This is a genomic window from Pseudotenacibaculum haliotis (genome assembly GCF_042684245.1).
GTDB lineage: Bacteria > Bacteroidota > Bacteroidia > Flavobacteriales > Flavobacteriaceae > Polaribacter > Polaribacter haliotis_A.
Genome location: NZ_JBHULH010000001.1, coordinates 807400 through 865070 on the forward strand (window position 1 = coordinate 807400; position 57671 = coordinate 865070).

Below are 57671 nucleotides of genomic sequence, written 5' to 3' on the forward strand. Positions count from 1 at the left end.
AAAATATCCGATCTCTACATTATGTCCTAATTTGAGCATTCCTTCAAAAGGAATTTCTCCAACCATCATCTTTGCCAAAGTAGATTTTCCTTGACCGTTTTGCCCTACAAAAGCGATTCTGCTGTTTCTTTCAATCAACAGGTCAACATTTTGTAAAACTTGTTTGTCTCCGTAGCTCTTTTGCAGATTTTCTGCTTCGAAAATAATCTTTCCCGGATCTCTTGAAATAGAGAAACGTATATTCATCGTAGCATTTTCATCTTCGTCTACTTCAATTCGCTCAACTTTCTCTAATTTTTTGATCAAAGATTGAGCAAAAGCAGCTTTGCTTGCTTTGTATCTAAATTTCTCTATTAGTTGCTCAGTTTGTTTGATCTCTTTTTCCTGATTCTTCTGAGATTGTAGTTGCTTCTCTTTAATGTCTTTACGCAGCTCTAAAAATTGCGTATAAGGTTTCTTATAATCGTAGATCTTTCCTAGAGAGATTTCAATAGTACGATTGGTTACATTGTCTAAGAACATCTTGTCGTGAGAAACCAATACAATAGCTCCTGTATAAGACTTTAAGAAATTCTCAAGCCAGATAATCGATTCTATATCTAAGTGGTTGGTTGGCTCATCCAATAAGAGAATATCGTTGTTCTGTAATAAGAGTTTTGCCAACTCAATTCGCATTCGCCATCCTCCCGAGAACGTATCTGTTAGTTTATCAAAGTCTTCTCTTTGAAACCCTAACCCTTGTAATATCTTCTCTGTATCTCCCTGGTAATTATACCCACCTAGTAACTCATATCGTTCGGTATCCTCATTTAGATCGATGATCAATTGATTATACCCTTCGCTTTCGTAATCTGTTCGGGTAGCCAACTGTTCATTGATGTATTCGAGATTTTTTTCTATTTGAATGATTTCTTCAAAAGCCTGATAGGCTTCTTCTAAAATGGTTCTACCGTGAACAAAATCGATATCCTGACGCAAAAAACCTATTTTGATCTCTTTATCAAAAGCAATTGTTCCTCCACTACTATCTATGTCCTTTGACAGAACTTTAAGTAAGGTAGATTTTCCTGCACCATTTTTTCCTATCAAACCCACGCGATCTCCTCTGTTGAGTTTGAAGGTAATTCCTGAAAATAAATCTGTTCCCGAAAAAGTTACGGTAAGATCATGAACATTAACCATGAGAAGTTGAAGTTTTAGTCACACAAAACTAGGTAAAAATAGTGTTTCGATAGTGATTTTCTAAGAAAATAAAGGGTGTAATTCCTCTGCTTTGAACAGACTAAAAAAAATACATTTACCTGTACTCATTACATGTAGTCATTTTACCTAACTCGTTCCAAATTTTCAAGATATGACACATCAAGATTTTAATCATCTATACTATAAGTTTACAGGCAATAAAAAAGGTGTTAAGCCCACAGATCGTCTCAAAACTACAGGAGAAGAACTGAAAGATTTTGTAGAATTTGTGCTCCAATCTAGAGAGTTACATGAAAAGGAAATTGTTCGGTGGTGAGTAATCACATTTCTCATCCCTTTGTTTGGTAATCCCGAAAGTTATCTACTTTCGGGTTACTTTTTTATAAATTTCATTGACTGCCTTCCTGTATTATTATGAAAGTTAAGAATATATAATCCGCTGGAAAGATCGCTTACTGGAAACTCATAGTTTTTGGTCTCTCCTGAAACATTAGCAGTTCGATCTTTTGCAAGTTGCCTGATCAACTTTCCTTGAATGTCATATAATTCAATTACCATGTTATCATTGAATCGATAAGTGATTGAAAACTTCAACAGATCTTCAACCGGATTTTCTGAAAGTTCAATTTTTAAAGGAAGTCTCTCTCCCAAAATGTCTTCTGTAGACAATGTTGCATCAGAGTACCTGTAGATGGTTGTTCCTGCCGCAAAAGCATATGTATTATTAATGACAAAAATTCTATTGAGGTTTCCTCCAACACCAATATTTGTCCAGGTATCTCCGCCATCGGTGGTTTCCATAATTCCGGCTTCTGAACCACCCATCCATCCGTGAGTTTCAGAGATAAAGCCTACTGCTTGAATATCTGCTCCCGGAACATTTTTCTCTGTCCAGTTAGCCCCTGCATCTGTTGTTTTGATCAATCTTCCTGAAGTTGTTGCTGCTTGTTGCACAGCACCAAAAATAGTGTTCCCACTTGAGCCTTCTAATATTTGTAATTTCCAAACAAACTCTCCTGCATTTCCAGAATTGTATACTTCAGTCCAGTTAGCTCCTCCATCTGTTGTTTTGATAATAATACCTCCGGTAGCACTTTTTCCTGCTGCATACCCTATCATCTCATTAAAAAATTTCACTTCTACCAAAGCCGTTGCATGTGCAGACATGTCTGTTGAAGTCCAAGTATCTCCACTATCAACTGATTTAATTAACGTAGCAGGCTCTGTAAAGAGTCCAACTCCATATACAGTAGAGCTTCCCACAGTATTGATCCCGCAAATCCCTGCCGGATTAGGACTAATATTGGTTACTTCAGACCAATTTGAACCTCCATCAGAGGTTTTATAGAATTTTCCTTGGAAGGTTCCAATAAACCCAACATTCGCATTTAAAAATTCTACATTTCTAAAATACAATCCTTGTCCTGGAGCTAAAGTATTCCCATCTGTTTGTAATGTCCAGTTTACTCCTCCATCTGTGGTTTTATAAATCGCAGCAAAAAAACCATTGGCTGCCCAACCTGTATTTTGGTCTAAAAAGAAGACGTCATCATAACGCTGTCCGTTAGCCGGATCGTTAGTTATTGCTGTTATTGCTTCCCATGAAAATTGAGCGTTTATTGACAAAAAAGCCAATAAAAACAAGCTGGTTAAATAAGTTTTTCTTTTCATTTTTCGTTATTTTTGTGGTGCCTTATGGGGCTTACCATAAAAATATAATAAATTATAACAATCACACTTATCATGTTCAAAAAAGGGCAAAAAACTTATAGCATCTTCAAAGGAAAATGCCCACAATGTCATGAAGGTGACTTCTTCGAATTTCCTTTCACTTTCAATCCAAGAAAGATTACCAAGCTTCATAAAAACTGTTCTGTTTGTGGGTTAAAATACATGATTGAGCCTTCATTTTTCTATGGAGCCATGTATGTAAATTATGCGCTTACTGTTGCTGTTTCCGTTGCTGTATTTATTATAACAAAGCTCTTTATTGGGCTTACATTGCTTCAATCCTTTATTTCAATTTTTGTTGTTCTTGGTTTGATTGCGCCTGTTAATCTTCGCCTATCAAGAATTCTATGGATCAACATGTTTGTGAAGTACAAAAAGAATAAGAATTAAGAGTAGCGTCTTTTTTCAGGTATAATCACTCGTTTTTTTTTCTATTTTTTTTCGTCTATTTGTTAAACAACAATTGGTTTACTAACTAGTAGGTTTCCCCCTATTCGCTAACCATAGACTTATATGTTTGAGTTTATCAAAAGAATTAGAGCAAAAATTCAAAAAAAAAGGGAGATGAAACATGCAAATAGTGATAATAGAATGCAATATTACTTGCATAAAACCAGATCTCAAAAGGAAAAGAAAAAAGAGAAGTGATCTATTCTAAAAAAAGAATTTTTATTTACTGTAAACTTTTCTAAATCTCTCAACATCTATCTCGGGATCTAGAACTCTGTTTTTCTCTATGTGTAAAAACAACTCTTTAGCTACCGTTGGAGCAATCATTACTCCTCTTGTGCCTAACCCGTTTAGGATAAACATTTGAGTGTGTTTTGGATGCCTTCCAACAAGGGGTCTTCTATCTTTTACTGTAGGTCTCACTCCTGCTGTTTGATCGATAATTTCATAGGGAACGTCAATTACTTTATCAAGTTTTTCTACAAGCTCCTTTTTTCCATCTTCTGTTGGTAAAGATGTTTTATCTACCCAATTGAAAGTAGCTCCTATTTTGTATCGATGATTTCCTAGTGGAAGTACAAAAAGTGTCGATTTTACTAAAAATTCTATATTTAAGTCTGGAGCGTGAATTGTAATTAATTCACCTTTTGTTCCATTTAAAGGCAAATAATCAAAGAATGTATTTTGTTTAAGTCCGTAGCCCTCACAGAACACAATACGCTCTGAAATGACATCTTTATACGCTATTTCATGATCTGAGAAGCTAATTTCAGAATGGTCAAACTTCTCGAAACGAATGCTTTCTTTTTGAATTAAGAAGTTTCGGTAGTTTTCAATTAGCTTATGAGTATTTATTCTCCCAGTTTTATATACCTCTCCAAAACCATGTTCTCCAATAATTCCAGGAATGTTTTCTGAAAAGATAGAAGGGTTCATAAATTCAGATAATTGTGGTTTGTCTGAAGCAATAAACCAATTATTCTGATCTTCTATACTTTTAAAGACTTTTCTTGTAGAAAATTTATCATTTATATTTATACCTAGTTTTTCTTCTAAGTTCTTGTAGAAAGGCATGGCTATTTCCAGTTGTTCCTTAGCATTCCATACCGGGGTAAATCTTTTTAAGATTACCGGGTTGTATACTCCTCCGGCTACGAGTGAAGATGTTTGTGAGTGATCTTCAAAAACTATAAATGTCTTACCTGATTCAATCAGCTCTTCTGCAAAGGCTAATCCTGCCAATCCTAAACCTACAATGATATAATCTACTTTCACTCTCCAAAAATACTGTTTTAACAAAAAAGCGTCTCGAATTTCGAGACGCTTTTTTTTATATTATGTATGTAGAATTAGTAATTCCACATATCAATTTCTCTATCTCTGATATTTTCTTTAATTCTATCAGCTTCCAATAACTGGAACAATGCATTTCCACGAATGTAATCTGCAATCTTTCTGTTACCATAGATATTCTCTTCTCTGATGATCACAGAACTAAATCTTCTCGCATTTAATAAATGGTCAAATGAGATAGGCTGAGATGCATTTTTAGGGTTGAATACCTTTGCATCGTGTAATACTTCTCTAGCTTCAGGATAGAAGATCCAGAATAATTCATACAATTCATCGTCTTCAATATCAGGTAATCCTAAAGTTAAAACGTCTTTCCCCATTGGGGCAATTGCTAAAAGTCTGTATTTTAACTCTCCTTGACGCTTGTCGAAATACCACATTCCTTTGATCATGTATCCTTCGATATCTTGAGTTTGAATTCTGAAAGTATCTGCAAAATTTCCACTCGTACGAACATTGATCAACTTCTCATCGATCTCAGCTTTGGTTACTTTAGAAGTAAAGAATGAATCTGAATATACATTTTCGATATCTCCTTTTCTAACGGCTTTTAAAAGCGTGTCAAAAAGTGAACGTCTATCGTTAGAGATATTCGTAGTATCGATTGGGAAATAATACGGAAGATTGATTTTCTGATTTAAATCTACAAATTCCCATACTACTTTAGACCATAAGATATCACGATCATCTATAAAACCATATGCCAAAGGCGCATCGTTATCTGCCGCGATCTTCTCAGCTGTTTTTTTTCCAATTTGATCTACTTGAGTCGCATTTAACAAATTGGCCTGCGCACCCATGTAACCTGATGCTAAAAGGGCAATAACAACTGTATAAAAATGCTTCCTAATCATACTACACTAATTTTATCTTCTAATTTGTAATCTGTATACTTACAGGTAATACTTTTTTGATTGGTGTTCTCTTTTTACTTTCAACAGCCTTGATATCAAAAATAGTAATTACGTCTCCTCTTCTTGCTTTTGCTAATGCTTTTTTAGCTCTAGCATCAAACTTACTTCCGTTTACTTTTACTGCTAACTGTCCAGGAACTTTTACTGTAAATCCTTGAACTTCTAACTTTAAGTCAAATACGAAATCAGGTAAGTCTGCCGCAATTGGAGTATTGTTTAAACTTGACTTAGGCATTGGAACTACACCAAAATCTCCACGAACTGTTCCTGCTGCTGCCGGAATATCTTTAATTCTGAAAACCTTTGGAGTATTGATCGTTTTACCACTACTTAATTTAGCAGACACATTGATCTTTACTTCGTTTCCTGAACCTGGATTTAAAACATATTTTCCTAAACCTGTTCTTGTTAATTTATTATTTCCTGGAACACTTGGAGAAATATCTTTGTCTCCTACTCCTGGAACAGATATCGAAATTGGGTTATCCAATCCACGATATACTACATTCATTTTATCAGCAGAGATTACTGCTTCGCTTGGCTCAGCAATTACAGAGTAAGAACTCTCAAATGGTACGTCGATTGGTTTACCATCTTGCGTAAAAGTGATCTTTCCTTTAATATCGTGACTTCCTACACTTCCTGCAGGGATGTCTACCAATACTTGACCAGCATCGATCTTTTTATAATCTCTTCCGTTTAAAACTACTTTTTCTGGTTTTAATGTTGCATCGTAACGACCTAATACAATTTTACCGGTTACTTTCTCTCCAGCAAAGTATGCATTCTTGTCTAAGGCAACAATTCCTTTATAGTTTGTTAAAGATACTTCGCTTTCTAACTGACCTCCTAAAAGGTTTGTATAGATTTCAGCTTCTGTATTCTTAACATCTCCTTGAATTTGGGTTAAGTTAGCCAAGGTAGTAATCATTGGCATTCCTTCGTAACGGCTACGAATCCATGGAATATCTGGTGAACCTTCTTCTTTTGCTTTTTGAGGACTTGTGTCAAATCTTTTGTTGATGTTTGTTATCAAATCAGGATTTGCTCCATTTCCTAAAATTCCTAAAACCTTAGTTCTATAGTCATTGATTTTTCCTAAAAATTCGTCTCCTAAAGGAGTATTTCCTTCTCCTGCAAATAACATTGCATCTACTCTATCTGCACTACTCATAGACTCATACTGATCATAGTCCTCTGGGTCTGTATCAGCCAAGATTGAATCTTTAAAAGTTCCTATAAAGTTATACAGATCTACAGATAAACCATTAATCTGCTTTGCTTTGTTATTCAAGGTTCCGAATTTATCCGGCTGATCTGTAGCCTTTGTGCTTAAATTCGCTAAGATATTTTGAATATTTGTTGTCGCAGCGTTGTTAGTATCTTCGATCTTTTCTTTCATAAAACCAAAAGATGATAATACCTTCTTATCCATTTGCATTGCTAACATTGCAATGAAAACTAGGTACATTAAGTTAATCATCTTTTGCCTTGGGGATAATTTTCCTCCTGCCATGTGAATTAGTTTTTTGAGTTAAACAATAAATGAACTAATTACTTGCTAGACATTGCAGATAGCATTCCACCATACACTCCGTTCAAAGAAGAAAGGTTACTCGCTAACGATTCCATTTGCTCTTGTAATCTCTCAGAGTTTTGGATCATTGCATTATTGATCTCTGATTGTTTATTTGCATTTTCCATTTGTACTTGGTACAAACCGTTTAATGATTCCATTTGAGATGCAGCTCTTTCTACTTGCTCGTTATACTTTGAAGTTGTAGAAATTGATTCTGAAGCAACACTTAATCCTTCTGCTGCATTGTGGAAATTCTTAATACTTTGTCCTAGGCTATTCATCAAGTCAGTATCAACTTGAGCTTCTTTTAATAAATTATCTAACTTTTGGGATAACATTCCTTGTGCACCTGAAGCTTCTCCATCTTCATCTCCTAATTCTGGATAAACTTTTGTCCAGTCTAAATCGTCTTCAACAGGTTCGAATGCAGAAATAGCAAATACTAAAGCTTCTACAGCCATACCAATTGTAAGCATCATACCTCCGGTGATAGGTCCAATGCTAAAGTGCATAATCTTAAATAGTGCTCCTAAAATTACAATTGCAGCTCCGATACCGTAAGCCATGTTAAATAATTTCTTTGTAGATTTTGATTGTGCCATAATTAAATTGTTTTGGGGGTTAGTGTTAATTATTTGTTTGTGATCTTAATTTCCCTAGGGAGTTTTGGACAGTTCTAAATCCGATGTAACTTCTTGCAGTATCTGCATACTCATAGTCTCTTGTACTTACTTCCAAGAAATATGCTACATCTTTCCAAGAACCACCTCTAATGATTTTTCTTTTGTTGTTTCGGTCTTCAACATTTGGGTTCATTGTTGATCCCATGTAGTAAGATGACGGATTGTATGAAGTGTTTGTCCATTCGGCAACATTTCCTGCCATGTTGTATAGACCATAGTCATTTGGATTGTATGATTTCGCTTCTACTGTATACAGAGCTCCATCTACTGCATAGTTTCCTCTTACAGGTTTAAAGTTTGCCAAGAAACATCCTCTGTCACTTGTAGTACTGTGTAGACCCCAAGGGTATTTTGCATATTCTAGACCTCCTCTGGCAGCATATTCCCATTCTGCTTCTGTTGGCAATCTAAAACTTGGTACAGGGATAGATCCTTTCTTACCTCTTACCTTGTCATTTTTATACTTGGTTCTCCAATTACAGAAAGCTTCTGCTTGGTACCAATTTACTCCAACAACCGGATAGTCTTCGTAGGCCGGATGGAAGAAGTAATCTTGGTGCATTGGATCGTTATAAGAATAGTTGAAATCTTTTACCCAAACAGTTGTATCTGGATAAACGTTTACAGTTTCGTTCTTTAAAAATTCTTTTCTATCTCCTACTCCTCTGATAGCTGATTTACCATCAAACCAAGAATAGGTATAGTTTAAAAACTTAGGATTGAATGTTCTAATACCATTCGTAGCTTCATCCTTTTTGATATAAAGAGAATCCATTACTTCTGTATAGTACTCATCTGGATACTCACTTGTATCCCAAATTAATTCTCTTTCCCAATTTAATGGTTTTAGAGAATCTAGACCTGTACCTATGTCATAATAGTTCTCGAACATATATTTCTCGTATGCCGTAGCATTGGTTGTATCTATTACTGCAAAGGCAAAATCATAAATTCCACCTCCTTTAGACGTTCCTGTACTATCTATTAAATTTCCTCCTCCTGCAAAGTCTGCCATGTAAGCTAACTTAGTTCTTGTAATAGAGTCTCTTACCCAATGAACGAATTGCTTGTATTCTGAGTTTGTAATCTCAGTCTCGTCCATATAAAAAGGTCTTACCGTAACGGTTCTGGCTGGAGCACTCATGGTACCAACAACATCTTCATCTTGCTTACCCATAGTAAACGACCCTCCCGGAATTGAAACCATACCAAAAGGCCTTTCAGCAAACCATTTCTTCTGGCTTCTTACACCAAGAAGCTCTCCTCTGTCATTAGAACCACATCCATACAAGATGGCTATTACAAATGCATATAATGCTACTTTCTTCATATTTTATAGTCTTTCCTAAAAAAAGTTCGTAAACCTAGAGTTTTTTTTGTAAAAATACAATCTAATACTAGCTTTTTAACGTAATCTTTTCTCTGTCTTGTATTTAAACCATTTTTCTTTGTGCCTTAAACCACCTTTCTGGAATAATCTGTTCGGTTGTTTCCAAATAATCCTGATAGGTACAAGGTATTAACGCGTGTCTTTTGTATTTATTATCCTTTATTAAATTTATCTCCATCCACCATCTTCCTGTCTTATCACTTTTATAAAAATTGATAGGATCATCATTCTCTAACAAGACAGTAAACTTTTGATAATCTTCTTTTGTACTAAACGGGTAATCCTTTGCTCTAAAATTTACTCCTTCAATAAAGTACCATATCATTTGAGCAATCAAATGTGCTGTTTGATAATTGGAATCATATTTAGAGTTGTACTCGTAAATTCCGAATGAAGTTACTTTATCGCTAATCCCTGCATATCGAGCAATTGCGCATATCTCTTCACCATAGAAACCGTTGGGAGATACATTATTATTTGCAGGAGCATCACTTTGTCTTACAACACCTATATCTATACTCACAATATCAGCATCTCTAAACACAGGCTCTACAATTTCTAAATTCTTTGCTTCTCCTAACCTGTATGCGTCAAAATTCAGGCTATGAATCAAATTGATCTCTTCCTGAGAATTAAAATAGGTTTGATACCCAATATTACTATAATTGAACAGGTTGTTTGGCTGTTGCATTATAATCTTACTCAAATAAGACTTTGAAGACAACTCGTCATCTAAAGTCCCTAGATCAAACATACTATCAACAGCAACTAAATTTACCGTTTGCTCTAATGCATCATAAGCGCGATAATTAGAAAAAGTTGTATCCTGCCCACCTCCAATGATAATTGGAATAATATCTTTTTTTAACAAAGTAGCTACGACTTCAGTTACTGCAAAAAGAGTATCGGAGGTTTTGTTTCCTTTTTTAATATTTCCGAGATCAGCAATTTTGGTATGCCAATTACCCGGGAATAATTGATATAAATGCCTTCTGATGTGATGTAAATCTTTACCACTACCAAAGTTATCTTCGGTATTTCTATCTTCCTCTACACCTACAATAGCCATCTTAACACCCTCCAAATCAGGAAACCCATCGGTTTGTGAGTGTATGAGAAAAGTTCTACCAAAACTATTGGGAGGTAGCAACACTGAATGTGCAACTACAGAATCTTTTATAGGGGATAAAAAGTCAGAGTTCATTTAAAAAAGTTCGTAAACTGCTTGCAATATAAGGATTTCTTATTTCTTTTTTGCAGTTTTCTTTTTAGGTGTCTTTGATTCAATTAATTTCACCGCTTCTTCTTTTGTCATCTCTTGAATTTGAGTTGTTTTTGGAAGCTCTACTTTTATTTTTCCTTTGATCACATTAAATCTTCCCCATCTGGCTTTCTCTACTCGAATACCAACATCTTCCCAATTATGAATCAATTTTTCTCGCTCTTTCTTTAATTTATCTTCTATCAACTCTTCCATGTCTGACTGAGATAGGTTGTCAAAGTCATACTTCTTATTAACGTTGATGAACATAGAGTTCCATTTGATAAATGGCCCAAATCTTCCAACTCCTTTTTGAATAGGTAGGTCTTGGTAAGACCCGATAGGCGCATCTGCTTTTCTCTTTGCTTCTATTAGCTCAACAGCTCTATCCAAATCAACAGTCATTGGGTTTTCTCCTTTATCTAAGGAAACAAACATTTTTCCAAACCTAACATAAGGACCAAAACGACCATTAGCCACTACAACTTCATCTCCTTCGTAATCACCTACTTTTTTAGGTAATTTAAACAGGTCTAAAGCTTCCTCATAGGTAATATTGTTCATTGTCTGTTCTCCTTGTAAACTCGCAAACCTTGGCTTCTCCTCATCAGTTGCCTCTCCTATCTGAACCATTGCTCCGTATCGCCCTAAACGAACATATACATTCTTTCCTGTTTCAGGATCAATCCCTAACAATCTTTCTCCTTTTGCTCTCTCAGCATTCTCAGCAACATCTTCTACAGTAACATGGAAATCTTGATAAAACTCCTTAATCATAGAAGTCCAATCTTCCTTTCCGTCTGCGATATCATCAAATTCGGTTTCTACTTTGGCAGTAAATCCAAAGTCTAAAATATTCGAGAAGTTTTTCACTAAGAAATCATTCACAATATTCCCTATATCTGTAGGAACAAGTTTTCCCTTGTCTGACCCTACTTTTTCTGAAAGTGTTTTTGAGGTTACACTATCATTCTTAAGCGTGAATTGAAGATATTTTCTTTCCGATCCCTCAACAGTTCCTTTGGCGATATATTCTCTTCTTTGAATGGTAGAAATTGTTGGCGCATAGGTAGAAGGTCTTCCTATACCCAATTCTTCTAACCTTTTTACCAAAGAAGCTTCAGTAAATCTATAAGGTGCTTTTGAATAACGTTCTGTAGCTGTAATAGAATCATTCTTTAAATCTTCTCCTACTTCCAACTTTGGCAACATTCCAGCCTGCTCATCATCATCATGATCAGTTCCTTCCAAATACACTTTTAAAAACCCTTCAAAAGTGATTACCTCTCCATTTGCTACAAACTGCTTGTTGTTCTTATCATTATTAATCTTCACTACCGTTCTCTCTAATTGTGCTTCTGCCATTTGAGATGCAATGGTTCTTCTCCAGATCAATGCATATAAACGATCCTGATCATAATCTACAGATACATTATGCTTATTCATATTAGTAGGACGAATAGCCTCGTGAGCTTCTTGTGCTCCTTTTGATTTTGTAGAGAAGTTTCTTGGCTTACTATAAGATTCGCCATAAGAAGATACGATCTCTGCTTGAGCAGCATTCTTTGCATCGTCAGATAAGTTTACACTATCTGTTCTCATATATGTAATAAGCCCGGCTTCATATAGTCTTTGAGCCATCAACATGGTTTTGGCTACCGGAAAACCTAGCTTACGAGATGCTTCTTGTTGTAAGGTAGATGTTGTAAATGGTGGAGCTGGAGATTTTTTTGCCGGCTTCTTTTGAAGATCCGCTACTGCGTGAGTTGCTCCAATACAATCATTCAAAAATGATTCTGCTTCTTCTTTATTTGTAAAGTTCTTAGCCAACTTAGCTTTGAACTTTTTACCATTTTCATTTACAAACTCTGCATCCACACGGTAAGAAACCACAGGAACAAAGTTTTCTATTTCTCTTTCTCTTTCTACAATTAAGCGCACGGCAACAGATTGAACTCTTCCTGCAGATAATCCTCCTTTTACTTTTCTCCAAAGTACCGGAGATAATTCGTATCCTACCAATCTATCCAATACTCTACGCGCTTGTTGAGCATTTACTAAATTGTAATTGATGTTTCTTGGGTTTTCAACTGCACGAAGTATTGCCTTTTTTGTAATCTCGTGAAAAACAATTCTTTTGGTATTTTCTTCATTCAATTTCAATTGCTCCGACAGGTGCCATGCAATGGCTTCTCCTTCTCGATCCTCATCACTTGCCAACCAAACTGTTTCTGCTTTCTTTGCTAGATCCTTTAACTTCTTTACAACAGCTTTTTTATCTGAAGAGACTATATATTTTGGTTTAAAATCTCCATCTACATTAACACCCAACTCCTTTGAAGGGAGATCTGCAATATGCCCAAAACTAGACTCTACTTGAAAATCTTTTCCTAAAAATTTTTCTATGGTTTTTGCCTTTGCAGGCGACTCAACTATCACTAAATTCTTTGCCATGTATCTTTAAAATTACCTTCAAAACCAACTATTTTTGAAGATGATTTTGGAATGCAAAAGTATAGAGTTTTTTTTTATTGCTCATTTTTAGATTACCAAATGAGTATTATTTTTACATTCGTTGTTCAAGATTTGTTATGTTAAAAATTCATTCACACGCGTGCTTACAAGTAAAAACCAAGAAGAGTAATTTACTAGTAGATCCATGGTTAACAGGCTCTTGTTACTGGAGATCTTGGTGGAATTATCCTCCTGTGAAGGATTTAGATCATGACACTCTTAATCCTGACATTATATATATAACTCACGTACATTGGGATCATTGGCATGGTTTAACCTTAAAAAAATTTCTAAATAAGGATATTTTGATCGTTACACATCAAGAACCTAACAAAAGAAGTTATCAGGATTTATTGGATTTTGGTTTTAAAAACATCAAGGTCTTAAAACACGGACAATCTTTTCAACATAACGACCTAAAAATCACACCGTACCAGTTTGGGCTATTTTTAAATGACTCTGCTTTAGTTATTGAAACACCAGATTGTAAGATCTTAAATGCCAACGATTGTAAAATAGCCGGGGCAAGTTTAGAGCAGATTAAAAAGAAACACGGGAAATTTGATTTTGCTTTACGATCTCATAGCACAGCTAATGACAGAGTGTGTTATCAGATCAAAGGTTCAGAAAAAGTTTTTGATGATGTAATGCATTATTCGAGGTCTTTTAAATTGTTCATGGATAATGTAAAACCAACCTACGCCATCCCATTTGCGTCAAACCATTGTCACTTACACAAGGATGTAATCGAATTCAATAAATACATTAATGATCCCTATACATTAAAGGAGAATATCCAAACCATGGGTGATTTGAAAGGTTCTGAGTTAAAAATTCTATTGTCCGGTGATTCTTGGTCAAAATCAGATGGTTTTCAAATTCAAGAAAGTAACAAAGAGTTTTTCGACAAGAAGGAAGAGTTTATCTCTCAATATGCGAAAGAGAATGAAGAAAAGCTTCAGCAGTACTATGAACTTGAAAACAAACAGCGATTGAATAACAGAACCGTTACTGTATTTGAAAAACAGCTGAAATCTATACCAAAATTCTTTAAGCGAAAATTAAAAGAATGGACTTTTGTTATTCATCTAACCAATAGTAAGAAAGATCAGTTCTTGCTTGTTAATCCTTTTCTAGGTAAAGTTTCTCGATCTGATGCAGCAACAGCAGAATCACACAAAGCAAAAATCATTATGCCTCTGATAGTTTTTAATGATGCTGTAAACAAAAACATGTTTCACCATTCTGGTATTTCCAAGAGAAACAGATATGTTTTTGAAAACCATGAAGAGTTTTCAAAATGGGAAACACTTAATGGAATGTTAGATAGAGTTGAATTACAAGTTTTCCCATTGCGTTTTTCTTATGTGGTAAGTTTTATATCTTCTTACTTCAGAAGATGGAGAGAAATTTTAGTCTACATGAAAGCTCTTTTCTACTTGAGAAAAGGCTTAAAAATGTATGATGTAGAAGAAAAAATACTTTCTGAACATTAAAAGTCCAATCAATCACTTTTAAAAAACATCTGACAATTTGTCACATTTTTTCTATTTTGGTTGTATCTTTGTAGCCAATTTGAGAACATGGAACAGATAGAGAAAGTTATTGACGAAAAAATACAAGGGAAAGCCCTTGTTACTGAACATAGAGACGGAAATACCAAAAAGCTTTTTATTGAAAGTTATGGCTGTCAGATGAATATGAATGATAGTGAGATTGTTGCAGCCATCCTCTCAGAGCAAGGTTTTAATACTACACAAAGCTTAGACGATGCCGATCTTGTATTGGTAAACACCTGCTCTATACGTGAAAAAGCAGAACAAACAGTACGCAACAGACTTCAAAAATACAATCACGCTAAGAAACGAAACCCTAAAATGAAAGTTGGGGTTTTAGGTTGTATGGCAGAGCGATTGAAAGAGAAATTCTTGGAAGAAGAGAAGATTGTAGATTTAGTTGTTGGACCAGATGCCTACAGAGATCTTCCTAATTTAATTGAAGAAGTTGATGCCGGAAGAGATGCTGTAAACGTGATCTTATCCAAAGATGAAACTTATGGAGATGTTTCTCCGGTTCGTTTGAATTCTAATGGAGTTTCTGCTTTTGTTTCTATTACTCGCGGCTGTGACAACATGTGCACTTTTTGTGTAGTTCCTTTTACCAGAGGTAGAGAAAGAAGTCGTGACCCTAAGAGTATCATAGAAGAAGTTCGTTCTATGAAAGAAAAGAACTTTAAAGAAATTACTTTATTAGGTCAAAATGTAGATAGTTATTTATGGTACGGAGGAGGACTTAAAAAAGACTTTAAAAAAGCATCTGAACTCGCTCAAGCTTCTGCTGTAGATTTTGCTCAATTATTAGACATGTGTGCAACGGAGTTTCCAAAAATGCGTTTTCGCTTTTCTACTTCCAATCCACAAGACATGACTCTAGATGTGATCCATGTAATGGCAAAGCATCAAAACATTTGTAAATACATTCACTTACCTGTTCAAAGTGGAAGCAATGCCATGCTTAAAGCCATGAACCGTCAGCATACACGTGAAGAGTATATGGAATTGGTAGATAACATCTATAAGATCATTCCTGAAATGGCCCTAAGCCAAGACATGATTACAGGATTCTGTGGAGAGACAGAACAAGATCATCAAGATACTCTAGAACTAATGGAGCATGTAAAATATAGTTTTGGATTCATGTTTGCGTATTCTGAGAGACCCGGAACCTTGGCAGCCAAAAAAATGGAAGATGATGTTCCATTAGAAATTAAAAAGCGTCGTTTACAAGAAGTCATCAACCTACAACAAAAGCACAGTTTATATAGAGCTCAAGAACATGTTGGACAAGTTCAAGAGGTATTAATTGAAGGAACTTCAAAAAAATCTGATGCACATTGGAAAGGACGTAATACACAAAATACAGTAGTTGTATTTCCAAAGGAACACTACAAAATGGGTGATTTTGTGAATGTAAAGATTGAAGATTGTACTTCAACTACCTTATTAGGTACCGCTGTTGATTACTCAGACAACAACTAAGCTATGGAAAACTTACAAGCTATAAAACAACGTTTTGGTATCATTGGAAATGATATCCAGCTCAATCGTGCTTTGGAAAAGGCAGTTCGAGTTGCTCCTACCGACATTTCTGTATTGGTAACCGGAGAAAGCGGTGTTGGAAAAGAAAACATCCCAAAAATCATTCATCAACTTTCTCACAGAAAGCATGCAAAATACATTGCGGTAAACTGTGGTGCTATTCCGGAAGGAACAATAGACAGCGAATTATTTGGCCACGAAAAAGGAGCCTTTACGGGAGCTACATCTACAAGAAAAGGATATTTTGAAGTTGCTGATGGAGGAACCATCTTCTTGGATGAAGTTGGAGAACTACCCTTAACCACTCAGGTTCGTTTGTTGCGTGTTTTGGAAAATGGAGAATTTATCAAAGTAGGTTCTTCTCAAGTACAAAAAACCAATGTGCGTATTGTAGCGGCAACAAACATCGAGATGCAGGAAGCTATTGCAAAAGAGAAGTTCAGAGAAGATCTTTACTACAGATTAAGTACTATAGAAATTCACCTTCCGGCTTTACGAGAACGAAATGAGGATATTCATTTACTTTTCAGAAAGTTTGCTGCTGATTTTGCTCAAAAGTACCGAATGCCTACCATCCGTTTGGATGAGAATGCCGCTCACCTACTTTTAAATTATCGCTTTCCCGGAAACATTCGTCAATTGAGAAATATTGCCGAGCAGATCTCTGTTGTTGAAGAAAACAGAATGATCACCGGAGAAAAGCTAAGTCAATACTTACCCAATCACTCAGGAAATTTACCTGCTGTGATCGGAAAGAATACAGATAAGAACGATTTTGCCACAGAGAGAGATATCATGTACAAGATCTTATTTGACATGAGAAACGACATCAACGATCTAAAAAAGTTAACGTTGGACCTGATGCAAAATGGAAACTCCGAAAAAGTTCAAGCAGAGAATCATCAATTGATCGAAAAAATATACCAAGAGCAAAATCAAGAAGTTCACCCGGTAGAAGTTGTACAAATACCTGAGCAGACCAATCAAAGCAATTACGATTTTGTAGAAGCAATTGAAGAAGATGAGAATCTTTCTTTACAAGAAAAGGAAGTCGAGATGATTAAAAGGTCATTAGAAAAACACAAAAAGAGAAAGTTAGCTGCTAAAGAATTGGGAATTTCGGAACGAACTTTGTACCGAAAAATCAAACAATACAATTTATAGCGAATTTGTACATTTGAACATACATGAAAAAATCATCTTTTATTATTCTATTCTTTACAAGTCTTGTTTTATCGGCTTGTGGCATTTATAAGTTCAACACCGGAAATGTAGGAAATGCCAAAACCTTACAAATCGACTTTTTCCCTAACCAGGCTTCTTTGGTAGAGCCAACTTTGAGTCAACGTTTCACTCAAGATATGCAGGATCTTTTCTTGCGTCAGACAAATTTGGAACAAGTTCCTAGAGGTGGTGACTTACGTTTTGAAGGTGAAATTACAAGATACACTGTTAATCCAATGAGTGCAACATCTCAACAAACAGCTGCACAAAACAGATTAACAATTACTGTGAATGTTCGTTATTATAACCGCTTAAAAGAAGAAGATGATTTTGAAAAGCAGTTTTCATTTTACTCAGACTTTGATGCGAACTCTCAACTCACAGGGGCTGTATTAGACTCTGCACTTGACGAAATACTAGAGCGAATTATTCAAGATATTTTTAATGCATCGATAGGAAAATGGTAATGCCTGTAGACACATACAAGAGTTTACTTTCTAAACCTGAGGAGTTAAAAGACAATCAGGTTTCAGAACTAAAATCTATTATCAAAGAATATCCTTTTTTTCAATCGGCAAGAGCCCTATACCTGAAAGGTTTAAAAAACCAAGATAGCTTTCGTTATAACAACGAATTAAAGATTACGGCTGCATACACAAATGACAGAGCTGTCTTATTTGATTTTATAACTTCAGAAAGTTTCCAAAACAAAACAGATATTCATCAACAAATTGCAATTCGTATAGAGGAAGCACCTGTTGTTTTTGAAGAAATCGTAGAAACACCTGAAGTTGCTAAGGAAAAATTAGATTTAGGAAAACCGATTAATTTCAGCCCAAAGGAAGGACACTCATTTAATGAATGGCTTCAACTATCTGTAAAAACTCCTATTGTTAGAGAAGAGAAAAAAGAAGAAAAGCAAGAATCTAAACCTCTTGATAAGTTCAAAATCATAGATCGTTTCATAGAAAGTAACCCTAAGATCATCCCAGCTGACAAGTCGGAGAAAATAGAAGTAGACGTACCAAAGAATAAAGTAGATAAATCTTTGATGACTGAGACTTTAGCTAAAGTTTACTTAGAACAAAAAAAGTTCACAAAAGCTATAAAGGCTTACGAAATATTAAGTTTGAAATATCCAGAAAAAAGTGGTTTCTTTGCAGACCAAATTAAAAGAATCAGAATTTTACAAAAAAATAAATCATGAGTTACACGGCCTTTTTAATATTAATCTTGATCATTGCAGTAGCATTAATATTAATTGTAATGGTACAAAACCCTAAAGGAGGGGGATTGTCTTCTTCTTTCGGTGGTGGTGGAGCACAATCTATTGGAGGTGTTCAAAACACAAACAACTTTTTAGACAGAACAACTTGGACTCTTGCTATTGCAATGTTTGCTTTGATCTTATTAGCAAATTTTGCCATTCCAAGAGGAAATGATAATGGTGTAAACATTGACAATACAATCAATGAAGTAAATACAAATGCACCTACAACAAATACGACTCCACCGGCTACAAATGATAGCCTACAATAGTAAGGAGTTATAGAAGTATAAAAAATGCCAACGTGTCACTCGTTGGCATTTTTTTGTATGTATCAAATCCGCTTTTAGAAAAAATGTCAGTTTGTTTCTAATGGCATAATTTCTGACTAATCAGAAACAGATAATTAATAATAAAACAACAAATCAATCATATGGGATTAAATATTCAACCTTTAGCAGATAGAGTTCTTGTAGAGCCTGCTGCTGCTGAAACAACTACCGCTTCAGGTATTATCATTCCAGACACAGCCAAAGAAAAGCCTCAAAAAGGAACTGTTGTAGCTGTAGGAAACGGAAAAAAAGATGAGCCTTTAACAGTAAAAGTTGGAGATACTGTTTTGTATGGAAAATACTCAGGAACAGAATTAAAATTTGAAGGAAAAGATTATTTAATGATGCGCGAGAGCGACATTTTAGCAATTATTTAATTTCATTAAAACAACACAAAAATGGCAAAAGATATAAAGTTTGACGTAGAAGCAAGAGACGGTCTTAAACGTGGTGTAGATGCATTGGCAAATGCTGTAAAAGTTACCTTAGGACCTAAAGGAAGAAACGTAATTATTTCAAAATCTTTCGGGGCTCCAAACGTAACCAAAGATGGGGTTTCTGTAGCGAAAGAAGTTGAATTGGAAGATGAGCTTGAAAACATGGGGGCTCAAATGGTAAAAGAAGTAGCTTCAAAAACCAACGATATTGCCGGAGACGGAACAACTACTGCTACCGTTTTAGCACAAGCAATCGTAAAAGAAGGTTTAAAGAACGTAGCTGCCGGAGCTAACCCAATGGACCTAAAAAGAGGAATCGACAAAGCTGTAAAAGCTATTATAAGCGATCTTGAAAAACAAGCTAAAGCTGTAGGAGATTCTTCTGAAAAAATTCAACAAGTAGCTTCTATTTCTGCAAATAACGATAGTACAATTGGCGAGCTAATTGCTACGGCTTTTGGTAAAGTAGGAAAAGAAGGTGTTATTACTGTTGAAGAAGCAAAAGGAACTGACACATACGTAGATGTAGTAGAAGGAATGCAATTTGACAGAGGTTATTTATCTCCTTATTTTGTAACTGATGCTGATAAGATGATTGCTGATCTTGAAAATCCATATATCTTATTGTTTGACAAGAAAATTTCTAATCTTCAAGAGATTCTTCCAATTTTAGAGCCTGTTGCTCAATCTGGGAGACCTTTATTAATTGTTGCTGAGGATGTAGAAGGACAAGCTTTAGCTACTTTAGTAGTGAACAAGTTAAGAGGAGGATTAAAGATCGCTGCTGTAAAAGCTCCAGGATTTGGAGATCGTAGAAAAGCTATGTTAGAAGACATCGCAATCTTAACAGGAGGAACAGTAATTTCTGAAGAAAGAGGTTTCTCTTTAGAAAATGCAACATTAGATCTTTTAGGAACTGCTGAAACTGTAACTATTGACAAAGACAATACTACAATTGTAAATGGAAGCGGAGATGCTGAAACGATCAAAGCAAGAGTTAATCAAATCAAAGCTCAGATCGAAACTACGACTTCTGACTACGATAAAGAAAAACTTCAAGAGCGTTTAGCTAAATTAGCTGGAGGTGTAGCCGTATTATACGTAGGTGCTGCTTCTGAAGTAGAGATGAAAGAAAAGAAAGACAGAGTTGATGATGCATTGCATGCAACTCGTGCTGCTGTAGAAGAAGGTATTGTAGCCGGAGGTGGTGTTGCTTTGGTAAGAGCTAAGAAAACTTTAGAAAAAATCACTACAGACAATTTAGACGAAGTAACCGGAGTACAAATTGTAAACAGAGCTATTGAAGCTCCTCTAAGAACAATTGTTGAAAATGCAGGTGGAGAAGGATCTGTAGTTATCAATAAAGTATTAGAAGGAAAGAAAGATTTTGGATATGATGCAAAATCTGAAGCTTATGTAGACATGCTAGAAGCCGGAATTATAGATCCTAAGAAAGTAACTCGTGTTGCATTAGAAAATGCAGCTTCTGTTGCTGGTATGATCTTAACAACCGAGTGTGCATTAGTAGACATTAAGGAACCAGAAGCTCCTGGTGCAGGAATGCCTCCAATGGGTGGTGGAATGCCAGGAATGATGTAATAAGCTCATCAAAAAATATAAAAAGACCCTGTTGAAGTTTCAACAGGGTCTTTCTTTTTACCGTTCATTCAGATCCAGTTTACTCATTATAAGTACCATTTCACTCATTATTCCTTTATTCTTGTTGTATTTTAACTTAAAATTGTTTCGCTCAATTTTACATATAACCAACCTATACAATGCAACCAAGACGATTTTTAATCATTCTACTTCTTCTATCAGTAAATCTTAGCGCTCAAGACAAGCCTAAGCTTGATGAAATCTATGAGAAGTATTTTCATCTTCCTAGAGTAATTCCACACCTACATTTGAACAAAACTTCCTTTTTGCAAGGTGAAGAAGTGTGGTTCAAAGCATACATTGTAGATCAGAATAAAAATAAACTGAACGACATCACCTCTAACCTCATCTGTACAATTCACGATGAAGAAGGAAATGAAATTGCCAGAAAACTTGTATTCATAGACAAAGGAATAGGACAAGGAAGTTTTTTGCTAGATACAGTTTTCAATAAGAAAACATACTACTTAAAAGCTTCTACCAACTGGATGAAAAACTTCAAAGAGGATCAAACTTTTCTTCAGAAAATAAACATCGTTCGAAATTTCAATAAAAAAGCAAAGAAGACAAAAGTTTTATATGATGTACAGATTCTTCCAGAAGGAGGACACTTGGTTGAAGGTGTAAAAAGTATGGTGGGAGTCGTTATCAAGAATAGTAACCATGAGGGAATCAAAGTTGACAATGGCATTGTTGTAAATGAAACAGGAAATAATGTAGGTAGCTTTAAAACCAACCTTTTCGGCCATGGAAAGTTCTCGCTGAGCTACAGAAAATCTGAAAAATATTTTTTAGAATTCACCATAAATGGAGAAAAGATCAAGAAAGAGATTCCTTTAGCCAAAGAAAGAGGTTATGTTCTCAATGTAAGCAGCAGTAGCAACAAATACCTTCGCATCATTTTAAAGACCAACTACAACACTCTTATCAGATCACAACACAGGACTGTAAAAGTTCTCATTCACAACACTAAGTTTTATTTATTAGAAACCATCAAACTAAACCCAAGCTACAGAGATTACGATCTTTTTGTTGAAAGGGAAAAACTCAAAAAAGGAATTAATATCGTCACTTTGTTTGATCATGAAAACAAACCTTTATCAGAAAGAATTGTATTTAATTATAGTGAAGATCTTTTTGAAACGGTGTCAATTGGCAAATCGGCAATAGCAAATGATTCTATTACATTCTCATTTCAGAAAAAAGAAACAGACAAAGCTTCCTATTATTTAAGTGCTTCTTTTTTGCCTGAAGGAACCAAAGCATATAACTCTAACAATAATATTTATGCTTCCATTTTATTAAGACCCTATGTAAGAGGTCATATTCAGAATGCTCGCTATTACTTTCAGAACACCAACAAACAAAAATTACAATACCTAGATCTTCTACTCCTTAATCAAGGTTGGAGTAAATACAAATGGAATAACGTTTTTCACAACACACCTAAACCTGTTTTTGAGAATGAAAGGGGAATTACAATCAAAGGAAAATTAAATATTCCTGAAAAACGATTGAAAGGAAAACTGAGCTTGATTGCACCTAATGATAATGTTTACGTAAGTAAAAAATTGAGATCTCTATCTTATGAGTTCAAACATTTGTACCTAAGAGAGAATTCTCGACTGATCTTAAGTTATTTAAAAAAGAAAAAAGAGATCAAGCCTAACGGTTATCTAAGGTTTACTCCTTCTGTAACGAAAGAGAAAATCTTTATTCCTCCCAGCAAAGAAATCGAACGAATTGAAGACACTACTGCCATCAATATTAATAAGTTTCTTGTAGAAAGAGAGCTTTTAGATGAGATTAAATTAAAAAGTGATGTTCAATTCAATAACAGACCTATAGTGGCCTTAGGACATACAAAAGGAGTTAAAATTTCTGATCATTATAGTGATCATATTAATTTACTAGACATCATAACGAGTAATGGTTTTTTAGTAGATGGCTTCGCTTTTGCCGACAACGGAAATCCTCAATTGTTAATTTATGAACGTCAGCATTACCATCTAAGAAATGCCTTAATGGCCGTAAATCCTCGCAGTAGCCCTCCTAGGCTTACTCAGGTATTTTTAAATGATCTAGACATTACTTCCAGTACTCGACAACTATTATACATTAAAGCAGACAATATAGACGAAGTGTTTTTTAACAGAACTGAAAATGGGCGTATTACCATCTTTACTAAGAAACGAGAAGACATGAATATATCGATTCCAACAGCGACTTTAGATTACATTATTCCAAACGGATTTGCTACAGAAAAAGAATACTACAACCCTAACTATTCTTCATACAGATCTCCGGTATTTAAAAAATATGGTGCTATTTTCTGGAATCCTTCTATAGAATTATCAAAGAAAAAAGATCGAGCTCAAGTAAAAGTTCCTGTACATCATCAAAATTCAATATCAATTTTTCTTGAAGGGATCACAAGTGAAGGAAAGCTTATTTCAATTAAGAAAACTCTCGATATCAAATAAAAAAAAGCCTTGATAAATCAAGGCTTTTCTTTTTGTATTAAGTTTATGTGACAAATATCACATTTACCTTCCATATAATAATTCATTCCGTTTTCACATTCCATTGGACAGATATATACTTCTTGAATAACTGCCTCAGAAACGATTGGCTCTTCTTTTGGTGGCTCTTTTGTTTTACAAGCTCCCCATAAGAACAAGCACAGAATAAGTGTTTTGACCAAAGGCCTAGTGCCCATCTCCTTTTTTATGAGCGTCCACTACTTTTTTATCGCGATACTTACAGCAAGGATCAATTGAGTTGTAAACCTTATCAGTTGCTTTAATATCTTTGGTATCATGTCCTACAGAGGCCATTTTTTTCTGAATCGTCTTTACATTTGTTTTTCTTTCATCAATAACCAATGAAAGCATGTGAGTTTTTAAATCCCACACAGCAAATTTTACTCCTTTTGTATTTAATGCTGCTTTTTCAATTCTCTTCTTACACATCATACAAACACCATCTACCTCAATAGCGACTTTTGCATTTTTCTTTTGTGCTTGTGCTGTTACTCCAAGTAACATAAAACTTAAAACTACTAATACTTTTTTCATTGTTAATCTATTTTAAATCGTAATCCGCTATAGAACATTCGTCCAAAAACGGGTGCATATATTATTGTACTATCAAAATTGTTACCAAACGGATTATCACTTGCTAAGATAGGGTTTTTCTGTCTTAGGTTTGTGATGTTCTCTCCTCCGATATATACTTCAAATTTCTTTGAAAAAACCTTTGTTATTTGAGCGTTTAACAAGCTGTAACTGTTTGAATTTTCCGGCAATCTGTATTGCACAGGATTACTCGAAGTATTTGGCAAACGCTGCTCTCCTATAAAGTTATAAGTCGCATCAAATTTCCATTGATTACCCTTAAGCCCTTTCTTTGTTTCATATCCAACATTGGCAAAAAAGCGATGATTTGGGGTTAATGGTTTTGATAATTTTCCTGAATTGTAATCGATCTCAATATCGTAATACTTATAGGCAAGTCTCACATTAAAGAACTCAGCAATACTATGATTTACCTCCAACTGGAAACTATTTGCATAGCTACTTCCATCAAGGTTATAGAACGATATTTGCTGAGGGTTCTCCCAGTCTACTACAACTTGATTTTGAAAATGACTTCTGTAAAAATCAAAGGTGATGTTTCCTTTTCTTTCAAACAATCGGAAACCTTGCAGTAAAGACACTCCGTAATTCCAAGCAACTTCCGGATCTAACCCATAGATTTTTCCTCCTGCTGATTGCACATTGATTTGTCTAGAACTAGAAAACAACTGTTGATTTTCGGCAAAGATATTAGCACTTTTTCTTCCTTGTCCAAAAGAAAATCGCAATGTTGCTTTCTCCCAAGGCACATATCTAAAATGAAATCTCGGAGTTACAAAAGTTCCTAAAAGATTATGCGTATCTACACGCAATCCGGCAGTAAAACTAAAATTCTCCAAGTTGTCGTAAGCATACTCGAAAAAAGTACCCAACGAGTTCTCAACTCTATTATAATTTGTGGTTTCTACCAATTCAGCATACCCATCGTGGGTAAAGCTAATCCCTGTAGTAAACTTATTTCTTGTATCTCCAATAATGGAATTAAACAACAAATTCGAATAGATACTCTGATGCTCTATATTGTAATCTCTCAAACCAAAATAAGAATCTTGCTGATGATTACTATACGCCAATTGGAAACCAAAGCTTTGGTAAGGTAATTCTGGAAAAACATACCCTATTTTTGTAGAAACATCAAGTCTCTTTGTATCTATTTCTCCTCCCCAAGCATTGGTTGTTCCTCTATCAATATCCGGATCAAAATCAATTTGCCCTGTTTGCTTTGAGTCGTCCATATACCTTAGGTTGATAAAACTCACCCATCCTTTTTCGGCGTCGATGTATTGCCAACGATTCATCACATTTACCTGATTCATTAATGGATTATCTAGAAAACCATCGTCATTTCTATCAAACTTTTCACCTCTATAGTTCCCGTGAACATATAATCCGGTTTGCCATTTATCAGACACTTTCTGATTAAAATGTGTATTTAATTCCAATCTTCCACCCAAAGAACCATAAGCATTCACAAAAAACCTTTTATCTGTTAATGGTTTTACCAATTCTGCATTGATCTGACCGGAAATACTCTCATATCCATTGATCACACTTCCTGCTCCTTTGGTAATCTGAATGCTTTCTACCCATGTTCCGGGGGTAAATGTCAATCCAAAAACCTGAGCTGCTCCTCTGATAGAAGGAATATTTTCCTGAGTAATCAGTAAATAAGGACTCTTTAACCCTAACATTTGAATTTGTCTAGTACCCGTTAGTGCATCAGAAAAATGCACATCAATAGACGGGTTTGTTTCAAAACTCTCTGCTAGATTACAACAGGCAGCTTTTAATAGTTCTTCGCTGTTTACTGTAAATACATTTGCTGTTTTTAAGAATGATTTCTGTGTAGCTTGTTTTCTACTTGTAATTTGAACTTCTTCTAATTGGTTTTCCGGAATTATGTAATGACGAATAGGGCTTAAGCTTGTAACCGTAATCGTATCTGTTTTGTACCCCACATAACTGATCACCAATTTTTTGTACTCTTTTTTATAAGGAATGCTAAAGGACCCTTTTTCATTTGTAGTGGTTCCTACATTCGTATTTAACCAATACACATTGGCTCCAAAAACTCCCTGATTATCTTTTGGGTAGCTTTTATCCATGATCACCCCTTTCAATACTTGTTGACTGAACGAGATCGTGGGAATTAGCATTATGATGCTAAACAATATTTTTTTCATGGTATGTTTTAATTTTTAATTAATAGACGATTTCATCCATATTTGGATGAATAAGTGAACTATGAATTAAAAATCAAATTAGGAAAGTCTCGTATAGAACTTGGATGTCACGTTCCAAGTCGGGAGGTGAGAAATCTTTATAATACTCTTTCTCAATAGAAATCTCTTGAAATATATTGATGTAAGAATAGAGATGATAAATTACAAACGTGATGTTTTCTGGAGTAACCGTTGTAATCTTCTCTTTATCAAACGTAGGAGATTCTATAACTTCAGTCTCATTTTTACAGCATTTTTTCTTTTTCATTTTTTGCTGATCAGCCTTCATTTTCATCCCACAATCGTCAGCTTTTCCAAAATACGCAACGTCTATTAATGTCTCACCACAAAAATGTTTATCTATGGTAAAAGACATCGTAGAAAAAAGCACTATAAATGAGAGTGCTACCGCGCTAATTTTATAAAAAAGCTTTTTCATCATCTCAGCAAAAGTACAACCAAAAACTCAAAAAATATGTTAATTCTTTTTACGAACTAATTTTCTGTGGTAAAAGAATGCCGGCAATAAGATGATTAAGAATAATGGATGAACAATAAATCTCCTGATATAGAACGGGAACAAATAACCCGATTCAAAGCTTGTTCTTAAGAGCAATGAAAACACAATGATCATGATCATAAAAGCAAACATGTAAAGGAATCCTGAGAATTTTACATATTTCTTATTGTAGAATATCATGTAGATGATTCCTAATGAAATAAGAGTATTTAATGTATACCTAAATAGCATATCTACAGCCAAACGCCAAGTGTCAATCTCAGGAATGGTCTTGTAGAGATAATCGTTTTGAAAATATTCGATCAGGGGATCATAGAACAAGTCCATCTCATACGCTCTCACCAAAAATAAGAGCCCGAAAAGGACAATGGTAACGACGATTCTTATTGATCTACTCATTTTTTATAATTTGAAAACTTGTGTACCCATAAGACCCACAACAAAAAAGTAGCTCCGTATATTATAGCCGGGAAAACTAAATTATGCAGAAATTCTTGCTGCGCAGGGTACTTTTGTAACATAACTGTTAGGAATGCTATTCTTAGAATGTTAATTCCATAAATAAACAAACCTCCTACAGTTCCAAAAAGTATTGTTGATTTTAACGATCCCGGAAATGCAATGATAAAAGACAAAAACAGGATAATAATACTTAATGAGTTACACCCCTCTATAACTCGCGCCGTATACTGACCATTCAACAATAACTTTACAGACATTTCATCTTCATGCTGCATATGCGCAGCATCGTATCCAAAAAACGCTAATACAGACTCCGTTTGCTCTGCAACCGTAGTAGTGATAGGAGAACAAACAAAAACATCCTCTTTTTGTTGCGTTTTTTGTAAGTAAAGAGAATAAAGTGCGAACAATATAAAATAAGTAGCAAAAAATTTTACTAGAAAAAGAACGATATTCTTTTGCTTTTTCATGAGGATTTTGATTTAATTTTGCTACTTGAATTTTGCAATAACACAAATATAACAAAATCGTGAACATCAATTTTTTAAAAGATACTGTAAAAGAGATCATTTCATCTGAAAATACAAAAGGAGAGAAATTACAACACATTTGTGATCTTCTAGAAAAGGAGATATCCTATTATGATTGGGTTGGGTTTTATTTTAGAAATGGAGATAAAGAAGAATTGAAACTTGCTGAATTTACCGGCGAACCAACAGAACATACAATTATACCTTTTGGAAAAGGTATTTGTGGACAAGTTGCGGTGAGCAATGAAAACTTTGTTGTTCAAGATGTATCTGAGCAAGACAATTACATTTCCTGCGGATGGAAGGTAAAATCGGAAATTGTAATTCCCATTTTTGTCAATGAAGAAAATATTGGTCAGATAGACATTGATTCACACACTTCAAACCCTTTTACAGAGCAGGATGAGGAACTACTAGAATTTGTCTGCGCTCAAGTAGCAACTCTTTATTAGCATCCCTAAAAAAGGTTAGATTAAAAATTCATTAATAAAGGGTATTGCTTTTTTGTTCTTTTTGGGATATGTTTGTTAAGTAAATTTTCTATTAATCATTAAACTCCCCTTAATAATGAAAAAAGAAGATATCCAAAACACCGTTACATATAGTAGTCGGTACGCTAGAGAGACTCAAGAAAAGGAAACTTTATTAGAGAAATTCACCTATTGGTTTCGTGATTTTTTAGAGAACTCAGAGTAGCAAATTGATACTTTTTTGATTTTCAAACCTTTAAATCTAAGTCATCCCCAAAAAGGGGGATAAGAAAATTTCCTCTTTTTTGGGTATTGACACACACCCTCTGTTCAGCTATTTTTACTTCATTAGTAAACATATCCCCCAAAATATGAAGAAAAATACGTCCCTTACCGAGGCCTTATTATATAGAATTGGCCTCAAAAAACGCAAAAAGATCAAAGAGATTAGAAATTACAGTATTCTCGTAGATTCATTTCGAAGAAAAGTTTATTCACAATAGTGTAATAAGTTTCTTTAAATCACCTTTGTTTCTTATTGTTTTAACAACACACATTTAGTAGTTTTGTGCGCTCAACAACACAACATCATGAGCGACGTAAAAACTATCAAATCTGCGCTGATCTCCGTATTTCACAAAGACGGCTTAGAACCTATTGTTAAAGCACTTAACGCAAACAACGTAACTATTTATTCTACAGGAGGAACCGAAAAATTCATTAAAGAATTAGGGATTCCCGTTGTAGCAGTAGAAGACATCACTTCTTACCCTTCCATTTTAGGGGGACGAGTTAAAACCTTGCACCCTAAAGTCTTTGGAGGTATCTTAAACAGGCAAGATAATGAAAGTGATGTAGCTGAATTGGCCGAGTACGAGATTCCTCAGATTGATCTTGTCATAGTAGACTTGTATCCTTTTGAGAAAACTGTGGCTTCTGGTGCTTCAGAACAAGACATTGTAGAGAAGATAGATATCGGTGGTATTTCGTTAATCAGAGCAGCTGCAAAGAACTTTAAAGACACGTTTATCATTTCCTCTATGGAACAATACCAAGAGTTCCTAGATTTATATACTGCAAGCAACGGAACTAGTACTTTAACAGACAGAAAGAGATTTGCAGCCAAATCATTTAACGTTTCTTCACATTATGATACGGCTATCTTCAACTATTTTAACGAAGATGAAGTAGTTTATAAGGCTAGTGAAACCACTTCAAAGACTTTACGATATGGTGAAAACCCGCATCAAAGAGGATACTTCTTTGGCGATTTAGATGCCATGTTTGATAAGCTTCACGGAAAAGAACTTAGCTACAACAACCTTCTCGATGTAGATGCTGCTGTAAACTTAATGAATGAGTTTGTGGGAGAAAATCCAACTTTTGCTATTTTAAAACATAACAATGCCTGTGGTTTTGCTCAGAGAGAAACCATACACCAAGCTTACGTTGATGCTTTAGCAGGTGATCCTGTATCTGCTTTTGGAGGAATCTTAATTGCCAACTCAAAGATTGACAAAACTACAGCAAATGAAATTCACAAGTTGTTTTGTGAAGTTGTGATTGCGCCTTCTTATGACGATGATGCCATTGAGGTTCTGAAAGGAAAAAAGAATCGTATTATTCTTATTCAAAAAGAAGTTGCTCTTCCTCAACAGAATGTAAGAACTGCTCTTAATGGCTTGTTAGTTCAAGACAAAGATGCCAAAACAGACACAAAAGAAGATTTAACATATGCAACCAACAATAAACCTTCTGATAGCGAGTTAGAAGATTTGTTATTTGCTTCCAAAATTTGCAAACACACAAAGTCAAACACTATTGTTTTAGCCAAGAACAAACAATTGTGTGCCAGCGGTACAGGACAAACCAGTAGAGTTGATGCTTTAAGACAAGCTATTGAAAAAGCTAATAGCTTTGGATTTGACCTCAATGAAGCAGTTATGGCTAGCGACGCTTTCTTCCCATTTCCAGATTGTGTAGAGATTGCTCATAATGCAGGAATTAAGAGTGTTATACAACCGGGAGGGTCGATTAAAGATCAATTGAGTATTGATTTTTGCAACGAAAATAATGTGTCTATGGTAATGACCGGGACTAGGCATTTTAAACATTAAGATTCCATTGCTAAATAGAGGATTTTTCCTAGATTTGTAAGAATACAAAGAACAAAAAGAAATAAGATAATTTATGGGGTTTTTCGATTTCATGACGGAAGATATTGCCATCGACTTAGGGACGGCAAACACATTGATCATTCACAATGGAAAAGTAGTGATCGATAGTCCGTCTATCGTTGCTAGAAATCGAGTTTCCGGAAAGATCATTGCAACCGGTAAGGAAGCAAACCTAATGCAAGGAAAAACTCATGAAAATATCAAAACCATCAGACCTCTGAAAGATGGTGTAATTGCAGACTTTCAGGCTTCGGAAGAAATGATCAAAGAATTTGTAAAGAAAATTCCTGCGATCAAAAAGAAACTCTTCCCTCCTGCTCTTCGTATGGTTATCTGTATTCCTTCCGGAATTACGGAAGTAGAAAAAAGAGCCGTTCAGGATTCTGCAAGACATATGAATGCAAAAGACATCTACCTGATCTACGAACCAATGGCTGCTGCTATTGGTGTGGGTATTGATATCATGGAACCTAAAGGAAACATGATTATCGATATAGGTGGTGGAACAACTGAGATTGCTGTGATTGCTTTGGCAGGAATTGTATGTGATCAGTCTGTAAAAGTTGCCGGGGATTTATTTACCAATGATATCATGTACTACATGAGAACTCAGCACAACCTCTATATTGGAGAAACAACGGCTGAGAAGGTAAAAATTCAAATTGGAGCAGCTACAGAAGATCTAGACAATCCACCGGAAGATATGTTGGTACAAGGTAGAGACCTTTTGAGCGGTAAGCCAAAACAGGTACAAGTTTCTTTTAGAGAGATTGCAAAAGCCCTAGATAAATCAATTCTAAGGATAGAAGATGCTGTAATGGAGACCTTATCTAAAACTCCACCGGAATTAGCTGCAGATATATACAACACGGGAATTTATCTTGCCGGAGGTGGTTCTATGTTACGTGGTCTTGATAAACGTCTATCCAGAAAAACAGATCTTCCTGTATATGTTGCAGAAGACCCTTTACGTGCAGTAGTTAGAGGAACAGGTATTGCATTAAAAGAGCTAGATAAATACAAAAGCGTTTTAATGAAATAACAAAAGACATCTTTACTTCTCATGCAGCAGCTTATCTATTTTTTTCAGAAGTATCGATATTTCTTGTTCTTTCTGTTTCTAGAATTCATCGCATTAGCCTTAATTGTTAACAATCATAGTTTTCATAAAAGTAAGTTTGTAAGTTCTGCAAACAATGTGACAGGCGGGTTTTACAACAAGGTAACCTCAATCTCAGATTACTTTCAACTAAATGAAGAAAACCAAGAATTGGTTCAAGAAAATACGGCACTTAGAAACAAACTGGAACAATTGAGATTGGCTTTGGATTCAATTAGTGAATTCAGAGTGATCGACACCACCAAATACCATCAAGAATATACCTACATCAGCGGTAGAATAAAGAAGAATCAATATTCCAGTTCTTACAATTTCTTAACGATAGATCTAGGTAAAAACGATAGCATCAGCAAAGAAATGGCTGTAATCAACAGCAAAGGAGTTATTGGGGTTACAGAAGATGTATCTAGCAATTATGCTCGAGTAAAATCTATCTTAAATAAAGACAGTAAGATTAATGCTCAGTTAAAAGACGGTTCGCATTTCGGGTCTTTAACATGGGATGGTAAAGACTACAATACTGTTCAACTTCTAGATATTCCAAGGCAAGCCGTAATCAAAGTAGGAGATACAATTATTACCGGAGGAAGATCCGCTATTTTCCCTGAAGGCGTTCCTATTGGAACAGTTTCTAATGTTCAAGAAGGAGGAACTAGTGTTACCAAAGTAGTAAACATTCAACTCTTTAACGACATGAGTAGCTTAAAGAATATTTATGTGATCAAAAATTTCGACAGATTAGAAATTAAGACTTTAGAGAACAAGAAGAATGAATAGAATAAGTCTTATCATATGGTTAATCATTATTTTCTTCTTGCAAGTATTTGTATTGAACAACATTAACTTTTCAGGATATGTAAATCCTTACCTGTACATTTCAATCATTTTCTTATTCCCTTTGAATAAAAACCGATTCTTGTTTTTAACCATTGCTTTTTTATATGGTCTTGGAGTTGATTTTTTCTCAGATACAGGCGGAATCCATGCTTTCTCATTGCTATTTGTAGCTTACCTCAGACTCTTATTTGTAAAGATCTTTTTTAAGAAAACTGAATTAGATTATTTGCTTTTTAGACTACATAGCGAGCCCTTTGGACAAGTGTTTAACTATGTGGTAACTTTAACAATAATTCACCATTTTATTTTAATTAGTTTGGCTAACTTTAGTTTCCAAAATCTAGGAGGTGTTTTATTAAATACACTCTACTCTAGTATCTTCACATTGATACTGTATTTCCTAGGCTCGTACATCTTTAGAAGAAAGCAGGTTGATTAACTATGAAGCGGAGTTTATTATTATATTTTTTGATCTTTCTTGTTGGTATCATTTTTCTCGTTAGACTACTTCAAATTCAAGTCTTCCAAGGAGAAAAAAGAGATCCTATTATTGGAAATGCAGCTGTAAAAACAGTTTTTGACTATCCTGAAAGAGGTTATATCTACGATAGAAACGGAAAATTACTCGTTGCCAACCAACTCTCTTACGATGTAATGGTTGTTCCAAATGAGGTTAAAGAATTGGATACACTTGAGTTCTGTTCACTTTTAAAAATAGACAAAGAAGATTTTAAAAAGAGATTGAACAGAGCTACTAATTACGCCCCTTGGTTAGCATCAGTTTTTCTAAAACAATTGGCCAAAGAAGATTATGCTTTTCTTCAAGAAAAATTACACAAGTTTGATGGCTTCTTCATTCAGAAAAGAGTGATTAGAGATTATCCTATTAATTCTGCTGCTAATATAGTTGGATATATTAGTGAGGTTGATCAGCTCATTGCAAAAAAAGACGATTATTATGAATCTGGAGAGCTAATTGGTAAAGCAGGGATTGAACGACAGTACGAGAAAAACCTTAGAGGTAAGAAAGGAAAAAAACATTACAGAAGAGATCGCCTTAATAAGATCATTGGATCATATGAGAATGGAAGGCGAGATTCTCTTGCTATTAACGGGCAAGACATCATGCTTACTATAGACAGTGAACTCCAACAATATGGCGAATATTTGATGCAAGGAAAAAGAGGAGGAATTGTTGCCATAGAGCCCAGCTCTGGTGAGATCTTAGCGTTAATTACAGCTCCTAGTTACAACCCTAATGATATGGTTGGAAGAAAAAGAGCTCGAAATTCCACAAAGCTTTTTAACGACTCTATTCACAAACCTATGTTTGACAGAGGTCTTAAAGCTTCGTATTCTCCCGGATCTCCTTTTAAACTAATAAATGCTCTTATTGGACTTCAAGAAGGCGTTATTAATACCAACACATCTTTTTATTGTTATAATGGTTATCGTTACGGAAGGAGAAAGCATGAATTTATGGGATGTCATTGCGAAATCTACGGAAAACCCATTCGCTTAAATACTGCTATCTCAAAATCTTGTAATGCTTATTTTGCGAATACATATAAAAGGATCGTAGAAAAAAATGGCAATCCGGTAGAGGGCATGAATAACTGGAGTAAACATGTAAAGAGTTTTGGCCTTGGAGACTACCTTGGATATGATCTCCCAGAAGGTGACTCAGGGCTAATTCCTGACGGGAATTATTATGCGCGCAGAATTAAGAACAAATGGGGAGCTGCCAGAACCATCTCTAATGCTATTGGTCAAGGAGAAGTAATTACCACTCCAATTCAATTGGCAAACGTAACAGCAGCCATCGCTAATAAAGGTTATTTTTATACTCCTCATATTGTTAAGAGCATCAACAGCACCCCTATTACAGATTCTACCTATACAGTTCGAAAACAAACGACCATCGATAAAAAGTTCTTCCAACCGATCATAGATGGCATGCATGAAGTTTTCAAAACAGGTACAGGTAGGTTCTATCCTTTAAAAGGAGTTGAAATTGCAGGGAAGACAGGAACTGTAGAAAATTCTATCATTGTTGATGGAAAGGTAAAAAAACTGGAAGACCACTCTATTTTAGTTGCTTTTGCTCCAAAAGATGATCCAAAAATTGCCATCGCCGTTTTTATTGAAAATGGAGGTTATGGTTCTACCGTTGCTGCACCTATAACCAGTTTGCTTGTAGAAAAATACTTGACCGGAAAAGTAGAAAGGAAATGGATTGAAGATAAAATGCTGGGGATAGACCTATATCCTATATACAATCAACAAATCAAAAATGTAGATTCACTTGAGACAGGAACGAACTAATATATTTTTTGGAGTAGATTGGGTGTTGGTTCTCATCTATTTTGTCCTAGTTGGGTTCGGTTGGATGAACATCTATGCTGCATCCTTTACAGAAGAGAATTCGGCTATCTTTGATTTGTCTACCAAGTACGGAAAACAACTCTTATGGATTGTTTTAAGTATTCCGCTCATCATCCTTATCCTATTTATCAACGGAAAGTTTTACGAACGATTTGCCAGTATCTTTTACCTTGTCTCCATACTATCTCTCCTCGGTTTATTTGTATTAGGAACTGAGATCAATGGAGCCAAATCTTGGTATCGTTTTGGGAGTGTTGGTTTACAACCTTCAGAATTTGCCAAAGCCTTTACTGCAATGGCACTTGCCAAACTCTTAAGTGACCGGAAATACAACTTGAACTTGATTAAAAATCAGATCAAAGCATTCATTATTATATTTCTTCCGGCATTATTAATCGCTATTCATGATGCAGGTTCTGCCATTGTGTACCTTTCTTTTTTCTTTGTACTGAACAGAGAAGGACTAACTTTAGCCTACATCATTTTGGGAACTTCTGCAATTGCATTATTTATTTTAACCATTCTGTTTGGAGTTAAATATTTGATCATTTTCTTATTTGCATTGATATCAATCTACCTTTTTTATCAAGTATATAGAGACAAAAGGTTCCTAAGATTCAATTGGGTCAAGATCTTTGCAACTTATGTAATTAGTGCTATATTTATTTTGGGAGTAGATTATTCATATAACAACGTATTAAATCAATATCAAAGAGACCGTTTTGAAGTCCTCTTAGGGTTGAATAACGATACGAGAGATGTAGGATATAACTTAAACCAAGCAATAGAAACAATCAGTTCCGGAGGAGGGTTTGGAAAAGGCTTTTTAAAAGGAGATAGAACACAAGGAAAATTTGTACCGGAACAACATACAGACTACATTTTCAGTACTGTTGGTGAAGAATGGGGATTTATTGGAACTTCGTTTGTTGTTATCTTATTCATGCTACTTCTTTTTAGGATCATCAGCAGAGCTGAACAACATAACAATAAGTTTGGACGTATCTATGGCTATGGAGTAGCTTCTATCCTATTCTTCCATTTTATCATTAATATTGGTATGGTAATAGGATTGTTACCAACCGTAGGAATCCCACTACCTTTTATTAGTTATGGAGGATCTTCTCTTTGGGGCTTTACACTACTCTTGTTTGTCTTTGTTAAGCTAGATGCTCACAAGAGTTATGATTGGTAACAGAAATTCAAAAGTTAAATTACAAGCATAAAAAAACGCTCTGATTTTGATCAGAGCGTTTTCTTTGTACGTTTAATTCTTCTTAAAGAGCAGCTACGTGCTTAGTAAGCTTAGATTTTAAGTTAGCAGCTTTATTCTTGTGAATAATGTTGTTCTTAGCTAACTTATCTAACATAGAAGTTACTTTTACTAACATTCCTTCAGCTTCCTTCTTATCAGTTGATGCACGTAAATCTCTAACAGCATTTCTTGTTGTTTTATGCTGATATTTGTTACGTAATCTCTTCGTTTCGTTACTTCTAATTCTCTTTAATGCTGACTTGTGATTTGCCATTGCTTTTCTTAATGTTTAAAAAACTTGTAGTCCGTACGGGAATCGAACCCGTGTTACCAGGATGAAAACCTGGCGTCCTAACCCCTAGACGAACGGACCATTAACAATCTTCATGAGAATAACTTCTCGATTGCGGATGCAAATATACAACGTTTTTATATTCCTGCAATACTTTTTTAAAAAAATTAATATGCCTTTGCAAATAAGACTCTTTTCGAAGATTCTTTGCCTGTTAATACACAAGCGCCAGCCTCTTCTTTAGCGTCATTAGGAATACAACGAATCGTTGCTTTGGTTAATTCTTTGATCTTATCTTCTGTTTCAATAGTTCCATCCCAATGTGCAGAAACGAAACCTCCTTTATTCTCTATTACTTCTTTAAACTCTTCAAAAGTGTCTACTTTAGTAATATGCTCATCTCTATAAGAAATAGCTTTATTGAAAAGGTTATCTTGAATCTTTTCTAAAAGACCTTCTACAAAATCTACTACTTCATCCTGAGAAACTGTTTGTTTTTCTAAAGTATCTCTTCTAGCTACTTCTACTGTATTATTCTCAAGATCTCTATTTCCCATTGCAATTCTTACAGGAACTCCTTTTAATTCATATTCAGCAAACTTAGCACCCGGTCTAAAAGTATCTCTATTGTCAAACTTCACTGAGATTCCTTTTGCTCTTAATGCTTTTACAATTCCGCTTACTTTCTCAGAAATAGCATCTAATTGTTCTTCTCCTTTATATATAGGTACAATAACTACTTGAATCGGAGCCAATCTCGGAGGCAATACCAAACCAAAATCATCAGAGTGAGTCATGATCAATCCTCCAATAAGTCTTGTAGATACTCCCCAAGAAGTTGCCCAAACATATTCTTGCTTTCCTTCTTTAGATGTATACTTAACATCAAAAGCTTTTGCAAAGTTTTGTCCTAAGAAGTGAGATGTTCCGGCTTGTAAAGCTTTTCCATCTTGCATTAATGCTTCAATAGTATATGTTTCATCAGCTCCGGCAAATCGTTCACTTTCTGACTTCGATCCTTTTATTACAGGCATTGCCATAAATCTCTCAGCAAAATCTGCATATACTTCTTGCATCTGTTTTGCTTCAGCCAATGCTTCCTTTTTAGTTCCGTGTGCCGTGTGTCCTTCTTGCCATAAGAACTCTGCTGTTCTTAAAAACAAACGGGTTCTCATCTCCCAACGAACTACATTGGCCCATTGGTTAATTAACAAAGGAAGGTCTCTATAAGATTGTATCCATCCTTTATATGTATTCCATATAATAGCTTCAGATGTAGGTCTTACAACCAACTCTTCTTCTAATTTAGCTTCAGGATCTACTCGTAACTTCCCTGAGTTATCAGGATCGTTTTGTAATCTATAATGTGTTACTACAGCACATTCTTTTGCAAAACCTTCTGCATTCTTTTCTTCAGCTTCAAACAAACTTTTGGGTACAAATAATGGGAAATAAGCATTCTGATGTCCAGTTTCCTTAAACATCCTATCCAATTCTGCTTGCATCTTCTCCCAAATAGCAAATCCGTAAGGCTTAATCACCATACATCCTCTTACTGCAGAGTTCTCTGCAAGATCTGCTCTTACAATGATCTCGTTATACCACTTGGAATAGTCTTCTGTTCTTTTTGTTAGTTTCTTACCCATAATCCGAACTTTGGCACAAATGTTGTTAAATATTTGTTATAAAATTTGTAGTAAATTTGTTTGTACTCAAAAATTTAGGGCAAAACTAACGCATTTTGAGCATAGACAACGAAAGTTTTTCGAATTTTTAATTACAGGTTTTATGTTTTTAATAATCTCTAAAAAACTAATTATGGAACGATATTACTCTAAAAGAAAAATCTCAACTTACCTACTTTCTTTATTTGTGATTGTATTGGCATCTTCATGTACAGTATATCAAAATGTTCCTAATGATGATGGAATTTATTCATCAGAAAAAAAGGAGCCTAGAGTAATTGTAGAGAATAGTGATGAGCACAGAGAGTACGAAGACAACTATTTTTCCAAAGAACTTGAGAGATTAGATCAGATCAATGGTACAGATATCTTAACGGATATTGATAACTATTCTTCTCTTAATGATACGATTCCTAACTTAGAAGACGATATAAATACAACTCCTACTAACAGAGCATGGGGTTACAACGATAGTGATGATGTTGTAATCAACATCAACCTAGACAATGGATTTTACCCTAGATGGGGATGGGGAGTTGACCCTTATTCTTTTTGGGGAGGATCTTGGTGGTGGAGAAACCCTTGGGGTTGGGACTACTGGGGATCTTACTATAATGGTATATATTGCCCTCCTTATTGGGTATGGGGATCTAGACCATGGGGATTCAGACCATATCGTAACTGGGTACGCAGCTGGAGATACAGCCCTTACGGAGGAGGCCCTAGATATTATGGTAGAAGAGGCGTTTACGCATACGGAGGAACAGCAAACAGATTTATCGCTTACGAATACTACAATTGGAGAAGAACAACAAGACGTGCTGCTAACGATATCTATAATCCTCGTGCATACAATTCTAGAAGAGCTGTTTATTCTACTAGAAACAACAGTACAAGTACCCGAAGATCGTCTAACGTATATAGAAACAGAAATACTTCAACACGTAGCAATACCCGAACTAGGGCTACGAATACAAGAACAAGATCTACAAATACACGACCTAGAACTAGAATCACAAGAGGAAACACTAGAAACACCAACACACGGGCTAGAAGCAATAATACGCGTACACGCTCTAATGTGAACAGATCTAGATCGTCATCAAGAAACAGATCTTCTTATAACAGAAGTTCATCTAGAAGCAGGTCTTCGGCAAACAGGAGTTCAAGAAGCTCCTCTAGCAGAAGCAGAGCATCCTCTAGAAGTTCATCATCAAGATCAAGAGGATCTTCATCAAGAGGTTCATCAAGAAAAAGAGGTTAAGCCTAAACTAAACAAGTAACATGAAAAAATTTATCTTTTGTGTGGCATTTGCCGCAGTAAGTTTTACATCCTATTCTCAAGCATTAGGATACGAAGATCTGGCCATCATATTTTCACAAAATGACGGGAATGGTAGCGCCAGATTTGTAGCCATGGGAGGAGCTTTCGGAGCCCTTGGTGGAGATGTGAGTTCCATGACTATTAACCCTGCCGGAATTTCGGTTTTCAAAGGGAGTAATGCTTCTATTTCATTTCAATCAAGAAGTACAGATTATATGACTACCTATTACGGCAACTCAATAACCACTCAAGAAGAGTATTTTAAATTGTCAAATGCCGGAGCTGTTTTTACTTTCACCGATACAAATAGTGATGATTGGGATAAGCTAGCGCTAGGGGTTAACTACAGAATTCTAGCAGATTTCGAAAATACATTTCTTGCAAGTGGGAATAGTGGTTTTGCATCTTTTGACAATTTCCCTCTAGACAATAGTGCTACTCCTATCCTTTATAATATTGCAGAGAATCAGCATTTCACCAATCAATATAACGGAGATATTTCTGAATTAAACTTAGCTTTCTCAGGAGTTTTTCAAGGAAAAATGCACATTGGAGCCGGAATTAATTTCTATGACCTTAATTTCAGTCAACGGGCAACATTAAGAGAAGCTAACAACGATGGAAATGGCAATACTTTGGATGCTCGTTTTTATCAAGAAAATTTCACAACCGGAACCGGATTTTCATTAAGCGCCGGGTTTATTTACAAGGCCACCAACTTTTTCCGAATTGGAGCGAGTTATCAAACACCAACCTGGTTTACCGAGATCATTGAGGAAACAAATATTGTAAACAACGATGGTTTCTTAGGAGACACAGAGATTATTGTAAGCAACAGCAATGTCATATACGATAACACTGCCGGAGGAAATTTACCTGTTCAAAGCTTGATTTATAAATTAAGAACTCCAAGTAAGTTTACTTTAAGCACAGCATTGGTTTTTGGAAAAGTTGGACTGATCAGTTTAGATCTTTCTTCAAGAAACTTCAAAGGATTGAATCTTTCAGGAGATGATTTTACTTCCGAAAATGCTTTCTTTGATGGTGAATTAAGAAACACTAAAGCTTTAAATCTAGGAACAGAATGGCGTTTAGATAGATTGAGCTTACGTGCGGGACTTAGAATGGAAGAAAGCCCTGATGCAAATGCTCTTAATTCTGACAATCTTGAAGGATACTCTTTAGGATTAGGATACAACTTTGGAAATGTCAAATTAGATTTAGCTTATAGCAACAGTAACAGAACAGGAGTTTATAACTTCTACCCTCAATACCCTAGTCAGGTAAGTCCTACAGATTTAAAGATTGACAACACTATGGTTACTGCCGGAATTTCCATCAGTTTATAAGAATAAAATAAGACCCTAAAGAAAAGATTCTCAAGTTTTTTGAGAATCTTTTTTTATGCCCGACAATTACGTGAGGAATTCAGTTTTTTAGCGTAATTTTGCATCTCATTTCTGAAGAAAGAATTATGAGCATGCAGAAGATAACCATACAAAGCACTAATAACGACACCATCCTAAAATTTGCCAGTGATCAAATTTTAATAAACGGTGGTAGTTATGAATTTAACAATATAGATGAGGCCAAAAACTCACCTTTGGCACAACAATTATTCTACCTTCCTTTTGTAAAAAAGGTGTTTATCACAGCAAACTTTGTGGCAATTCAACGTTACGATATTGTTGCTTGGAGTGATGTTCAAGAAGAAGTAAAAGAACAGATAGAAACCTATCTTCAAGAAGGTAAATCTGTAGTAAATGAGGTTAAAAAAGATGCTGTAGAAGTTTATGCTGAAGTAACTCCAAATCCGTCTGTAATGAAATTTGGAACCAACAAAGCTTTAACCACTGTTGATGTAGAATACAAGAACATTGAAGAGGCCAGCAAGTCTTCTCCAATGGCTCAATCTTTATTTAGCTTCCCTTTTGTAAAAGAAGTGTTTATTTCTCAAAATTATGTTTCTATCACAAAATATGACATTGTTGAATGGAATGATATTTACGGAGAGGTAAGAAACTTTATCAGAACTTATATACAAGATAATAAGACCATAATTTCTGAGCTTCCTAAAAAAGAAGAAGAAACTAAAGTAGCAGAACAGATTACTCCAGAAAACTTAGAAGGAACACCTGCTAAGATCGTAGATATTTTAGACGAATACATTCGTCCAGCAGTAGCTTCTGACGGTGGAAATATTGCTTTCAAATCTTATGATGAAGAAAGCAAAGTTGTAAGTGTAATCCTACAGGGCGCTTGTAGTGGATGTCCTTCTTCTACCGCAACACTTAAGAACGGAATTGAAACCATGTTGAAGGAAATGCTACCCAACCAAATTAGCGAAGTTGTAGCCATTAACGGATAGTATGTCAAAAACAATCAAACCTTACAAAGATTCCTCTGCCGGAAAGAAAGAACAGGTTGCAACCATGTTCGATAATATTTCAGAAAACTACGACGGCTTAAACCGTGTTATCTCTTTTGGAATTGATGTTAGCTGGCGTAAAAAAGTTGTAAAGATCATCTCCAGAAACAATCCAAAGCAAATTTTGGATATTGCTACCGGAACCGGAGATTTAGCATTGATGATGTCGCAACTCAACCCTGACCGAATTGTAGGATTGGATATTTCTGCAGGAATGTTGGAAGTAGGAAAACAAAAAATTGCCAAAGCCAATTTAAGCGATCAAATAAAAATGATCGTTGGAGATTCTGAAGACATACCTTTTGAAGACAATACATTTGATGCCATAACCGTATCTTTTGGTGTTCGAAATTTTGCAAACCTAGACAAAGGGCTTACAGAAATCAGACGAGTTTTAAAACCGGGAGGAACTTTTGTTGTCTTAGAAACTTCCAACCCAACCAAATTCCCGTACAAACAAGGCTATAAGTTTTATACTTCTTTTATTTTGCCTGTTATTGGAAAACTCTTTTCAAAAGATAAAGTAGCTTACTCTTATTTGAGCGAATCGGCAAATTCTTTTCCTTTTGGAGAGGCTTTCGACAATATTTTAAAGAAAAATGGGTTTATCAATACAGAATACAAACCTGTTACGTTTGGAGTAGCAACCATTTACTCTGCAACAAAATAGCATGAAGAAAGCATTTTTAATACTTATCGCATTTTTATTTGTAATCCCTGCATCTGCTCAACTCTTTCAAAAAAGAGATAGAAGAAATGTAGACAACCTTCCTATTTTTGATAAAAGAAGATTGCATTACGGATTTTACCTAGGGCTAAATCAAAACGATTTTAAAATCAATTACAGACCTAGTAACTTCCCAAATGCAACTGTAGAAGTAAAACCAACTGCCGGGTTTAATGTTGGGTTGATTGCAGATTTACGTTTGCATAAAAACATCAACTTGAGGTTTGAACCGGGATTAATTAGTAATTCAAAAACGCTATACTTCAATAACAATTCTGCATTGCTAAATGCTCAAGATAGTGTTCGTGAAATTGGATCTACTTATTTGCATTTGCCTTTGGTCTTAAAGTTTAGTACAGACAGATGGAACAACGTAAGACCTTATGTGTTAGCCGGAGTTTCTTATGATCATAACTTCTCGAGTAACCAAGATAATTCTGACGACAACTTTAGTGGTGAGTTTAGGATGAAAACTACCAATTTCATGTATGAAATAGGAATTGGAATAGATATCTACCTCTATTACTTCAAACTCTCCCCTTCAATACGTGGAGTTTTTGCTATGAATCGAGAATTGGTTGATGATAACGGTGCCAATAGTCCTTGGACCTCCCCTATCAATGCTTTTTCTACACGGGGTATCTTTTTGAATTTTGCGTTTGAGTAATGAATTCTCTTAGACTTTTTATTGTCTTTTCTATAATTCTTTTTTCAGGGAAACTACACTCACAATTCAACCCTTTTAAAGACCTAAAATACGATAAAGTAGTCGCTTTTGAATATCAAGGAGAAGGTGGGTTACAGATTCAAAAAGCTTTAAAAAAAGAGTCCAGCAAAATTACTAAAAGGGCTATGCTATCAAAAGAGCAAACCAAGGCTCTAGAAAACATCATTATATCTCCAAAAAGTTACGGAAACACTACTGCCTCCTGTTTTGACCCACATTTTGCAATTGTATATTACAAGAATGATAAAGTTCTAGCAAGTGTAAGCATTTGTCTTGACTGCAATTACCTGATCTCTTCTGTAGAAATTCCAGCAACAAAACATAAAATGATCAAGGTTAGTGATGACTATTCTTATCCTGCGAAAGGTTTTAGCAAAGAAGCAAGAAAGCAGTTACATTCCTACATAAAGGCTTTGGGTTTTACCAAATTCTTAAAGCCTCTGAACACCATAATGGATAAGTAATCATCTTCTAAACTCACTCAATAAGATCGCTGTAGCTGTTGCCACATTTAAACTTTCTGTCTGCTGTACCTTTCCAAACCTTGGGATAGAAATAGTATGATCTGCTATTTTCTGTACAGCATCCGAAATCCCATTAGCTTCGTTCCCCATAACTAGGATAGCTTCTTGAGGAAGATCTGTTTTATAGACATTGCTTCCATCCATATCAGCAATAAAAACAGGCAGTTTTGTTTCAGTTAAAAACGCATTCAGATCAACATAATGTATAGAAACTCGTGTTAAAGACCCCATACTGGCTTGTACCACTTTGCTATTGTAGCAATCGACAGTATCTTTTGAACAAACTAGATTTTCAATACCAAACCAATCACACAAGCGGATGATCGTTCCTAAATTCCCGGGGTCATTAATTGCATCCAATGCTAAAAAAAGTCCTGATTTTTCTACTTCTGAAGGCTCAGGAATCTTAAAAACTCCTAAAACTTTGTTAGGTGATGTTAATTGACTGATTTTTTTTAATTCCAGATCCGAGATTGGAACGACATTTGTGAAGCCTTCAAAGTCAGCATCAACAGAAAACAATAAATGTAGTTCAAAAGAGGACTGTAAGAACTCTCTGACTACCTTGACGCCTTCAACAACAAACATTTTATGTTTTTGTCGATACTTTTTTTGGCGTAAACTTGTTATTAGTTTGAGGTGATTTTTAGATAAACTCATTTTATCTCTGTATACTGACCAAAAATAGTATTTTTGATTTTGTATTGCGAATGCGTTTCATGAAAAAACTTTTTTATATCCTTTTTATTCCTCTCTTTTTCACAGCATGTAATTCTGTAAAAAGAGTAAAGGACAGTGAACACTTGCTTACAAAGAACACAATTCTTGTTAACGATAAAAAAACAACCGATTCAGAGCTTAATGAATTAGTCGTTCAAAAACCCAACAGTAAAACTTTAGGAATTCCTCTTTCACTATATTTTTACAATATTGGAAATCCGGACAATCCTAAAACAGCTGCCGAATGGGGAAAGAAAAGAATTAAGACCTATAACTTTATTAAGAGTGTCTTTTCTGAGAAACAGAGTATTTCCTTTGCCAATTCGATGATTGGACTTAACAATTGGTTTTTACGTAACGGACAAGCTCCGGTGGTTATTGAAGATAACAAGACAAGAAAAACAGTTAGAAACTTAAAAGCTTACTACAAGAACCAAGGTTATTTTAGAGCTCAGGTGAGTTCTCAAAAAGATACGTTGGGAGGTAAAAAAGGAACCATACAATACAGTGTGGTTACTGGAAATCCTACTTTCTTAGACACTATTAGAACTAAAATTCAGTCTCCTGTTCTCGATTCTTTATACAATACACAAAAGGAACGTTCCTTCTTAAAGTCGGGAGATCAATACAACAATGAAAATTTCATTAAAGAGGCCGACAGGATCATCAAATTATTTAGAAACAACGGAATCTATCACTTTGCTGAAAATTACATGGGATTCTATGAAATAGACACAGCTACAACAAACAATTTCAAAACCAACGTAGACTTGGTGATTTCCGGAGAACGAAGCATTCGAAAAGACAACGGACAAACTCTTACCAAACCTTTTAAGGTTCAGAAGCTCCGAAACATCAATATTATTACAGATTATACATTTGCAAGAAAAGAAGAGCCTTACTACAATTTCGTTTCTCACAATGGTATCAATTTCTTTGCGCATGAAAAGGTACAGTACAATCCTAAGATCTTATCAGAATCCATCTTTTTAAAATCGGGTCAGGTATATAGTGATACATTACGTAATCTTACTAGGCAACATTTAAAATCTCTTAAAAACTTTAAAACTGTAAATATTGATTACACAGCGGTTGATGGTGTAGACGATCAGCTTGACGCAAATATTTACTTAAGCCCTATCGAAAAATACACCTTAGGATTGGAGACAGAGTTAACACATTCCAATATTAGAGACTTGGGTGTTTCAGGAAAGTTTTCCATTATTAATAGAAACACATTCAAAGGTGCCGAGATCTTTAAATTATCTTTTTTAGGATCTTTCTTTAACGCTTCGCAAGATGCCAATCAATCCGGAAACTTTTTCAACTCGTGGGAAATTGGAGCCGACCTTTCTTTAGAAGTTCCAAGATTTGTTGCTCCTTTTGGTCTCAATAAATTAGTTCCCAAAAGCATGTCGCCAAGAACCATGTTCACTTTAGGAACAAGTATCCAAAGAAACATTGGGTTAGACAGGCAAACAGTTACCGGACTTATTGATTATAAGTGGCAATACAATCCAAAGAAAACCATACAGCTAGAAGTGTTCAACACTCAGTATGTAAGAAATTTAAGAATCGGTACTTACTTTCAAATCTATAATTCGGAATATCAGAAACTGAATCAAATTGCTCAAGTTTATAACAACGACCCGAATTTTGAACTTCCAAACAACGGTCCGATTCCGGTAAATTTGATGAATCAGATCTTTGCAGATACTGCGTTTCAAACATCCAATCCGCAAGAGTATCAGGATAACTTGAACATCTTGGATCGCTACAATATTATTACATCAGATTTCTTGATTCCAACCATTGCGTATTCTTTTACCTATAACAATCAAACCAACTATCGAGACAACAATTTCTCATTCTTTAAGGTTCGATTGGCAAATTCTGGAAACATTGCCACATTATTATCTAATAAGAGAGATGCAAACAACAGAAGAACATTTTTTAATATTCCTTTAGCACAATATTTTAAAGCTGATATTGAATACAAAAAGTTCTGGGAAGTAGATCAAACTTCCGTTTTTGGAATCAGAAGTTTTGTGGGTGCTATTCTTCCTTATGACAACTCAGCAATTCCATTTACCAAGAGTTATTTTGCCGGAGGTTCTAACGACATTAGAGCTTGGCAAACCTATGACCTAGGTCCGGGAAGAAGAGATTCCGGATTGGAATATAACATTGGTAGTTTTAAATTCTTAACCAGTGCAGAATATCGTTTTGATATGTTTGCAAGTTTAAAAGGAGCTTTATTTGTAGATGCAGGAAATATTTGGGATATCACCAATTCTATCTTTGCTGAAGACGAAGCAAAATTCAAAGGGTTTCAATCATTCAAAGATATTGCCGTAGGCTCAGGTTTTGGGCTTAGATACGACTTTAGCTTTTTGGTTTTTAGGCTCGATTTAGGCTTCAAAATGCACGAACCTTACCTTTCCGGCAACAAATGGTTTAGAAATTATAATTTCTCAAATGCCGTTTACAACATTGGAATTAACTACCCATTCTAAGGCAAATAGCTAAACCGTTTTCGTTCTTTTTCTTCATTTTGGTTCCTGAAAAACAACTCTTTTTCCCTAAAATTTATTTACTTTTGAAGCCATAACAACATGATTAAAATCTTTATAAATGAGTCACAATATTAAGCCAGGTGTCGCAACTGGTTACGAAGTTCAAGCTATTTTCAAGTTAGCAAAAGAGAAAGGATTTGCACTACCTGCAGTAAATGTAGTAGGCTCAAACTCAATTAACAGTGTTCTTGAAACTGCCAGAGACCTTAACTCGCCTGTGATCATCCAATTTTCTAATGGAGGTGCGCAGTTTAATGCCGGTAAAGGTTTATCAAACGAAGATCAAAAATCAGCAATCGCAGGAGCTGTAGCAGGAGCCAAACATATTCATTTGTTAGCCGAAGCTTACGGAGTACCTGTAATTCTTCACACAGATCATTGTGCTAAAAAATTATTGCCTTGGATCGATGGTTTGTTAGATGCCAGTGAAGAATATTTTCAACAAACAGGTAAACCATTGTATAGTTCTCATATGATCGATCTTTCTGAAGAACCTATCGAAGAGAATATTGAGATCTGTAAAGAATATTTGGCAAGGATGTCAAAAATGGGAATGACCTTAGAGATCGAATTAGGAATTACCGGAGGAGAAGAAGATGGTGTAGACAATTCTGATGTTGATGCTTCTAAACTATATACGCAACCAGAGGAAGTTGCTTATGCTTATGAAGAGTTAATGAAAGTAAGCGACCAATTTACAATTGCTGCTGCTTTTGGAAATGTACATGGAGTATACAAGCCTGGAAATGTAAAATTAACTCCAAAGATCTTAAAGAACTCTCAAGAGTATATTTCTGAAAAATATGGAGTTCCGCACAACACCATCGATTTTGTTTTCCACGGAGGATCAGGTTCTACTTTAGAAGAGATTAGAGAAGCTATTGGTTATGGTGTGATTAAAATGAATATTGACACAGACCTTCAGTTTGCTTTTACAGAAGGTATCCGTGATTATATGACAGGAAAAATCGATTATTTAAAGACTCAGATCGGTAATCCTGAAGGTGATGATCAGCCTAATAAAAAGCATTACGATCCTAGAAAATGGCTAAGAGAAGGAGAAGGAACATTTAGACAAAGATTAAAAAAGGCTTTCGAGGATTTAAATAATGTAAATACATTATCTTAGCCCCGCAAACGTAAAGAACATATAATATGGCTTGGTTCAAAAGAAAAGACAAGGGGATTCAAACCCCAACTGAGGCTAAGAAAGATACACCTAAGGGGTTATGGTATAAAACCCCAAGTGGAAAGATCATTGATACAGAAGAATTAAAACGCAACCTATATGTGAGCCCGGAAGACGGATACCATGTAAGAATAGGAAGTAAAGAGTATTTCGAGATCTTTTTTGACAACAACGAATTTGAAGAATTAAACCCGAAAATGGCATCGAAAGATCCATTGAAGTTTGAAGACACAAAAAAATACCCGGACAGACTTAAAGACGCACAGGATAAGACCAAATTAAAAGATGCGGTAAGAACTGCAGTTGGAAAATCATTAGGTAAAGATTTAGTGATTGCTTCTATGGACTTTAAGTTTATTGGAGGTTCAATGGGAAGTGTTGTAGGAGAGAAAATTGCCAGAGCAATTGATTACTCCATCCAAAATAAGATTCCATTTTTAATGATCTCTAAATCAGGAGGAGCAAGAATGATGGAAGCTTCTTTATCTTTAATGCAATTGGCTAAGACATCTGCTAAATTAGCACAGTTGGCTGAAGCAAAAGTTCCATATATCTCATTATGTACCGATCCTACTACCGGAGGTACTACTGCCTCTTTTGCAATGCTAGGAGATATAAATATTGCAGAACCTAATGCATTAATTGGTTTTGCAGGACCTAGAGTTGTAAAAGATACTACAGGGAAAGATCTTCCGGAAGGATTTCAGAGATCTGAGTTTTTATTAGAACATGGTTTCTTAGATGCTATTTTTGAAAGAAAGCACCTGAAAGAAAAGGTAAACCTATACATCGATTTGATTCAAAATCAACCGGTGAGAGCATAAAAATAGAGCCAGCAGTAATGCTGGCTTTTTTTTTATACCTTTAAAATATGATCAACCAACCAACCTTAAGACTATCTATATTTTTACTCGGCCTTCTTTTAGTCAGTTGTGAAAACGTACAAAAAGTAGAGTTTGAAACTTATGTAGATACCACATCCAAAGAAATAAAAAAGCAACCTAAAAAGACATTTGTTATTAATGAGCTTGGTGTTTCTGCCAGTAATCTTTTTGATGGAGCCCGTCTAAACAACTTTTCAAGATTAAATGACAGTACCGTTGTTGCTTTTGTAGAACCCGAAAACACTCCCATAAACAACAGTGCTTATTTTGCATTTGATATTTGGGCAGAAGATGAAAAACCCATCTATATTCAATTCAAATATCCTGAAGGATATGAGCATAGATACCACCCTAAGATAAAAACCCATGACACATGGAGCATCTTAGATTCCAGTAAAGTTGTATCAAAAATAGATACGGCATATACTATTCGTCTTGACCTCTCCAAAGAAAAAATGACTATTGCTGCACAAGAGGTTCATTCTTCAGCTACCGTGAGATCATGGTATACAAAACTGGCTGAAACTCATAGCTCAAAAGTAGAGGTGAAAATAATTGGCTCTTCAACACTAGGAAAAGATATGGTTGTTTTAGACATCTCTAACGGGACAGTTAAAGACAAGCCTATTATTGTCTTATTAACGAGACAGCATCCTCCTGAAGTAACCGGATATTTTGCTTTCCGAGAATTCTTAAAAACGATTCTTTCAGATCAAATCTCCGATTCCTTCTTAGAGAAGTATCATGTATTGGCATTCCCTTTGATGAATCCGGATGGTGTAGATCTCGGTCACTGGAGGCACAATGCCGGTGGAGTTGACACCAATCGAGATTGGTCTCAATACAATCAACCGGAAATAAAAACTGTTGTCACATACATAACTCAACAGAGCAAAAAGAATAATGCTAAGATTGTGCTTGGTTTAGACTTCCATTCTACTTGGTATGATATCTTTTACACCAACAAAAAAAGAGAGGGAACTACACTCCCTACATTTGTTAGCGACTGGTTTACAGCTTTGGAAAGCAACATTCCAAATTATAAGGTTAATGAAGCTCCGGGCAACAGTAAAAAACCTGTCTCAAAAGGATGGTTTTTATATGGGCATAATGCTACAGGAATTACCTATGAGATTGGTGATGAAACTCCTAGAGATAAGATACAACAAATCGGGAAGGTTTCTGCACAGCAGATGATGCAAATTTTACTGAAAGAATAAGAGTTTATTCGCCTCATAATCAGACACGTTATTAAAAATCATTTTCAGTAGATTATATTCTAAAAATAGTTGTACATTTGCGACTTCAATGAAAAATCATTGAGTACATAATAATCATTTAAATAATATTGGCATGTATTTAACTAAAGAAGTAAAAGAAAACATCTTCGAAAAACACGGTAAAGGGAAAAACGATACCGGTTCAGCAGAAGGACAAATTGCGTTATTCACGCACAGAATTAACCACTTAACTGAGCACTTAAAAAGAAATCGTAAAGATTTTAACACTGAGCGTTCATTAGTAAAGATGGTTGGTAAGCGTAGAAGTCTTTTAGACTACTTAAAGAAGAAAGATATCTCAAGATATCGTGCAATTATCAAAGAATTAGGAATTAGAAAATAATACCTACACAAAAGAGGCGGCATCATGCTGCCTCTTTTTTTTTTGAAAACAACTGTTTTTCATTACTCTTTTTTGGTTACTGAGCGAAGTCGAAGTAACTTCCATTGGAAACAACACACAACAACACACACATTAGTAAATTAAATTAGAACGAATTATTTAAAGTATGATTCCAAAAGTATTTAACCAAGTCATAGAGCTTGGAGATGGAAGAACCATCACATTAGAAACAGGAAAATTGGCAAAGCAAGCTGATGGGTCTGTTGTTGTAAGAATGGGAGATACAATGTTGTTAGCAACTGTTGTATCGGCAAGATCTGCGAATCCCGGAATAGATTTTCTACCATTAACGGTAGACTATAGAGAGAAATTTGCTGCCGCTGGTCGTTATCCTGGTGGATTTATGAAGCGTGAGGCTAGACCAAGCAACGACGAAATTTTAACAATGCGTTTAGTGGACAGAGTATTGCGTCCATTATTCCCAAAAGATTATCACGCAGAAACTCAGGTGATGATCCAATTAATGTCTCATGACGAAAATGTAATGCCAGATGCATTAGCTGGTTTAGCTGCTTCTGCTGCTATTCAGTTATCAGATATTCCTTTTGAAACACCAATTTCTGAGGTAAGAGTAGCAAGAATAAATGGTGAGTTTATCATCAACCCAAGTTATACTCAGTTAGCTGAAGCTGATATGGATATGATGATTGGAGCTTCTGCAGATTCTGTTGCTATGGTAGAAGGTGAAATGGACGAGGTTTCTGAAGAAGAAATGGCAGATGCAATCCGTTTTGCTCATGAAGCTATTAAAATACAGTGTGAAGCTCAGGTAAAATTAGCTGAAGCTGTTGGGAAGAAAGAAACTAGAGAATATGAAGGTGAAGAGGAAAACGAAGAGCTTGCTCAAAAAATTCATGATTTCACTTACCAAAAGTGTTATGATATTGCTAAGCAAGGAACTTCAAAGCAAGAAAGAGGTCAAGCTTTTTCTGAAGTAAAAGAAGCATTGATCGATACATTTACTGAAGAGGAAGTTGAAGAATACGGAGATTTAATTGGAAAATACTTCGGAAAAGCTCACAAAGCAGCTGTTCGTGATCTTACTTTGAATGAAGGATTACGTTTAGATGGTAGAAAAACTACTGATATCAGACCTATCTGGTGTGAGGTTGATTATTTACCAAGAACTCATGGTTCTTCAGTCTTTACAAGGGGAGAAACTCAAGCATTAGCTACTGTAACCTTAGGAACATCAAGAGACGCAAATATGATCGATTCTCCAACAGTACAAGGAGAAGAGCGTTTCTATTTACACTATAACTTCCCTCCTTTCTCTACTGGAGAAGCAAGACCTTTAAGAGGTACTTCTCGTCGTGAGATCGGACACGGAAACTTAGCTCAAAGAGCTTTAAAAGGAATGATTCCTGAGGATTTCCCATATACCGTAAGAGTTGTATCTGAAGTATTAGAATCAAACGGTTCTTCTTCTATGGCAACTGTTTGTTCAGGAACAATGGCACTTATGGATGCCGGAGTTTCTATGAAGAAGCCTGTTTCCGGAATTGCAATGGGATTAATTTCTGATGGTGATAGATTTGCTGTATTGTCTGATATCTTAGGTGATGAAGATCACTTAGGAGATATGGACTTTAAAGTAACAGGTACTGCTGACGGGATTACTGCTTGTCAAATGGATATTAAGATCAAAGGATTATCATACGAAATCTTAGTACAAGCATTAAAACAAGCAAGAGATGGTCGTTTACACATCTTAGAGAAGTTAACTGATACTATTGCGCAACCAAATGCTGATGTGAAGCCTCATGCTCCAAAAATGTTAACCAGAAGAATTCCTGGTGATCTAATCGGAGCGTTCATTGGTCCTGGTGGAAAACACATTCAAGAACTTCAAAAAGAAACTGAGACTACAATTGTAATCAATGAAGACGAAGCTACTGAAGAAGGGGTTGTAGAGATCTTAGGAACAAATCAAGAAGGAATTGATGCTGTTTTAGCAAGAATAGATTCTATGATGTTTAAACCAGAAAAAGGTTCGGTATACGAAGTAAAAGTAATCAAGATGTTAGATTTTGGTGCTGTTGTTGAATATACAGAAGCTCCTGGAAACGAAGTATTATTACACGTAAGTGAATTGGCTTGGGAACGTACTAACAATGTTTCTGATGTAGTAAAAATTGGAGATATTTTAGATGTAAAATATTTCGGAATTGATCCTAGAACCAGAAAAGAAAAAGTTTCTAGAAAAGCCTTATTACCAAAACCTGAAGGATATGTTTCTAAACCAAGAAACAATGACAACAACAAAGGGAAAGGTAGAGACAACCGTCACAGAGGAAATGGTCAACAAAGAGATAGAAAGCCAAGATCAGAAAATAAAGAAGAATAGAAACTTCTAAATATAATTTAAAAGCCGCCTGAGTTCAGGTGGCTTTTCTTTTTTGATAACTTTTTTAACAGTTCTATCTACATCTACAATTGTTTTAGTTTCTTTGTATCCTCTAATGAAAATTCAAAGAATTACATACCTGTCTCTTGGTTCTAACCAAGGAAATAAGTTGGAAAACTTGCAGAGTGCTATCAACCTTATTGCAGATAGAGTTGGTGCTGTGCAAAAGATTGCTTCTATATACAAAACAACCTCTTGGGGTTATGACGGAGAAGATTTTTACAATACTTGTATTCGAGTTTCCACCTATCATCAGCCGGACGTTTTAATGCAAAAATTGCTAGCTATTGAAACAGAATTAGGCAGAGTAAGAAATAGCGAAAAGGACTATGCAGATAGAACCATCGATATCGATATTCTATTGTTTGATGATGAAATTATCTTCTCTAGAGAAACCAAAATTCCTCATCCTAGGATGTTGGAACGAAAGTTTGTTTTGGTTCCTTTGGTAGACATTGCCAGAAATGTAATTCATCCGGTAGTAAAAAAACAGCTTCACATTTGCTTGCAAAATTGTGATGACAATAATGAGATTCTTCTTACCGAAGAAAAACTTACAAGACCTATTCCTTTATCGGAAAAATACAACTACATCGCTATTGAAGGAAATATTGGTGCCGGTAAAACTTCACTGGCCAATATGATGAGCGATGAGTTCAATGCTAAGATTGTTTTAGAGCGTTTTGCAGACAACCCTTTTCTTCCAAAATTTTACGAAGACAAAGAGCGATATGCATTCCCTTTAGAGATGAGTTTTTTAGCCGACAGATATCAGCAATTGAGCGATGATCTAGCACAGTTCGACTTATTTAAGAACTTCATTGTCTCGGATTACTATATCTTTAAATCGTTAATCTTTGCGCAGGTTACCTTGCAAAAAGATGAATACGCTCTGTATCGAAAGATGTTTGACATTATGTACAAAGAGATCACAAAACCTGATCTGTATATATACTTGTATCAAAATACCGACAGATTGCTAGAAAACATCAAAAAAAGGGGGAGAGAATACGAGCAAAACATTGAGGCAGAATATCTTCAAAAAATTCATGATGGTTACGCTAATTTTATCAAAACAGAACAGAATCTAAATACATTGATTATTGATGTCTCTGAATTGGATTTTGTTAAGAATCAAGAGGATTACAAGGAGATTCTGAAAAAAATCAACTTAAGTTAACAAATTTTCATACTTTTGCACTCACAATAAAATTCCCCCAAACATAGATTTAACTTATAATATATGAGGAGAGTTTTATTTGCATCCCTATTTGCCTTTATCGCCACCGGTTTATCTGCGCAATTCACAACAGATCAGTATACTTATAAAAAAAGCATCAATCTAAAGAATAGTAATTCTTGGGCTGTAGGAGGTGGATTCAGCAACTTCATCATGCACGGTGATCTTCGATCAATAGGAACAGGTAATCAAGGGAATTTCTGGAACTTTGGAGGATATCTATATGTAGATAAAATGTTCAATCCTTTATTAGGATTGGAATTCAAAGTGAATTACAACAAAATATCTGGAGGAGCACAGTATTTCTCAGACATTTACGAAGTTTTATATGTAGATAATACTCAGATCACCAACAATTTGTTTTTTGATGGGAGAGCTTATGGTGCAGAGATGAATCTGATCTTTAGCTTCTCTAACTTATACGAACATTTATCAAGAAAATGGCATGTTTCCGGATATTTCGGAATGGGATACCACCAATACAATTCTAGATTGTTCGAGAGAAACCCTGATGGGTCCAAAGATCTTTTGGTTGATTTTGGATTCAACCCCGCCAGAAATAGTGTACGTCAGGCAAGCTCTATATACTTGACAACTCAATTGGGGATTAAATACAGAATTAACAAAAGAGTAGATATCGAGTTTAGACCTTCTTGGTACTTTAACTATGAAGATCATTTAGATGGCGCGATTTCAAACAAGCAAGATTGGGAAACTTTCTTTGTAAATCATTTAGGTGTGACCATCAAGTTAGGAAAGGAGAAAGTATTTACCATTTGGGGTGATGATGATGTTAAAGATTCTATTGCTTCTCCTAGTATCGATCTTATAGATACTGATGGTGATGGAGTAATCGATCAATTTGACAAAGATCCTAACACTCCAAAAGGGGTGGCTGTATATGCCAATGGAATTGCTGTAGATAGTGACGGAGATAATATTCCTGATTACAAAGATGAATGTCGATTTGAAAAAGGTCCTGAGAATAATAATGGATGCCCTGTTCTTGGCGACAGAGATAGAGATGGAATTCCGGATAGAAAAGACAAATGTATTGACGTAAAAGGTTTAGAGAAATACGAAGGATGCCCTGATGGTGAAGCACTACGTTTAACTGAAGTTGTGGAAGTATTGAATTATTCTAAGAATATTTACTTTGATACTGCGAGTAACCAAATTAAGAGCGCTACATATTATACGATGTTGGATGAAGTGGCCAATATCATGTTAAAGAATCCTAACGTATCGTTTAGCGTTTCTGGATATACCGATGACAGAGGCGAAGAATCTTACAATCAGAAATTGTCTGAGCGAAGAGCAAATGAGGCAAGACTATACCTAATTGCCAGAGGTGTAGAATCGGATAGGATTACCGCAAAGGGATACGGAGAAATGAATCCAAGGTATGACAACTCTACAGAGCAAGGTAGACAATTGAACAGAAGAGTAGAGATTAAATCTGTAGGTCCTTATAAGAAAAAGACCAAGGTCATAATAGACAGAGATTAAAATAAAAAAGCCCTGCTAGTAAGTGGGGCTTTTTTATTTTTTAATAGACGAAAGTACCTTTTAATTCTACTTCGACGTCTACAGATAAATAATGAGTAGAACTAGATTCTCCTACAAAGGAAAAATCTAAGCTTGTTCTCTCTAAAAATAATTCTGCTATTCTTGACAAAACCTCAGGGTCCTCTACACTTACGTGATCTAAGTTAGGATCAAAACTTCCTAATAAAAAATCATCTAAGTACAATTCCCCGCTTTCAATCGTCCCTTGATAGTTGTTAAAATTACATACAAATCTTACTACTTCGAGTTCTTTTAATCCACGAATATACTTTTCATAAGATTCAGAAGATCGTAAATCTAAAGCTACATTTTCAGAAATTAGATTGGCCGCTGTATTTTCCGGCGTTCTTTCAACAACGAGAGTCTCGTTTAACTGGTTGTCAATAAAAAAAGCTACTGAGTCTTCTTGGTATGCGCAGGAGAAAAATAGGGTCAGTATCCCTATAGCACATAGTACTTTGAGAGGTTTCATAATTGGGGGTTTAAGGGTTTATTACAACCTAAAGTTATGAAAAAAAAGTACTTACCGGAAATTTATGCCTTGTTTTTCGACGAACTACTTATCGATCAGTTCAAGTTTTTCTGCAAAATAATCGCAAAAATCACGCATAGTTGCGCTCATTTTTTCGTCGTTTGTTGCTCTTTGAAAAGTATTTGCCATAGACACTAATGTTTGATGAAAAAATTGCTTCATCTCATCTACAGGCATGTCTTTGGTCCAAAGATCCATTCGTAAAGTATCTTTTTGCTGGTGATCCCATACAGACAACATAATTGCTTTTGAACTTTCATCTTTTATTCCTCCATCTTGGGCTGACCAATGAATGTTCTCAGGAACTCTGTTCTCGTCTAACTCTACTGTAAATTCAATTTTTGATGTATGTGCTACCGCCATTATTTCTTTGGTTTATAATTAGACTTTTGAAAAATCTCATCTTCATTCATTTTCAAAAGTGTTTGCAAAGATACGTCATTATTATCCATAAAAGATCTAACTATTTGCCAACCTATCCATTGCCCTATTCTTCCCGGAGAGTTCACATCTTCACCTAAATAAAACTTAGAAAAAGGAGCTTCTTCTAAAAAGCGTTTGTTCAGTTTGGTATCGGTACTATATAGCAAATCTTTCTCTATAAAATAACGCCAGATCTGTTCTTCATTATCTTTCGCCCAATTTAACTTCTCTTTAGAATAGCCTATTTTTAATTCGTCTGACTCTAAAGGTATATATAGATCCAGCAAGTATAATTTTTTTCCTGCTGCAATCATTTTTCCTAGAAATGATCTATTCAAAGAAGGTCTTACTTGAGTATCTATGATCTTATTAGCTACATCAACGGCAATTCTTTCTTGTTTGTTATTGATCTTAATGTAATCCGGATAATCAGCATAAAACGGATGGTCTTCTCCTAAATACACATCGATGGAAATAAACAGTAAAAGACCTTCGTATACCACTCGATATGCATAGTCTATATTACTCAAA

53 protein-coding genes and 1 tRNA gene (2 of these 54 only partly in view) are annotated in these 57671 nt (G+C 35.2%); 32 read left to right on the top strand and 22 right to left on the bottom strand.

Going from position 1 to position 57671, the window contains the following annotated elements:
• On the bottom strand, positions 1-1182 hold the 5' portion of the coding sequence (locus ACFSRZ_RS03910) for an ABC-F family ATP-binding cassette domain-containing protein (RefSeq protein WP_379665209.1). 738 nt of this gene lie to the left of the window's left edge; the window shows 1182 of its 1920 coding nt (coding positions 1-1182); the start codon lies at positions 1180-1182; the stop codon falls past the left edge of the window.
• Between the two features lie 172 nt (positions 1183-1354).
• Between ACFSRZ_RS03910 and ACFSRZ_RS03915 the strand changes: the two genes are divergently transcribed.
• Positions 1355-1519, top strand: coding sequence for a hypothetical protein (locus ACFSRZ_RS03915; protein ID WP_379665210.1), 165 nt, complete (start codon positions 1355-1357; stop codon positions 1517-1519).
• A 56-nt stretch (positions 1520-1575) separates the two neighbouring features.
• On the opposite strand, the gene ACFSRZ_RS03920 is transcribed toward ACFSRZ_RS03915, so the two are convergent.
• On the bottom strand, positions 1576-2874 hold the full coding sequence (locus ACFSRZ_RS03920) for a T9SS type A sorting domain-containing protein (RefSeq protein ID WP_379665211.1): 1299 nt from the start codon (positions 2872-2874) through the stop codon (positions 1576-1578).
• Between the two features lie 72 nt (positions 2875-2946).
• Here ACFSRZ_RS03920 and ACFSRZ_RS03925 point away from each other — a divergent pair, with 72 nt between their 5' ends.
• The gene (locus ACFSRZ_RS03925) at positions 2947-3324 is read left to right on the top strand and encodes a DUF983 domain-containing protein (RefSeq protein WP_379665212.1); all 378 of its coding nucleotides are present in this window, start codon (positions 2947-2949) and stop codon (positions 3322-3324) included.
• A gap of 279 nt (positions 3325-3603) precedes the next feature.
• Here ACFSRZ_RS03925 and ACFSRZ_RS03930 read toward each other — a convergent pair whose 3' ends face one another.
• The 7 genes from ACFSRZ_RS03930 to topA form a co-directional block, all read right to left on the bottom strand.
• Entirely contained in the window at positions 3604-4659 is a 1056-nt protein-coding gene (locus tag ACFSRZ_RS03930; RefSeq protein ID WP_379665213.1) for an NAD(P)/FAD-dependent oxidoreductase, read from the bottom strand.
• Between the two features lie 74 nt (positions 4660-4733).
• On the bottom strand, positions 4734-5591 hold the full coding sequence (gene porN / locus ACFSRZ_RS03935) for a type IX secretion system ring subunit PorN/GldN (protein WP_379665214.1): 858 nt from the start codon (positions 5589-5591) through the stop codon (positions 4734-4736).
• A gap of 19 nt (positions 5592-5610) precedes the next feature.
• A complete protein-coding gene (gene porM / locus ACFSRZ_RS03940; RefSeq protein WP_379665215.1) occupies positions 5611-7167 on the bottom strand; it encodes a type IX secretion system motor protein PorM/GldM in 1557 nt (518 codons plus the stop codon).
• A 38-nt stretch (positions 7168-7205) separates the two neighbouring features.
• Positions 7206-7832: a type IX secretion system motor protein PorL/GldL gene (gene porL / locus ACFSRZ_RS03945; RefSeq protein ID WP_379665216.1), complete on the bottom strand. Its 627-nt coding sequence runs from the start codon at positions 7830-7832 to the stop codon at positions 7206-7208.
• 25 nt (positions 7833-7857) lie between these two features.
• On the bottom strand, positions 7858-9243 hold the full coding sequence (gene porK / locus ACFSRZ_RS03950) for a T9SS ring complex lipoprotein PorK/GldK (protein ID WP_379665217.1): 1386 nt from the start codon (positions 9241-9243) through the stop codon (positions 7858-7860).
• A gap of 103 nt (positions 9244-9346) precedes the next feature.
• The gene (locus ACFSRZ_RS03955; protein WP_379665218.1) at positions 9347-10507 is read right to left on the bottom strand and encodes a formimidoylglutamase; all 1161 of its coding nucleotides are present in this window, start codon (positions 10505-10507) and stop codon (positions 9347-9349) included.
• A gap of 39 nt (positions 10508-10546) precedes the next feature.
• Entirely contained in the window at positions 10547-13018 is a 2472-nt protein-coding gene (gene topA / locus ACFSRZ_RS03960) for a type I DNA topoisomerase (protein WP_379665219.1), read from the bottom strand.
• Between the two features lie 137 nt (positions 13019-13155).
• On the opposite strand from topA, the gene ACFSRZ_RS03965 reads away from it, so the two are divergent.
• The 9 genes from ACFSRZ_RS03965 (at position 13156) to ACFSRZ_RS04005 (ending at position 23578) form a co-directional block, all read left to right on the top strand.
• Entirely contained in the window at positions 13156-14574 is a 1419-nt protein-coding gene (locus ACFSRZ_RS03965; protein ID WP_379665220.1) for an MBL fold metallo-hydrolase, read from the top strand.
• 87 nt (positions 14575-14661) lie between these two features.
• Entirely contained in the window at positions 14662-16116 is a 1455-nt protein-coding gene (gene miaB, locus ACFSRZ_RS03970; RefSeq protein ID WP_379665221.1) for a tRNA (N6-isopentenyl adenosine(37)-C2)-methylthiotransferase MiaB, read from the top strand.
• A gap of 3 nt (positions 16117-16119) precedes the next feature.
• Positions 16120-17340 carry a sigma 54-interacting transcriptional regulator gene (locus ACFSRZ_RS03975; RefSeq protein WP_379665222.1) on the top strand — a complete coding sequence of 407 codons (1221 nt, stop codon included), beginning with the start codon at positions 16120-16122 and terminating at the stop codon, positions 17338-17340.
• Positions 17341-17363: 23 nt separating this feature from the next.
• Positions 17364-17867 (top strand): LptE family protein, encoded by a 504-nt coding sequence (locus ACFSRZ_RS03980; RefSeq protein ID WP_379665223.1) that lies wholly within the window; start codon positions 17364-17366, stop codon positions 17865-17867.
• Positions 17867-18607, top strand: coding sequence for a hypothetical protein (locus ACFSRZ_RS03985; protein ID WP_379665224.1), 741 nt, complete (start codon positions 17867-17869; stop codon positions 18605-18607). Before ACFSRZ_RS03980 ends, ACFSRZ_RS03985 begins: the two co-directional genes overlap by 1 nt.
• A complete protein-coding gene (gene secG, locus ACFSRZ_RS03990) occupies positions 18604-18939 on the top strand; it encodes a preprotein translocase subunit SecG (RefSeq protein WP_379665225.1) in 336 nt (111 codons plus the stop codon). Before ACFSRZ_RS03985 ends, secG begins: the two co-directional genes overlap by 4 nt.
• Positions 18940-19100: 161 nt before the next feature.
• Positions 19101-19376: a co-chaperone GroES gene (locus tag ACFSRZ_RS03995; protein ID WP_379665226.1), complete on the top strand. Its 276-nt coding sequence runs from the start codon at positions 19101-19103 to the stop codon at positions 19374-19376.
• A gap of 21 nt (positions 19377-19397) precedes the next feature.
• A complete protein-coding gene (gene groL, locus ACFSRZ_RS04000) occupies positions 19398-21035 on the top strand; it encodes a chaperonin GroEL (RefSeq protein WP_379665227.1) in 1638 nt (545 codons plus the stop codon).
• 179 nt (positions 21036-21214) lie between these two features.
• Positions 21215-23578, top strand: coding sequence for a hypothetical protein (locus ACFSRZ_RS04005; RefSeq protein WP_379665228.1), 2364 nt, complete (start codon positions 21215-21217; stop codon positions 23576-23578).
• Positions 23579-23595: 17 nt separating this feature from the next.
• Here ACFSRZ_RS04005 and ACFSRZ_RS04010 read toward each other — a convergent pair whose 3' ends face one another.
• From ACFSRZ_RS04010 to xrtF, 6 genes are all read right to left on the bottom strand, one after another.
• Positions 23596-23814: a hypothetical protein gene (locus ACFSRZ_RS04010; RefSeq protein WP_379665229.1), complete on the bottom strand. Its 219-nt coding sequence runs from the start codon at positions 23812-23814 to the stop codon at positions 23596-23598.
• Positions 23804-24172, bottom strand: coding sequence for a heavy-metal-associated domain-containing protein (locus ACFSRZ_RS04015; RefSeq protein WP_379665230.1), 369 nt, complete (start codon positions 24170-24172; stop codon positions 23804-23806). The genes ACFSRZ_RS04010 and ACFSRZ_RS04015 overlap by 11 nt, the downstream gene beginning before the upstream one ends.
• Before the next feature lie 2 nt (positions 24173-24174).
• Positions 24175-26415, bottom strand: a complete 2241-nt coding sequence (locus ACFSRZ_RS04020; protein WP_379665231.1) for a TonB-dependent receptor — start codon at positions 26413-26415, stop codon at positions 24175-24177.
• A gap of 73 nt (positions 26416-26488) precedes the next feature.
• Positions 26489-26896 carry an HYC_CC_PP family protein gene (locus tag ACFSRZ_RS16615; protein WP_449301475.1) on the bottom strand — a complete coding sequence of 136 codons (408 nt, stop codon included), beginning with the start codon at positions 26894-26896 and terminating at the stop codon, positions 26489-26491.
• A gap of 36 nt (positions 26897-26932) precedes the next feature.
• Positions 26933-27373, bottom strand: a complete 441-nt coding sequence (locus ACFSRZ_RS04030) for an exosortase F system-associated membrane protein (protein WP_379665233.1) — start codon at positions 27371-27373, stop codon at positions 26933-26935.
• Positions 27370-27906: an exosortase family protein XrtF gene (xrtF, locus tag ACFSRZ_RS04035; protein ID WP_379665234.1), complete on the bottom strand. Its 537-nt coding sequence runs from the start codon at positions 27904-27906 to the stop codon at positions 27370-27372. Before xrtF ends, ACFSRZ_RS04030 begins: the two co-directional genes overlap by 4 nt.
• Positions 27907-27965: 59 nt before the next feature.
• Here xrtF and ACFSRZ_RS04040 point away from each other — a divergent pair, with 59 nt between their 5' ends.
• The 7 genes from ACFSRZ_RS04040 to rodA all read left to right on the top strand — a co-directional run bounded on the left by ACFSRZ_RS04040 (position 27966) and on the right by rodA (position 36150).
• Entirely contained in the window at positions 27966-28418 is a 453-nt protein-coding gene (locus ACFSRZ_RS04040; protein ID WP_379665235.1) for a GAF domain-containing protein, read from the top strand.
• Positions 28419-29026: 608 nt separating this feature from the next.
• Positions 29027-30553 (top strand): bifunctional phosphoribosylaminoimidazolecarboxamide formyltransferase/IMP cyclohydrolase, encoded by a 1527-nt coding sequence (gene purH, locus ACFSRZ_RS04045; RefSeq protein ID WP_379665236.1) that lies wholly within the window; start codon positions 29027-29029, stop codon positions 30551-30553.
• A gap of 73 nt (positions 30554-30626) precedes the next feature.
• Positions 30627-31655 carry a rod shape-determining protein gene (locus ACFSRZ_RS04050; protein ID WP_349555300.1) on the top strand — a complete coding sequence of 343 codons (1029 nt, stop codon included), beginning with the start codon at positions 30627-30629 and terminating at the stop codon, positions 31653-31655.
• A 21-nt stretch (positions 31656-31676) separates the two neighbouring features.
• Positions 31677-32510, top strand: coding sequence for a rod shape-determining protein MreC (gene mreC, locus ACFSRZ_RS04055; RefSeq protein ID WP_379665237.1), 834 nt, complete (start codon positions 31677-31679; stop codon positions 32508-32510).
• Positions 32503-33009: a rod shape-determining protein MreD gene (mreD, locus tag ACFSRZ_RS04060; RefSeq protein ID WP_379665238.1), complete on the top strand. Its 507-nt coding sequence runs from the start codon at positions 32503-32505 to the stop codon at positions 33007-33009. Before mreC ends, mreD begins: the two co-directional genes overlap by 8 nt.
• 2 nt (positions 33010-33011) lie before the next feature.
• Positions 33012-34895 carry a penicillin-binding protein 2 gene (mrdA, locus tag ACFSRZ_RS04065; protein WP_379665239.1) on the top strand — a complete coding sequence of 628 codons (1884 nt, stop codon included), beginning with the start codon at positions 33012-33014 and terminating at the stop codon, positions 34893-34895.
• Positions 34876-36150, top strand: coding sequence for a rod shape-determining protein RodA (gene rodA, locus ACFSRZ_RS04070; RefSeq protein WP_379665240.1), 1275 nt, complete (start codon positions 34876-34878; stop codon positions 36148-36150). The genes mrdA and rodA overlap by 20 nt, the downstream gene beginning before the upstream one ends.
• 82 nt (positions 36151-36232) lie before the next feature.
• On the opposite strand, the gene rpsT is transcribed toward rodA, so the two are convergent.
• The 3 genes from rpsT to proS form a co-directional block, all read right to left on the bottom strand.
• Positions 36233-36484: a 30S ribosomal protein S20 gene (gene rpsT / locus ACFSRZ_RS04075; protein ID WP_379665241.1), complete on the bottom strand. Its 252-nt coding sequence runs from the start codon at positions 36482-36484 to the stop codon at positions 36233-36235.
• Positions 36485-36511: 27 nt separating this feature from the next.
• A tRNA-Glu gene (locus ACFSRZ_RS04080) sits at positions 36512-36583 on the bottom strand.
• An 86-nt stretch (positions 36584-36669) separates the two neighbouring features.
• Positions 36670-38148 (bottom strand): proline--tRNA ligase, encoded by a 1479-nt coding sequence (proS, locus tag ACFSRZ_RS04085; protein ID WP_379665242.1) that lies wholly within the window; start codon positions 38146-38148, stop codon positions 36670-36672.
• A gap of 172 nt (positions 38149-38320) precedes the next feature.
• On the opposite strand from proS, the gene ACFSRZ_RS04090 reads away from it, so the two are divergent.
• The 6 genes from ACFSRZ_RS04090 (at position 38321) to ACFSRZ_RS04115 (ending at position 43857) form a co-directional block, all read left to right on the top strand.
• A complete protein-coding gene (locus ACFSRZ_RS04090) occupies positions 38321-39451 on the top strand; it encodes a hypothetical protein (protein ID WP_379665243.1) in 1131 nt (376 codons plus the stop codon).
• A gap of 20 nt (positions 39452-39471) precedes the next feature.
• Entirely contained in the window at positions 39472-40860 is a 1389-nt protein-coding gene (locus ACFSRZ_RS04095; protein WP_379665244.1) for an OmpP1/FadL family transporter, read from the top strand.
• Positions 40861-40985: 125 nt separating this feature from the next.
• A complete protein-coding gene (locus tag ACFSRZ_RS04100; RefSeq protein ID WP_379665245.1) occupies positions 40986-41879 on the top strand; it encodes a NifU family protein in 894 nt (297 codons plus the stop codon).
• A gap of 1 nt (position 41880) precedes the next feature.
• A complete protein-coding gene (gene ubiE / locus ACFSRZ_RS04105; protein ID WP_379665246.1) occupies positions 41881-42609 on the top strand; it encodes a bifunctional demethylmenaquinone methyltransferase/2-methoxy-6-polyprenyl-1,4-benzoquinol methylase UbiE in 729 nt (242 codons plus the stop codon).
• Position 42610: 1 nt separating this feature from the next.
• On the top strand, positions 42611-43333 hold the full coding sequence (gene porT, locus ACFSRZ_RS04110; RefSeq protein WP_379665247.1) for a type IX secretion/gliding motility protein PorT/SprT: 723 nt from the start codon (positions 42611-42613) through the stop codon (positions 43331-43333).
• The gene (locus tag ACFSRZ_RS04115) at positions 43333-43857 is read left to right on the top strand and encodes a hypothetical protein (RefSeq protein WP_379665248.1); all 525 of its coding nucleotides are present in this window, start codon (positions 43333-43335) and stop codon (positions 43855-43857) included. Before porT ends, ACFSRZ_RS04115 begins: the two co-directional genes overlap by 1 nt.
• Here the strand turns inward: ACFSRZ_RS04115 and ACFSRZ_RS04120 are convergent, their stop codons facing one another.
• A complete protein-coding gene (locus ACFSRZ_RS04120) occupies positions 43858-44577 on the bottom strand; it encodes a TrmH family RNA methyltransferase (RefSeq protein ID WP_379665249.1) in 720 nt (239 codons plus the stop codon). It abuts the gene before it with no gap.
• 59 nt (positions 44578-44636) lie between these two features.
• Here ACFSRZ_RS04120 and tamL point away from each other — a divergent pair, with 59 nt between their 5' ends.
• The 8 genes from tamL to ACFSRZ_RS04160 all read left to right on the top strand — a co-directional run bounded on the left by tamL (position 44637) and on the right by ACFSRZ_RS04160 (position 56125).
• On the top strand, positions 44637-47153 hold the full coding sequence (tamL, locus tag ACFSRZ_RS04125; RefSeq protein ID WP_379665250.1) for a translocation and assembly module lipoprotein TamL: 2517 nt from the start codon (positions 44637-44639) through the stop codon (positions 47151-47153).
• Between the two features lie 118 nt (positions 47154-47271).
• On the top strand, positions 47272-48342 hold the full coding sequence (gene fbaA, locus ACFSRZ_RS04130) for a class II fructose-bisphosphate aldolase (RefSeq protein WP_379665251.1): 1071 nt from the start codon (positions 47272-47274) through the stop codon (positions 48340-48342).
• A gap of 26 nt (positions 48343-48368) precedes the next feature.
• Positions 48369-49226 carry an acetyl-CoA carboxylase, carboxyltransferase subunit beta gene (gene accD / locus ACFSRZ_RS04135; RefSeq protein WP_379665252.1) on the top strand — a complete coding sequence of 286 codons (858 nt, stop codon included), beginning with the start codon at positions 48369-48371 and terminating at the stop codon, positions 49224-49226.
• Between the two features lie 47 nt (positions 49227-49273).
• Positions 49274-50506 carry a M14 family metallopeptidase gene (locus ACFSRZ_RS04140; RefSeq protein ID WP_379665253.1) on the top strand — a complete coding sequence of 411 codons (1233 nt, stop codon included), beginning with the start codon at positions 49274-49276 and terminating at the stop codon, positions 50504-50506.
• Positions 50507-50639: 133 nt separating this feature from the next.
• On the top strand, positions 50640-50909 hold the full coding sequence (gene rpsO, locus ACFSRZ_RS04145) for a 30S ribosomal protein S15 (RefSeq protein ID WP_379665254.1): 270 nt from the start codon (positions 50640-50642) through the stop codon (positions 50907-50909).
• A 166-nt stretch (positions 50910-51075) separates the two neighbouring features.
• Complete coding sequence (locus ACFSRZ_RS04150) at positions 51076-53316, top strand: polyribonucleotide nucleotidyltransferase (protein ID WP_379665255.1); 2241 nt, start codon at positions 51076-51078, stop codon at positions 53314-53316.
• A gap of 115 nt (positions 53317-53431) precedes the next feature.
• Entirely contained in the window at positions 53432-54556 is a 1125-nt protein-coding gene (folK, locus tag ACFSRZ_RS04155; protein WP_379665256.1) for a 2-amino-4-hydroxy-6-hydroxymethyldihydropteridine diphosphokinase, read from the top strand.
• A gap of 63 nt (positions 54557-54619) precedes the next feature.
• Entirely contained in the window at positions 54620-56125 is a 1506-nt protein-coding gene (locus tag ACFSRZ_RS04160; protein WP_379665257.1) for an OmpA family protein, read from the top strand.
• Between the two features lie 40 nt (positions 56126-56165).
• Here ACFSRZ_RS04160 and ACFSRZ_RS04165 read toward each other — a convergent pair whose 3' ends face one another.
• The 3 genes from ACFSRZ_RS04165 to gldB all read right to left on the bottom strand — a co-directional run.
• Positions 56166-56657 carry a hypothetical protein gene (locus ACFSRZ_RS04165; RefSeq protein WP_379665258.1) on the bottom strand — a complete coding sequence of 164 codons (492 nt, stop codon included), beginning with the start codon at positions 56655-56657 and terminating at the stop codon, positions 56166-56168.
• 84 nt (positions 56658-56741) lie between these two features.
• Positions 56742-57080 (bottom strand): gliding motility protein GldC, encoded by a 339-nt coding sequence (gene gldC / locus ACFSRZ_RS04170; protein WP_379665259.1) that lies wholly within the window; start codon positions 57078-57080, stop codon positions 56742-56744.
• Positions 57080-57671: the 3' portion of a gliding motility lipoprotein GldB gene (gene gldB, locus ACFSRZ_RS04175; RefSeq protein WP_449301476.1), read on the bottom strand. It continues 368 nt past the right edge of the window; only the last 592 of its 960 coding nucleotides appear in the window; the start codon falls outside the window, past its right edge — the gene reads right to left on this strand; the stop codon is at positions 57080-57082. The genes gldC and gldB overlap by 1 nt, the downstream gene beginning before the upstream one ends.

What these genes read in the sequence shown, in the direction of transcription:
- ACFSRZ_RS03915 (WP_379665210.1), top strand. Translation starts at nt 1,355, where the DNA reads ATGACACATCAAGATTTTAATCATCTATACTATAAGTTTACAGGCAAT.
- ACFSRZ_RS03920 (WP_379665211.1), bottom strand. Translation starts at nt 2,874, where the DNA reads ATGAAAAGAAAAACTTATTTAACCAGCTTGTTTTTATTGGCTTTTTTG.
- ACFSRZ_RS03925 (WP_379665212.1), top strand. Translation starts at nt 2,947, where the DNA reads ATGTTCAAAAAAGGGCAAAAAACTTATAGCATCTTCAAAGGAAAATGC.
- porN (WP_379665214.1), bottom strand. Translation starts at nt 5,591, where the DNA reads ATGATTAGGAAGCATTTTTATACAGTTGTTATTGCCCTTTTAGCATCA.
- porM (WP_379665215.1), bottom strand. Translation starts at nt 7,167, where the DNA reads ATGGCAGGAGGAAAATTATCCCCAAGGCAAAAGATGATTAACTTAATG.
- porL (WP_379665216.1), bottom strand. Translation starts at nt 7,832, where the DNA reads ATGGCACAATCAAAATCTACAAAGAAATTATTTAACATGGCTTACGGT.
- porK (WP_379665217.1), bottom strand. Translation starts at nt 9,243, where the DNA reads ATGAAGAAAGTAGCATTATATGCATTTGTAATAGCCATCTTGTATGGA.
- ACFSRZ_RS03955 (WP_379665218.1), bottom strand. Translation starts at nt 10,507, where the DNA reads ATGAACTCTGACTTTTTATCCCCTATAAAAGATTCTGTAGTTGCACAT.
- topA (WP_379665219.1), bottom strand. Translation starts at nt 13,018, where the DNA reads ATGGCAAAGAATTTAGTGATAGTTGAGTCGCCTGCAAAGGCAAAAACC.
- ACFSRZ_RS03965 (WP_379665220.1), top strand. Translation starts at nt 13,156, where the DNA reads ATGTTAAAAATTCATTCACACGCGTGCTTACAAGTAAAAACCAAGAAG.
- miaB (WP_379665221.1), top strand. Translation starts at nt 14,662, where the DNA reads ATGGAACAGATAGAGAAAGTTATTGACGAAAAAATACAAGGGAAAGCC.
- ACFSRZ_RS03975 (WP_379665222.1), top strand. Translation starts at nt 16,120, where the DNA reads ATGGAAAACTTACAAGCTATAAAACAACGTTTTGGTATCATTGGAAAT.
- ACFSRZ_RS03980 (WP_379665223.1), top strand. Translation starts at nt 17,364, where the DNA reads ATGAAAAAATCATCTTTTATTATTCTATTCTTTACAAGTCTTGTTTTA.
- ACFSRZ_RS03985 (WP_379665224.1), top strand. Translation starts at nt 17,867, where the DNA reads ATGCCTGTAGACACATACAAGAGTTTACTTTCTAAACCTGAGGAGTTA.
- secG (WP_379665225.1), top strand. Translation starts at nt 18,604, where the DNA reads ATGAGTTACACGGCCTTTTTAATATTAATCTTGATCATTGCAGTAGCA.
- ACFSRZ_RS03995 (WP_379665226.1), top strand. Translation starts at nt 19,101, where the DNA reads ATGGGATTAAATATTCAACCTTTAGCAGATAGAGTTCTTGTAGAGCCT.
- groL (WP_379665227.1), top strand. Translation starts at nt 19,398, where the DNA reads ATGGCAAAAGATATAAAGTTTGACGTAGAAGCAAGAGACGGTCTTAAA.
- ACFSRZ_RS04005 (WP_379665228.1), top strand. Translation starts at nt 21,215, where the DNA reads ATGCAACCAAGACGATTTTTAATCATTCTACTTCTTCTATCAGTAAAT.
- ACFSRZ_RS04010 (WP_379665229.1), bottom strand. Translation starts at nt 23,814, where the DNA reads ATGGGCACTAGGCCTTTGGTCAAAACACTTATTCTGTGCTTGTTCTTA.
- ACFSRZ_RS04015 (WP_379665230.1), bottom strand. Translation starts at nt 24,172, where the DNA reads ATGAAAAAAGTATTAGTAGTTTTAAGTTTTATGTTACTTGGAGTAACA.
- ACFSRZ_RS04020 (WP_379665231.1), bottom strand. Translation starts at nt 26,415, where the DNA reads ATGAAAAAAATATTGTTTAGCATCATAATGCTAATTCCCACGATCTCG.
- ACFSRZ_RS16615 (WP_449301475.1), bottom strand. Translation starts at nt 26,896, where the DNA reads ATGATGAAAAAGCTTTTTTATAAAATTAGCGCGGTAGCACTCTCATTT.
- ACFSRZ_RS04030 (WP_379665233.1), bottom strand. Translation starts at nt 27,373, where the DNA reads ATGAGTAGATCAATAAGAATCGTCGTTACCATTGTCCTTTTCGGGCTC.
- xrtF (WP_379665234.1), bottom strand. Translation starts at nt 27,906, where the DNA reads ATGAAAAAGCAAAAGAATATCGTTCTTTTTCTAGTAAAATTTTTTGCT.
- purH (WP_379665236.1), top strand. Translation starts at nt 29,027, where the DNA reads ATGAGCGACGTAAAAACTATCAAATCTGCGCTGATCTCCGTATTTCAC.
- ACFSRZ_RS04050 (WP_349555300.1), top strand. Translation starts at nt 30,627, where the DNA reads ATGGGGTTTTTCGATTTCATGACGGAAGATATTGCCATCGACTTAGGG.
- mreC (WP_379665237.1), top strand. Translation starts at nt 31,677, where the DNA reads ATGCAGCAGCTTATCTATTTTTTTCAGAAGTATCGATATTTCTTGTTC.
- mreD (WP_379665238.1), top strand. Translation starts at nt 32,503, where the DNA reads ATGAATAGAATAAGTCTTATCATATGGTTAATCATTATTTTCTTCTTG.
- mrdA (WP_379665239.1), top strand. Translation starts at nt 33,012, where the DNA reads ATGAAGCGGAGTTTATTATTATATTTTTTGATCTTTCTTGTTGGTATC.
- rpsT (WP_379665241.1), bottom strand. Translation starts at nt 36,484, where the DNA reads ATGGCAAATCACAAGTCAGCATTAAAGAGAATTAGAAGTAACGAAACG.
- proS (WP_379665242.1), bottom strand. Translation starts at nt 38,148, where the DNA reads ATGGGTAAGAAACTAACAAAAAGAACAGAAGACTATTCCAAGTGGTAT.
- ACFSRZ_RS04090 (WP_379665243.1), top strand. Translation starts at nt 38,321, where the DNA reads ATGGAACGATATTACTCTAAAAGAAAAATCTCAACTTACCTACTTTCT.
- ACFSRZ_RS04095 (WP_379665244.1), top strand. Translation starts at nt 39,472, where the DNA reads ATGAAAAAATTTATCTTTTGTGTGGCATTTGCCGCAGTAAGTTTTACA.
- ACFSRZ_RS04100 (WP_379665245.1), top strand. Translation starts at nt 40,986, where the DNA reads ATGAGCATGCAGAAGATAACCATACAAAGCACTAATAACGACACCATC.
- ubiE (WP_379665246.1), top strand. Translation starts at nt 41,881, where the DNA reads ATGTCAAAAACAATCAAACCTTACAAAGATTCCTCTGCCGGAAAGAAA.
- porT (WP_379665247.1), top strand. Translation starts at nt 42,611, where the DNA reads ATGAAGAAAGCATTTTTAATACTTATCGCATTTTTATTTGTAATCCCT.
- ACFSRZ_RS04115 (WP_379665248.1), top strand. Translation starts at nt 43,333, where the DNA reads ATGAATTCTCTTAGACTTTTTATTGTCTTTTCTATAATTCTTTTTTCA.
- ACFSRZ_RS04120 (WP_379665249.1), bottom strand. Translation starts at nt 44,577, where the DNA reads ATGAGTTTATCTAAAAATCACCTCAAACTAATAACAAGTTTACGCCAA.
- tamL (WP_379665250.1), top strand. Translation starts at nt 44,637, where the DNA reads ATGAAAAAACTTTTTTATATCCTTTTTATTCCTCTCTTTTTCACAGCA.
- fbaA (WP_379665251.1), top strand. Translation starts at nt 47,272, where the DNA reads ATGAGTCACAATATTAAGCCAGGTGTCGCAACTGGTTACGAAGTTCAA.
- accD (WP_379665252.1), top strand. Translation starts at nt 48,369, where the DNA reads ATGGCTTGGTTCAAAAGAAAAGACAAGGGGATTCAAACCCCAACTGAG.
- ACFSRZ_RS04140 (WP_379665253.1), top strand. Translation starts at nt 49,274, where the DNA reads ATGATCAACCAACCAACCTTAAGACTATCTATATTTTTACTCGGCCTT.
- rpsO (WP_379665254.1), top strand. Translation starts at nt 50,640, where the DNA reads ATGTATTTAACTAAAGAAGTAAAAGAAAACATCTTCGAAAAACACGGT.
- ACFSRZ_RS04150 (WP_379665255.1), top strand. Translation starts at nt 51,076, where the DNA reads ATGATTCCAAAAGTATTTAACCAAGTCATAGAGCTTGGAGATGGAAGA.
- folK (WP_379665256.1), top strand. Translation starts at nt 53,432, where the DNA reads ATGAAAATTCAAAGAATTACATACCTGTCTCTTGGTTCTAACCAAGGA.
- ACFSRZ_RS04160 (WP_379665257.1), top strand. Translation starts at nt 54,620, where the DNA reads ATGAGGAGAGTTTTATTTGCATCCCTATTTGCCTTTATCGCCACCGGT.
- ACFSRZ_RS04165 (WP_379665258.1), bottom strand. Translation starts at nt 56,657, where the DNA reads ATGAAACCTCTCAAAGTACTATGTGCTATAGGGATACTGACCCTATTT.
- gldC (WP_379665259.1), bottom strand. Translation starts at nt 57,080, where the DNA reads ATGGCGGTAGCACATACATCAAAAATTGAATTTACAGTAGAGTTAGAC.